Below are 56786 nucleotides of genomic sequence, written 5' to 3'. Positions count from 1 at the left end.
CTCTTAACCTTGCGACCCGCGAAATGAGTCATGGTGACAAAACAATGTCGTTAACCAGTGGGGAGTTTGCTGTATTGAAAGCCTTGGTAACACATCCTCGTGAACCGCTTAGTCGCGATAAGCTAATGAACTTAGCACGTGGCCGTGATTACAGTGCACTTGAGCGCAGTATCGATGTTCAGGTATCGCGCTTACGTCGTATGATTGAAGTTGATGCGGCTAATCCTCGTTATATACAAACAGTATGGGGCTTAGGCTACGTATTTGTGCCAGATGGTGAAAAATAATAGCAATGGGCATGTTTCCACGTAGTGCGTTTGGACAAACGGTATTTTTGGTTGCGGCCCTGCTGTTAATCAATCAAATAGTCTCTTATATCACAGTCAGTTTTTATGTTGTTAAACCAACGATAGAACAAGTAAACCTTATTCTCTCAAAACAGGTTAAAACCGTGTTTATTGAATGGGAAGAGGGAGTGGAGGTAAGCAAAGAAGCCTCTGACAAGTTTTTTGAGATCACCGGCATTGAGGTCATGACGCAGCGCCAAGCTATGCGTGAAGGGTTGGCTGAAACTCGCGAGTACTCTATGCTATCGCGCAGCATGTCGAAAGAGCTTAATGGCTCTGCGCGGGTACGTATTAGCCAAACCGATCCGCTTGTGTATTGGGTTGAAGCTCCGCAAGCGCCAGGTTATTGGGTACGTGTGCCGCTCACCGGATTGCAAGAAAACAACCTAAAGTTCTTAACCTTTTATTTATCGAGTATTGGCTTTTTAAGTGTACTCGGTGGTTGGTTGTTTGCCCGTCATCTAAATAGACCTTTAAAAGCACTGCAACAAGCCGCTGTTAAAGTAGGGGTAGGTGACTTTTCTACCAAACTAGAAGAGCAGGGCTCTACAGAAGTGATTGAAGTAACCCGAGCGTTTAACCAAATGTCGCGTGGTATTGCTGCCCTTGAGAATGATCGCCGATTATTAATGGCAGGTGTTTCCCATGACCTACGTACCCCGCTTACGCGGATTCGTTTAGCGACTGAAATGATGTCGGACGATGAAGATTACCTGCGTGAAGGGATCATTCATGATATTGAAGATATGAACGCCATTATCGATCAATTCATTGAATATTTACGCCATCACAAACGCGAAGAACTCGAACTTGAAGACTTAAATGCGATTGTTTCAGAAGTCGTTGAAGCTGAGCAAAAGCATCATCGCACTATTACCTTTACAGAAAACCCAAGCTTAGGCGAAGTGCCAGTAAGCACGGTGGCAATAAAACGTGTTGTAACCAATATGATTGAAAATGCAATTCGCTATTCAGACGGTGATATTGAAGTTGAAACTCGCGTGAGCAGTAATAAAAAGTTTGCCATGGTGGTGGTGAATGATCACGGCCCGGGTATTCCTGAAAGCGAACTTGAAACCGTATTTGAACCGTTCAAACAAGGTGATGCGGCACGTGGTAGTGAAGGCAGTGGCTTAGGTCTTGCGATAATTAAACGTATTGTCGATATGCATGGCGGCCGAGTACAGCTACTTAATCGCCCTGAAGGTGGCCTCAGCGCGCAAATCTATTTGCCTTTTTAAAAGTATTTAGCTTTAAGCCTTAAGCTATGAGTTTCAAGCAGCCCGAGTGGGCTGCTTTTTTATGGGTGGAGATTTACAGAGCAGTTAGGTACTTATAATTTAAGTTGCCACAGTTATGAGTTATCGATAAAACTAGTTTTAAAGTGCTTTCTTGCTTTGAAGGGGGCTGAAGCAATGATGAAATTTAAAGAAAGTAGCAAGGTAACTATTAAGATAGTTAGCCAGTTTAAAGCCATCTGAATGAGAGTCGGTGGTTCATAAAAGCCAAAATGCATGAACTCGGCAATTAAAATTTTATTTTTATAAATTAAGCTGTTACAAAAATTGCCAAGTGCAAAAAAAGATACACTAACCAGAAATAGCATAGCAGTTATAGTTGCCACTTTGAGCTTTAAAAAATTTACCTTTATATATTTCGTTAAAAAATATAGAAATACTAAAAACGCAATACTGCTTACAAAGAGCGTGGCACCTAGCCCCAGAGTTAGTAGATTTGAAACCACCCATACTGGCTTTACAGTTATTGGCAAATCATTCGGGTTTATGTCGTCAGTCACTAAAAAGATGTAAATAGACGTATAAGTTAAAATACTGATTACAGTGATCGGAATATGCCAAAGTAATTCACGCTTTTCTTTTTTACGAGCTATTTTATGTGCGGTATTTCTCTGTGCAAGTCTTTCTAAAGGGTCCATTCTTTACTTACCTGAGTAATCATTCAAAAAATTTACCTTTGAGAAAGGTGATTTGCAAGTAATCATAGCCATTACTAGTCCTCCTATTTCTCAAAACAATAAAAAAGCGCGACATCAAATGCCGCGCTCTTTTTTCTTGAAGCTTAAAACTTACAGCTTAGATTGCTTTAAATCGAATCGCTGTGCCGCCGCTGGTGGCAAGCTTTAACGTTAGCTTATCATCAGCAGTCACTATGCGTTTTTCTACTTTTAAGTCGTAAGGGTTATTTACCCATTCAGCTTTGTCACCGTCACGGTAGATTTGCGCTTCAAACTTTTTACCTTTATCTAAGAAGTCTAACTTCACTTCTAAAGTGCGAGCTTTTTCGTCTGTAACAGCACCTAGATACCAGTCGTTACCTGAGTATTGATCACGCTTGCGTTCTTTACGTGCAAATACAACGAAATCGCCAACTTCACCTTGTAGTGCAATACTTTGCTGCCAATCAGTTGGTACGTCTTGAATAAACTGGAATGCATCTGGTTTCGCTAAGTAGTTACGTGGTAAATCTGCGGCCATTTGAATTGGGCTGTACATTACAACGTATAGCGCTAATTGCTTCGCTAGGGTTGTTTGTGGGCGGTTGGTATCAGCACCTAAACCGTTAAAGCCCATATCAAAAATACCTGGCGTAAAGTCCATTGGGCCTGCAAGCATACGCGTGAAAGCTAGCATTGGAATATGCTCTGGTGGGTTCGGCGGTGTACCCCAAGCGTTAAACTCTTGGCCACGGGCACCTTCACGAGCAATCCAGTTAGGGTATGTACGACGTAGGCCGGTATCTTTCACAGGCTCATGCGTGTTGATACTAATTTTATGTTTTGCAGCAAGTTTTACGTTGTGTAGGTATTCATTAACCATGAACTGACCATCGTGCCACTCTTTGCGTACAATGCCGTTTTCATCGATACGCTTGATGTTACCACCGTCAGCAACATAACCTGTTTTAACTTGGCTTACATTTGATTTTTCGTATAACGCAAATGCATCTTCCATTTGGTTACGGTAGTTGGTCACGTTGCCCGAAGTTTCGTGGTGACCAATTAATTGTACGCCTTTTTCTTTGCCGTAACGAGTCAGCTCTTCAATATCAAAGTCGTCGTAAGGTTGTGTGAAACTAAATACGTCACCGTTATAAAACCAGTCGCCATCCCAGCCAATATTCCAGCCTTCGACTAGCACGCCATCGAAGCCATATTTAGCAGCGAAGTCCATGTAATATTTAGTGTTTGCAGTGGTTGCACCATGAATTTTACCGCTACCCCAAGTATTTTCATTGATGTGCATACCCCACCAAATACCTACGTATTTACCCGGTTTAACCCAAGATACATCACCCAGTTTATTTGGTTCGTTTAAGTTTAAGATGATATCTGAGTTGATTAAATCAACGGCTTCATCACCAATTTGAATTGTACGCCAAGGAGTATTAAATGCACCGTGCTTTTTAACCGCTACGCCGTCTGACCAAGGTGTTAAATCGGCTTGGAAAGTACCATCACGACGTTGGTTTAAAACCATGCCGGCATAATCAACAAGGGCTGCTTCGTGAATACTGATATGTACACCATTTTTATTTTTTAAAGTAAATGGTGTGTGCACAAGTGCCGCTTTATGTAGTGGCGTGGTGTTATAAACATACTCATAACGGTTCCAACCACGCGCTGGTATCCACCATGCCGTTGCATCTGATGAGTCTGTAATTGCAAACTCAGTAAGCTCTTTAGTGATTTCTACATCATCAAAACCAGCTTGCTTTGGTAATTCGTATCGAAAGCCGACACCATCATTAAAAGCGCGAAAACGTACTGTAAATGTGCCACCTTGTGGTTGTGGCTTTTTAAAGGTAACAGCGACTTCGTTATGGTTATCAACCACTGTTTGGCGTTCACCCCAAGGTTGTTCCCAGCTGCTTTTTACAGAGTCAGTGGTTTGGCTGCTAATTTTGTAACCTTCGCTCATTGCCGGTTGTTGTTTAAAAACAAGGCCTAACGCTGAGTTAGCAATGACTTGTTTACCAGCAAAACTGATTTCGTAGCTAGGTGTGTGTTGTTCATCAGAAATGGTTACTTTGATCTGCCCATCAGGTGAACTGACGGTTGTGGTTTGTGCTAGGCAAGTACCTGAAAAGGCTGCTAACATTAAGGCAGTTAATCGCATTGTTGTTCCTTGGCGGCTTATGGTTATGGATTGTTGTCACGTATTCACATACATGCTTCAAGCATAAAGTGACTTGCCAGTTAATACGAGAGATCTGCATACGTATTCAACAAAGTGAGTGCTGTGATATCAGGCCCTATACTGAAAAAGGTTTAAAAAATGATAAGAATAACCCTGTTGCTACTACTATTGTTTAGCCAAGCTTTATTGGCGCAGCAAATACAAATAGTGGATAAGCAGAATCAACCGGTCAAAAATGCGGTTGTTTGGTTAAAAGGTTCTCAGCAGCTAACTTTGCCTGATACTCATTACACTATGAGCCAGCAGGAACGTGCGTTTGTTCCTCATGTCTTGGTTGTACCAAAAGGAGCGAATGTTGAATTTCCGAACCTTGATTCAATCATGCATCATGTTTACTCGTTTTCTAAAACGAAGCAATTTGAGCTAAAGCTTTACCATGATAAACCAGAACAACCGATTAACTTTGCGCAAACGGGCGTTGTAGAACTTGGTTGTAATATTCATGACTGGATGTTGGGCTATATTGTTGTGGTTGATGGCACTGTATTTGGGCAAACAGACAAACAGGGTATCGTAAATTTACCACTACCTGAAGGGCCTCATATATTGGCGGTTTGGCATGATCGCTTTAACGATATTAGTTCGCCAGAAACGATAGAAATTTCCACCTCTAATAGTCAATTTAGCTACAAATTAAAGCAAACTTTGTTACCAAAATTAGAATTAAACAACGATGAGTTTGATGATTATGAATAACTGGCAAGCCTTGGCATTGGTTAGTGTTTTGGGGTTACCTGCGCTGGCATTTGCTGAGCATGATGGCTTGGTAACTGTGACGGCTGTGCGTGGCGACCAACTGTTGAGCTATCAGCGAGAAGGAATTGGTTTGTACCGTTATGACCAAGAGCATGATGCTTTAGTGATATCCCAAGCTATGCTTAGTAGTCGTTTTGAATTAAGCCGAGATTGGTCTGCGCATACAGTGCTTAACGCTCATCCTGATCCTGAACTAACCGTAGGTTTTAGTCAGGCCTATTTACAGTATCAGCCTCTCACAGCAAGTCGCTATAAATGGGCTGTTAAAGCGGGTGGCTTTTATCCAAAAATGTCACTAGAGAATCCGCAAAGTGGCTGGATATCACCCTATAACTATACTAACTCTGCGATTAATACGTGGATAGGGGAAGAGGTGCGTGCCTTTGGTCTTGAGGCCAGTATTAAACGCCCAGGTCGTCAGTTTAGAAGTAACCACAGTTTTGAAGGCTTTGCATCGGTTTTTAAAGGTAACGACCCTGCAGGAACGCTGCTGTCATGGCGAGGATTCGCTATGCATGATAGGCAAACCACGTTTAATGAACAAATCGACTTTGCTATTCCATATTCATTCGAATGGGCGCAGCTAGATAAGCAAGCTGACTATGTTGAGCCTTTCGAAGAAGTAGATGGTCGCTTTGGATATTATTTAGGTATGCATTGGGATTATCAAAAAAGGTCACAGTTTCGCGTTTATTATTATGACAATAACGGTGACCCCGGTGCTTTAAATACCCGTACAGGTCAGTATGCGTGGGATACACGTTTTTTAAGTGCGGCATGGTTGTATAAGTTCAATCAGCAAACACGCATTATTGTTCAGATGCTAGATGGCAAAACCGCAATGGGTAAATACCGTGGGATAGATAACGATTTTTACAGCCATTTTGTTTTATTAAGCCACAAGTTAGACCAGCACCGTCTTACAATTAGGTATGATTACTTTAAGGTAAGTGATCATGATGATTGGCAATTTGATCCTAACCAAAGTCGTGGAGAAGCTTTAACCGCAAGTTGGCGCTATCAACTGTCAAACAAGTGGCAAGTAGGTGCTGAATATTCAGTGCTGAGCAGTGACGCTCAAAATAGACCCGGTATGGGATTTAATGAGCATAACTCGCAGCAGCAATTTCAACTTTCAGCGGGATGGCAATTTTAATTTCATACACTTTTATCGTTTTTCTACTACCATTCTAAAGAGTGGGTAGGTTAGATTTTGAATTAGGACAATGTATGAAGTTAAAAAGCATTCGCGTCAAAAGTTCGTTACCAATCGCGTTATTAGGTATTGCCATAATTCTCCTAATTGCGGGCTATACCTATTTAATTAACCTTCAAGAAGAAGCCATTGATGCACAGTCAGAACGTTTTTTAAAGGCTGTCTCTGTGGTTGTTAATGCTGATCGAGACTTGTATCAAGCCAAAGTGGCAGAGCTGCAACTTGTTACCCAATTGAAGGGTGATAAAGGCCAGCTTACTGAGCATCAAGAGAATGCTGAACAAGTGAAAGATCGTTTTAAGCAATACTTATCTTATATGTCACCTTATGCAGAGATTGCAGGGCAATTCCGTAACTTTGATAGCGCGTTTGATGCTTGGTACAAAGCCTCAACAGCTTATATCAACAGCCCAGCTAACGCTTCGCAAAAACAAGCGGCTGAACAGACCTTTTCTGAACTACGTGATGTTTTAGATAAAGCGGGTGAAGTAGCTGAAAAAACGTCGCAAGACGAAACAGAAAGATTGATGGCTAAAATCATGGGCTTTAAAGTTATGCTTATGGTGATGATTGCAGTGGTTTTAGCTGTGGCGGGTTGGTTTAGTTATTTTGTACCACGTCAGCTTACAAAGCAGATCAACTTTGTCACTGAACGGATTAACGAAATTGCCTCAGGAGATGGTGACTTAACTGGCCGTATAAATGTTAAAACCCAAGATGAATTTGCCGAACTGGCAACTGCATTTAACCGCTTCTTAGATAATTTGCAGCAGCTTATTAAAGATATTTTAGAACAGGCAAAAGAGCTTAATACGCTTGGTAACGATCTAGGCAATTTCGCTAATCAAAACCATCAAGTAAATCAAAAGCTCAGTCAAGCATCTGAGTCTATTGTAAGTGCTGTACATGAAATGAGTGTGGCAAGCCGTGAAGTAGCCAATGTAGCGCAAAACTCATCCCATGAAGCCGATAACTCACAGCAGCTTGCTAAACAAGGTTTAACAGCCGTTGATAATTCGAGCCGTAAAATTACAGCGTTGTCAGAAAATATGGAACACGCCAGCCAGCGCTCAACGGAGTTGCAGCAAAGCTCAGACAATATTGCCAAGGTGCTTGAGGTTATTCGTGCGATTGCCGAGCAAACTAACTTACTTGCACTTAATGCGGCAATTGAGGCAGCTCGGGCAGGAGAACAAGGTCGCGGCTTCGCGGTAGTGGCCGATGAAGTGCGAACACTCGCTACGCGAACCCAAGAAAGTACCAATGACATTCAAACAATGGTTGAACAGTTTGCCGGTAGTGTTGAGCAGTCATTGCAAGCTATTAACTCGGGTAAACGTTTTGCTGACGAGGCAGTAGCATCTTTCGCGCAAACGAATGATATTTTAAATGCCATGCAAGACTCATCTGTAAAAGTTAATGATATGGCAATGCAAACGGCACAAGCCACCGAAGAGCAAACCGCTGTTGCTGATGAAATCAGTCAAAACTTATCTGACTTAAATGATCAAACTCAGCAAGGGGGCGGGCTGGCAAGTTCAACCCAAGAAGTGGCAACTAGGATGACTCAACTAACTAATGAACTCAATCATTTAGTGAATCGGTTTAAGGTTTAATACAATAAAAAAGGGCTCAATTGAGCCCTTTTTTACATCTAACTAAAACGCTTACTTTTTCTCAAAAGCACGTTTCATATAATTTGGTGTTGCTAATGCACCATGGTGAATACCTGCATTGTAGTATTCTGTGCTTTGCGCGAGTGTATTTGCATCGTCTTCACGAAAACCTGCAAACGCTTCTGACTTACGAGCAAGCGTCACTGACCATAAACCACTTGGGTAGATAGGTTGTGGGAAAGGTAGTGTTTGTAGGTCAACAAAGCCAACCTCTTTCATTGCGTCGCGCATTTCTACTAATAGTGGCATGTGCATAAGTGGTGATTCACTTTGCTGAATTAAGATGCCGCCAGGGCGAAGTGCAGTTAAACAGCTGGTATAGAAAGCATGGTTGAATAAACCTTCGCCTGGGCCAACTGGATCTGTACCATCGACAATTACCACATCGATTGATTCAGGCGCTGCTTCACGCATGTATTTAATGCCGTCGTCAAACATCACTGTAGCGCGAGGATCTTGGTTTGATTCACATAGCTCAGGGAAGTACTTAAGTGACATTTGCGTCACAACTTCGTCGATATCGATTTGTGTTACGCTTTCAACACCAGGGTGTTTTAATACTTCGCGTAAAGTACCGCAGTCACCACCACCAATAATCACAACGTTTTTAGGGTTTGGGTGTGCAAGCAATGCTGGATGACTGATCATTTCGTGATAAAAAAAGTTTTCACGGCTACTTACCATCGTACAACCATCAATAATCATAAGATTACCGAAGTCAGTTGTCTCGTACATTTCTACTTTTTGAAATGGTGATTGCTGTTCATCAAGCTTTTTAGTTATGCGTAGTGAAAAGGCGCTACCATCACGGTCACTAATTTCAGTAAACCAGTTGTTTTGATCTAAATTGGCCATCTTGCTTATACACTTTTGGTTAATGGTAAAAAAGGGGTGCAATTCTGCCAGTGCTTGGCCAATTGCTCAATCAAATTTTAATCAGTATAGCGAATATTTTTTATCACTTTGGCATAGAGTGCATTTTTTGTTAGCGTGGGCAGCTCGGGCGTATTAAAATGTGCGTTTATATTTATTGAAATTACAGAAGACATTGCCATGACTTGGGGTTTAGACAAAGCACGCGAAACATATAATGTTGCTCATTGGAGTGACGGCTATTTTGATATTAACGCACAAGGTGAGCTGGTTGCTTATCCTGATGGCGATCAAACAAAGTCAGCGATATCTTTGTCTGAGCTTACTGAACAATTTAAAAAGCAAGGTCTTACTTTGCCTGTATTAGTGCGCTTTACTGATATCTTGCAAAATCGCGTTGGCACCTTAACAAGTGCATTTACCAAGGCACGTCAAGCGCGGGACTATCAGGGCGAGTATACTTGTGTTTACCCTATAAAAGTAAACCAGCAACGCTCTGTTGTTAGCAAGTTACTTGCTCACCCAAGTGGTTTAGTTGGCCTTGAAGCTGGCTCAAAACCTGAGCTTATGGCGATTTTAGGCGTAGCCAAAGAACCAATTACTATTGTTTGTAATGGCTACAAAGACAGTGAGTTTTTACGCTTAGCCTGTATAGGTAAAGGTATGGGTCACAAGGTTCACATTGTTGTTGAGAAGCTCTCTGAACTAACTACTTTACTAGCGGAAATTGATGACTTAGGCATTGAGCCATCGATTGGTATTCGTATTCGCTTAAACTCGGTTGGTAAAGGTAAATGGCAAAATACCGGTGGTGAAAAAGGTAAGTTTGGTTTAACTGCAGGGCAAGTGTTGTCTGCTGTTGAGCTACTTAAGTCGCGTAATAAGCTCCATTTAATGCAATTAGTGCATTTTCATATTGGCTCTCAAATAGCCAATATCCGTGATATTCACCGTGCATTGCGTGAATGTGCTCGTCACTTTGCTGAGTTAACGCAGTTAGGTGTACCACTTAATACAGTGGATGTAGGTGGCGGTTTAGGTGTTGACTACGAAGGTTCTGGTTCTCGTAGTTCGTGTTCAATGAATTACAGTGTCGATGAATATGCACGTAATGTCGTTAATGCGTTTGCTGAAGTGTGCCAACAACATGACCTTAAACACCCAGCCATTATTACTGAATCAGGCCGCGCGTTAACTGCGCATCACGCGGTATTAATTACTGATGTTATCGATGTTGAACGTGCACCTAACCATGCAAACCCAGCTGCGCCTGAGGCTGGCAGTGTATTGGTGCTCGATGAAATGTGGCAGTGCTTACAGCGGTTAACTCCGCGCATGGCACTAGAAATTTATCACGATGCAATGCACTTATTTAGTGAAGCACATGATCAATACGTTCACGGTTTGCTGACTATGATTGAGTGGGCGAAGTTAGAGCAGTTGTACTTCACTATCTTACACCGTGTTCGTGCTTCTCTCAGTGAAAATGCCCGTGCCCACCGTGAAGTATTAGATGATTTAAACGAAAAACTGGCTGACAAGCTATTTGTTAATTTCTCATTATTCCAGTCACTGCCTGATGTTTGGGGTATTCAACAGTTATTTCCTGTAATGCCAGTTGAAAACTTACATAAGCCGTTAACGCAACGCGCTATTATTCAAGACATTACCTGTGATTCTGATGGTCAAATTCGTAACTATGTTGAAGGTACAGGTATTGAGAGCAGTTTACCTATTCCTGAGTACAAGCAAGGCCAGCAATACCACATCGCGATGTTCTTAGTGGGTGCTTATCAAGAAATTTTAGGTGATCTACATAACCTGTTCGGCGACACAGACTCAGTGCATGTAGAGTTAACAGATGCAGGCTATCAGTTAACCAACGCAATTAAAGGTGACAGCGTTAAGGACGTATTAAAGTTTGTTGATTATGATAGCGACATCCTTGCTGAAAACTTTGCAAAACGGGTTAACTCACTGGCAATTGATGAGCAATCTAAGGCACAATATTTATCAGAACTAAATGCAGGCCTCGCTGGCTACACGTATTTTGAAGATTAAGCGTTAAAGGAATAAGTAGTAATGTCCATGATCCGTTGTGTGTTCAGTTTTTTATTTTACACCCTTAATACACTTTTTTGGTTTGTGCCTATCTTTATTTGTGGTGTGATTAAACTCATACCAATCAAACCGTTACAAAAGCTCATGAGCTGGATAGCGAAGCAATGCGCCACTATGTGGGTGAGTTGTAACAGTATTAATCAAAATCTATTTGCTTCATATAAGCTGAACGTAACGGGTCTTGAGCAACTAAAAGCGAAAGACTGGTATTTAGTTATCGCTAATCATCAAAGCTGGGTAGATATTGTTGTGATGCAGCGTGTATTTAATCGTCGCATCCCATTTTTGAACTTTTTTTTGAAGAAAGAGCTAATATACGTACCTTTCTTAGGTCTTGCATGGTGGGCACTGGATTTTCCATTCATGACCCGCACTAGCAAATCACAATTAAAGAAAAACCCTAAATTGCGCGGTAAAGATTTAGAAACCACACGTAAAGCATGTGAAAAATTTAAAGAAATGCCGGTAAGTATCGTTAACTTTGTTGAAGGTACGCGTTTCACTGCTGATAAGCACGCGCGTCAGAATAGTCCATTTACGCATTTATTAAAGCCAAAAGCGGGCGGGGTTGCGTTTGTGATGCAAGCAATGGGTGAGCAAATTTCTAAAGTGGTGAATGTAACTATTCATTACCCAGACGGCATACCTAGCTTTGTGGACTTTGCTAGTGGGCGTGTAAAGCAGGTTGATGTGAAGGTTGAAGTCATGGAAGTGAGCCCTAATTTAATTGGTGATTATACAGGCGACGCTGATTTTAGAGTAAACTTTCAAGCTGAACTTAATCGTCTCTGGGATGAAAAAAATCAGCAACTAGCAGAGTTTAAAACACACGCGAAGTAGTTGCAGTTGACGTACTCGAGAGCACACATATGTTAAAGAAGTTTTTACCAAATTGGTTAACAGGCGTTCTAGTAAGCATTGTTTTGTTTGCCAACGTAATTATTTGGGGCACGCTTGTGCTGCTTTTTGGTGTGCTTAAATTACTACTGCCATTTAAAGTAGTTAGCGATATTCTGCACGGTGCTTATCGAGGTTGGTGTAAAGGTAACCGCTTAGCACTGTGGTTAGGTTGTGAGAATATCGATATTAATATTCAAGGCAGCGTTAGTAGGGATGGTTGGTACTTACTTATCTCTAATCATATGAGCTGGCTAGATATTGTCGTACTTAGTGCGATAGATGTTTTACCCGCACCAAAGTTTTTCTTAAAAGATGAATTAAAATATGTGCCCTTCATTGGCACTGGTGCATGGGCCATGGGCATGCCTTTTATGAAGCGGGTTAGTAAAGCGCAATTGGCAAAAAATCCAAAGTTAAAGGGCCTTGATGTTGAGCGTACCAAGCGCAGTTGCCGCGACTTTCGTAATCATCCAACAACTATTATCAACTTTGTTGAAGGCACACGCTTTACGTGCCAAAAACACAAAAAGCAAAATAGCCCATTTAGTTACCTTTTAAAGCCTAAAGCGGGCGGTATTGCCTTTGCTCTTGAGGTGTTAGGTGAGCAGTTTGATGCATTATTAAATACCTCGATTATTTATCAAGGCGAGGGTGATCACATCTGTCGTAACCTGATGCGTGGCCGCTTAAACGTGATTAAAGTGGATGTGCATTTACAAGCAATTAGCGCAGATATGATTGGCGATTATCAGCACGATCGTGCATTTAGAACGACTTTTCAACAGTATGTCAATAATTTATGGTTGCAAAAAGATGCGCAGCTACTAAGTTATCATCAGGCTAAAGAAGCGGATTACATTGCTAATATCAATAAAGAGGTTGAAGCGCCATGAAGCAAACTCACCTGCAAGAATTAGTGATGCCTTGGTTTGAATCAATGCCAGACGCGACACTTGTAAGTGCATTAACGGCGACAGCTATCGGCGTTGGCTCATTACTATTAATTTATATGTTTACCCGTCGTTTATTGTTGCCAGGCATTCAAAAGGTCGTTACTCGTCTGTCACCTGAGCGTATTGGTGCGCTTGCACCAATGCTCAATAAACTAAATCGCCGCTTTGCTGGTGCTTTGTGCTGTGTCCTTTATTTAGCAACTTTCGATTATGTTTATCCTGTTCATGATGTTGCTGCACTCGTTTTAAAAACAGTAGGTCAAGTTGCGCTCATTATTTATGGTGGCTTCATTTTAAGTAGTGTAGTGAGCATTGCCGGCGGTATTTATAATCAACTTGAATTTGCTCGAGACATTCCGATTCAAGGGTTAATCCAAGTTGTTAAACTGATCACTTTTATGGTTTGCGCCATTCTCATTGTGAGTATTTTGCTGGAGAAGTCGCCAACTTATATTCTCTCAGGCTTTGGTGCAATAGCGGCAGTGACCTTACTCGTATTTAAAGATACTATTTTGGGTTTTGTCGCCAGTATTCAAATTGCAGCTAACCGTTTAGTGACCTATGGTGATTGGATCCAAGTAGATAGCTATGGTGCTGACGGTGAGGTTATCGACCTTGGCTTAAACACGGTTAAAGTGCGTAACTGGGATAACACCATTACAACCATTCCAACCTACATGCTGGTTGCTGGGTCATTTAAAAACTGGCGTGGCATGCAAGAGTCTGGCGGTCGTCGTATCAAACGCTCTTTAAACATCGATATGAATAGTATTCGCTTAGTTGACGATGCGTTTCGTGAGCAAATAGACACAGCTATTCCACTGCATGACTATATTCGTGTTTCTAGCTTGCCAGATCCGGTAACCAACCTTGGCTTATTTCGTCGCTATGCAGAAGGTTATCTTAAGCAGCATGAAAAAATAAATCGTGATTTAACCCTGATGGTGCGTGAGCTACAGCCAATGAACCATGGTTTACCAATCGAATTCTATTGTTTTAGTGAAGACAAACGCTGGATTTCTTATGAGCACTTGCAAGCAGAGATAATGGATCATCTACTTGCAGTGTTGCCAATTTTCGCGCTTAGACCTTATCAGAGTGTTACAGGCCAGATAAGTGCGAGTGAGCCACAAACAGGGCTAAAGCCAAGTATTAAGGTTGCTAATCCTCCGCGCGAAAAAGCTTAAAACTGACCAATCAGTACGCTAAAAGCAATAAAGCCTAACAATAGCCACCAAATTGGTGGCTTTGCCATTCTTAGCCAAGTAAATGCGGCAACTACCAAGCCTACTTGCCACAGATTTTGCACTGCCGACTGCCAAATTGGTGAATAAAGGGCGGCGGCTAAAAAACCTACCACGGCGGCATTTAATGCTGCGATACTACCCGCAAAGCGTGGCTTATCAGCTAATTGTAACCAGCTTTTCATAAACGCTAACATTAATAAAAAGCCAGGTAAGAAGATTAGTAAAGTAGCAACAATCGCACCTATGAGTGGCGTATTTGGAGAAATCTGTGCGCCTAAGTATGTGGCTATGGTAAACATTGGCCCTGGTATGGCTTGCGCACTGGCATAAGCAGATAAAAACTGCTCGGTTTCAAGACTCGGCACACCCGCTTGTAAAATGGGTAACACAACGTGACCGCCGCCAAAGACCATGGCGCCAGTTTGATAGAATGGGGCAAACACAGAAAACCACTCACCTAAAGGTAAAAAGCTAACCAGTAACAAAACAGTAAATAAACCAAGCGGTAACCAAGCAATTTTGACTGATTTGTGTTGTTGATTCTCTGGTAGTTTAAGTTGAGGATAAAACCAACCTAAGGCTGCTGCTGCAATAAGTACTATAATTTGGCTCGATAACTGTGAAAACACAATCAGCGCAACCGTGCTCAGTACCGCGATAAGTTTGTGTAAGTGGTTTTTGCAAAAGCTCATTGCCATACTGTAGGTTGCATCGGCAACAATCACCACCGCAAAGAGTTTAAGCCCGGCTATCACCGCAAAGTAAATATCACCAAATTGGTGAGCACTAAGAGCCAAAAAGAACATAATTAAAAATGAGGGCAGGGTAAAGCCAATAAAAGCACATAGGCCACCTAATAAGCCTCCTTTTTCAACCCCCATTGCAAAGCTAACTTGGCTTGATCCGGGGCCAGGTAACGCTTGGCTTAGGCTAATAAGTTGCGCATAGCGCTCAGCGGTGAGCCATTTTAAGTTATCAACAAAATGACGTTTAAAGTAACCAAGATGTGCAGCTGGGCCGCCAAAGCTCATGCAGCCCAATAAAAAGAATTGTTTAAAGATAACAAATAACATTACTTTTGCCGTTACAGGATAGTTGTTTCTATTATGACAAAATTGTATGACATTTTTGTGGTTTTTATGACACTAGGCCGTCTACAATATAGAAAACGAGTGAACGTAGTTATGAGTATCACTATGAAGCAGTATTTTACAAGTTTGTTGTTACTACTGGCTAGCTCCTTTGCATTTGCAACTACTTTTGAAAAAGTTGTGGTGGCTGTTGATCATGCGCCGCCTTACGGCATGGTATCAGAGTCAGGCCAAGTTAGTGGGGCGATAGTCGATATCATGCGCGAAATGCAAAGCAGCCTTCCCATGAAACTTGAATTTGTCGCTTGCCCGTTTTCGCGCTGCTTAAAAATGCTCGAGCAAAATGAGCTAGATGTGATGGGCGGGCTTATCCGCACAGAGGCTCGTGAGCAAAAAATGCAATTTTTAACCCCACCCTACATGATGTTGTCATCTTCCTTTGTTTTTTATGCAAAAGCTGATAGCGAGTTTGCAGTAAATAACTATCAAGATTTAGTTGGTAAACGCATTGCGGTAATGCGAGGAGCGGCCCATTTTTCTCGTTTCGATAAAGATAAAACACTCACCAAAGTTGAAGCCTTAAGTGAACACAATGCCTTTGAAATGTTACTGAAGAATAGAGTTGATTTGGTCATTGCTGTTGAGGAAACAGCGGATCATTCAGCAGCCATTTTGCAAAGGCCATCACAAAGTGTAAAAAAGATGTCGTATCGTTTTGATGATGTGATTTTTGGGCACTTAGCATTAAGTAAGCAATTTGCTAAGTCTGAGTTTGCTCAAAAGATTCAAACTCAACTGAACAACCTAGTTCTCGATGGTCGCCTAACAAAAATAGTGGCGGAATATAACTTACCGGCTGTTTCAGCTGCGGCTATTGATAATTAACTCTTTCTTCATAGTTTGTTCATTGTTGTTTAATTATAATGGATAATAATTCGAAATTAATATTGCCATGGAGAGACACATGACTATTAGTAAATCAGTTTTAACAGTGGGCGTTTTGGCCGTTTTATTAACGGGTTGTGAAACAACTAACACAGGTAAAGGTGCAGCAATCGGTGCAGCAACTGGCGCTGTATTAGGTAAAGCAACAGGCGACCATGACGATAAACGTATCTTCATTGGTGCTGCAATTGGTGCATTAGCAGGTGCAGCAGTTGGCGATTACATGGATAAACAAGAAGAAGCATTTCGCGATGAGCTAGCAGGCTCTGGTGTTGAAGTGGTTCGTGAAGGCGACAATATTCGTTTAGTAATGCCATCAAACATTACTTTTGCGACTGATCAATCTTATATCTCGTCGGGTTTTCACAGTACTCTTGATGCAATTGCGCAAGTGATGAACAAGTATGAAAAAACCTACTTAAGTGTTGAAGGCCATACCGACAGCACGGGTAAAGATAGCTACAACATGACGTTATCTCAGCAACGTGCGCAAAGTGTAAAAGATTACTTAGTTAATCATCAGATCATATCTGCACGCATCAGCACGCGAGGCTATGGTGAAACGCGCCCTGTAGCGAGCAACGATACAGCTAATGGTCGTGCTTTAAATCGCCGCGTAGAAATTCAGATCGTACCGAATACACAAGGTTAGATATTACATCTAGATTTGTGGTCAGGTTTGATATGCCCTTTCAAACCTGACATTTCTCTTCTTATATCGACTCGCTTAATTAATCTCGATTAAACTGTAATTCGCACAATTGTTTATACAGTGGGTTAGTCTCAAACAACTGTTGATGCGTACCCGTTGCAATAATTTCTCCTTTATCCATTACGACAATCACATCAGCATGTTTAACTGTTGCCAAACGATGGGCAATAATCAGGGTTGTTCTGTCTTTCATTAGATGCTCAAGGGCAGCTTGTACATGAAATTCACTTTGTGCGTCGAGTGCACTAGTTGCTTCATCAAGCAATAAAATGGCAGGGTCTTTTAAAATTGCTCGCGCCAGTACTATACGTTGTTTTTGCCCACCAGAGAGCCTGACCCCTTGCTCCCCCAAAAAGCTGTGATAGCCATCAGGAAGTTGATTAATAAACTCATCGGCATGAGCATATTTAGCCGCCGCATATACTTGCTCCTCAGTGGCGTTTGGGTTGCCATAACGTATGTTGTGCATTACGTCTGAGCTAAATAAAATTGGGTTTTGTGCCACCATCCCCATTTGCTGGCGTAAGCAATCAAGAGAGAGTGCTTTTATGTCTATGCCCGCCAGCGAAATACTTCCTGAGCTTGGGTCGTAAAAACGTTGCAGTAATTCAAACAATGTTGTTTTACCAGCGCCCGATGGGCCAACGATTGCAACAGTTTGCCCTTGTTTAACTTGTAAGTTAAGCGCATTTAAAGCGGCTTTATCTGGCCTTGAAGGGTAATGAAAAGACACATCATTAAACTCGATAGCAGGGTGATTAAGCTTGTTTGTCTCAAGTTGTGCATCATGATTTTTATCTGGGCTTTTGATCATGCTTTCAACGGCAAGTAGCTCTAATAATCGCGCTGCTGCACCTGCGGCTCTTTGTAGCTCACCGTACACTTCGGCAACCGTTGCTACAGACATCGCCACCATAATCGCATAAAACACGAAAGCACCGAGCTCACCACCTGTCATGGTGCCAGCTAATACGTCACTGCCGCCAACCCAAAGCATCACACTAATGGCACTAAAGGTCAGAAATATCACCGCGGCAATCAAAAACGAGCGCTGTTTGATGCGGCTTTTTGCTACTTGAAACGCCTTGTTGGTTTCTTCGTTAAATGCTGCTTTTTCACGCTCTTCATGACTATAACTTTGCACGACTTTTATATTTTGAATGATCTCGCCTGCGTAGGTGCTGATATCGGCAATGGCATCTTGGCTTGAGCTTGCGAGTTTTCGTACCTTTCGGCCAAAAATCATCATCGGCAGTAATACCACAGGCACACAAGCAACAACCACAAGGGTTAGCTTTAAGTTAGTGATAAGTAGCATAGCCAAGCCACCGATGAGCATTAAGCTACTGCGTAATGCCATCGAAAAAGAGGAACCTATAATAGATTGCAACAAGGTGGTATCAGTGGTCAGACGCGACATCAGCTCGCCGCTGCGGTTTTCTTCAAAGTAGCTTGGGTGTAATGTAACGATGCGGTCAAACACGGCTTTACGAATATCGTTACTGACTCGCTCGCCAATCCATGACATTAAATAAAAGCGACAAAAAGTACCTACCGCTAATAAGCTAATTAAACCAATCAATACCATCACTGCTTGCTGTAGCTGAGCTTGTGAGCCTGCAATAAAACCATGATCAATAACAAATTGAACACCTTGTCCAAGAGATAAATTGACTCCGGCGGTAAGCAACAAGGCGCAAAGCGCTGCAAACACTACCCATTTGTAGGGTTTTATAAAAGCTAAAATCGGTAATAAGCTGCTAAATGCGGCCTTTTCTTTATTGTTAGACATGCTAGATTCTTGTTGGTGAATAGGGTATAGATATGGTTATCAATGCTCTAAAAATCAACAGTTATTAAGGGATTAGTATGGAATCTACAACTATCAGCGGGCAATTCACTGTAAAATTAAACCCTATTGGCGGCTATGCAACAGGTAAGGATGGCGTTAATTTAGGACGCATGTCGATTGATAAACAGTTCTCAGGACCATTAGAGGCAACAAGCCAAGGTGAAATGCTCAGTGCCATGACTGCGACTCAAGGTAGCGCAGGTTATGTGGCGATTGAACAAGTTGTCGGTAGTTTAGAAGGTAAGCAAGGTAGTTTTGTACTGCAACATTTTGGCACCATGGATAAGGGGACTGACCGATTGATTTTAGAAGTGGTGCCAGACTCCGGCGCAGGAGAGCTTGAAGGTCTTTCTGGTAAAATGGCAATTCGAATTGAATCGGGTATTCATCATTATGACTTTGAATACCAACTGATGGACTAACATGCAAAAAGTAGTTGAGTTTAAAAAGAAGCGCTTTTTCGGCGGCATCGATATTGAGGCATTAAATCAACGGGTGTTCGAGTTAGGCCAAGCTGGTTGGCAAGTGAAAACAATTACCACTGCCACTGGGTTTTATGGTCAGATAACATCCGTTTTATTACTAATTGAGAATAACGAATAATGACACTAACTGAGTGGTTGAGTTTAGTTTTAATTTGCGTGATGGGTGCGATGTCGCCAGGGCCGAGTTTAGCTGTAGTATTAAAACATAGCCTACATGGCGGCATGAAAAACGGCATGTTAGCGGCGTTAAGCCATGGTATTGGGGTTGGTTTTTATGCGTGTGCCTCGTTACTTGGCCTAGGCGCGCTGATGACGCAGCTACCAACGCTTTATCAAGTGCTGGTATATGGCGGTGCAGCATACCTAGCATATTTAGGTATTCGTATTTTGTTAGCTAAACCTAGCCCGCAAACACTGAATGTTGAGCAGGCTAAGCCAAGTCCTCGCAGCGCGTTGCAAGATGGCTTTGCCATTGCCTTTTTAAATCCAAAACTAGCAGTGTTCTTTTTGGCACTGTTTTCGCAATTTATTGATCCAGAGAGCCTGACTTTGCAGGTTGGCTTAATCATGTGTTTAACGGTATTTGTGCTTGATACAGGCTGGTATCTACTTGTTGCACTGTTAACTGAAATATCAAAAAAGCGTTTTGGTTTTACCAAAGCGAATCCGTGGTTTGAAAAATTGCTAGGGATAATCTTTATTGCCTTAGCTGTTCGCGTCGTTATTACCCTATAAAACCCTCTATATTGCGATTACATCACGAATAAAAAAGGGTTGTGATCGCTGCTTTCCCCAGCAAGCTCCTATTGCATACGTATTCATCACACAATATTTACCTTTTGGTTACACTTTATTGGTTGTTTTTTGACAACAACAATAACCACAAATACAACACTTCCAACGACAACAGGGTGGGAATCCAATGGGGAAATTCAAGCTAAGTGCACTTATGCTGGCTTTAGTGGCAGCAAATAGTGCAATGGCGGCGACGGAAGAAGAACGCACATCAGCGAAGGAAATCGATCCTGAGCTAGAAGTAATCGAAGTGCGCGGCTTTAGTCGCAGCTTAATTCAATCATTAAATCAAAAACGTTTTAGTGACACTGTCTCTGAGCAGCTATCAGCCGATGATTTAGGCGCATTGCCTGATGTGTCTATGGCTGATGCATTAACACGTCTGCCGGGGATCTCAGCGGTACGCACTGGTGGCCAAGCTGCCGAAATCAACATTCGCGGTTTATCAGGTGGATTTGTTTTTTCGACATTAAACGGTCGTGAGCAAGTATCTACCAGTGGTAGCCGTAGTATTGAGTTTGACCAATATCCGTCTGAGTTAATCAGCTCGGCGGCGGTGTATAAGTCGCCAAAAGCCTCACTCATTGAAGGGGGCGTAGCGGGGACGGTAGAGCTACAAACAGCCAGCCCATTGGATAACGACCAGCAACACAAATTTACTGCGAATGTACGTGGTATGTATAACGACCGTGCTTCAGAGGTATTTGATGCCACCGAATACGGCGACCGTATTAGCTTTTCTTATCAAGGCAAATTTCTTGACGATACGTTAGGTGTGGCATTGGGTTACGCGCGACTATTCCAGCCAAGTGTGGCGACGCAGTTTATCGGTTTTGCTTATAACGGCAATAAAGATGTTGATGGACTGGCCAATGATACTGATGGTCCAGTAGATAACCCTGCTAATGAATACATTAGCGAGGGTTTTGAGCTTCAGCACTTAGGTGGTGAAGAAACCCGTAATGGTTATTTAACCTCAATTGAATGGGCACCAGCTGATAACTTTAAACTAAAAGGTGATGCGTTTTTATCGCGTTTTGATAGCGAATCATTTGCCCGTGGTTTTCGGGTTAAGTTTGGTGGTCCGTCTGCGGTTTATGCTAACCCAGTACTTGACGGTAATGCGGTGATTGGTGGCGCGATTAACCGCACATCAAACAGCTTTACCCGTGTTGAAATCGTTAATGATGATAACCAAGACTTTGATGAAGTAGACAGCTACGGCATTAATGCCGATTGGCAAATTACTGAGCGTTTAAACGTTAATGCTGATGTGTCGTTATCTCGTGCGAAGAGTAATTTCCGTAATGGTTTACTGTGGGCATTGGTTGCGGAAGATGCCACCGTTGAGAACCCTGTGTTTGATACCAATGTATCGCTTAACTATCAATTAAACGGCTTGAACTTGCCTGATGTAGGTTTTAACCAAGCCGACGCATTTAGCGATATTGACCGCGTTATGGTCAGTAAATACGGTATTTACCCGTATGAAAATGAAGATGAAGTCAAAGCGTTCCGACTCGATTTTAAGTATGAGTTAGAGAACAACTGGTTTAGCTCAATTGAATTTGGTGCTCGTTACTCTGACCGTGAATACAGCAATAATCGCTCAGTATTCGAATACGGTAACGATGGTGCATTCTCTTCGACTCAACCACCGCTTCGCCTTACTGATGACATGACCACCGTAGTTGATTGGCAAGGTGAGTTTAGCTATTTCCCATCATACCTAGCGATAGATTTAGATAAAGCGCTCAACGCGTGGTTCCCAAGTGGTATTCCGCAGCCAGTACAAACCTGGGGTAATGCCGATGGTGTTGTTGATTTAGATGGTGATGGTGAGCCAGATGCACAAGGTTATACCACTAACTATTCATGGACCATGTTACAAAGTGGTTCAGTGTATGAAGAAGTGGTATCAGCCTACCTGATGCTTAACATTGATACCGAAATTGGCACTCTACCAGTCACAGGTAACATTGGTATTCGCCGAGTAGATACCGATCAGTCAGCGACGGTACTCGAAAACGTCGGTGGCGATCCGCAACTCGGTGCGCAGTATATTGTTGATGACAATGGCATTGTTAACGACCTATATGCACCAAGCGTGTTAGGCATTAAATACACAGACTACCTGCCTTCATTAAACCTGAACTTTAAAGTGAGTGACGCGACACAAATTCGTTTTGCTGCGGCAAAAGTGATGGCGCGTGCTCCGATTAACCGTTTAGCGGGCGATGCCAGTGCATCGGTTAACAATGACGGCGAAATTAACGGTTCAAGTACCAATAACCCATTCTTAAAACCTTTCTATGCTGATCAATACGATATCTCGTACGAGCAATACTTTGAAGACACCGATGGTGCACTGGTTGTTGCTGCGTTTTATAAGAATATCGACTCATTCATAGATACGGTGGCCATAGAGAACTTTGACTTTAAAGGTAATGGTTTTAACGTACCAGAATACATAGTCGACCCAGTCAGCGGTGAGCAAATCGAAACCACTAATGGTGTGTACACCACTGCGGTTAACAATGCTAAGGGTGGTTATATTCGTGGTATTGAGCTTGCCTATACGCAAGTTTTCTCTTTTTTACCCTCACCGTTTGAAGGTTTAGGTATTAACGCTAGTTACTCATATACAGAGAGCGAAGTGCAGTCTATCACCGATTTAGGTGGTGATTCTGTATCGCAAGACTTACCTGGCCTTTCAAACAATGTTTTTAACGGCACACTTTTTTACAGCTATGAAAACTTTGAAACACGTTTGAATGTGCGTTATCGCGATGATTTCGTATCAGAGCAAGTTGCTGTCAATGAGCAAGTGGTGAATTTTGATGCGGAAACGGTTGTCGATTTCCAAACATCGTATCAGTTCACAGATTCATTCGGCATGTTATTACAAGTGAATAACTTAACCGATGAACCAACACAAAGCTACTTTGGAACAACCAGTAAAACAGGCACCACGCAATTCTTTGGTCGTCAGTTTTATCTAGGTTTTACCTATAACCATTGATCAGTGAGTTGGAGATAAAAATATGAAAATAATAGCTAATTTTAGCCGCTTACTGATTGCATGTAGCATGGTATTGCTAGCTGCATGTGGTGGTGGCGCAAGTAACGATATAGATTCAGGACAAGTATTATTGACCTGTAGTGTCCCACAAGTTCCCAATGAAGCGGGGACTGAGTGTGTTGATCCTCCGCCGATTAGTTGTCCGGCACCAACGGTACCCGATGAGAATAATGAGAGCTGCGTAGTAGGCGCTGATCCCACTTTGCCTGATCCTGTGGTTTTCCCTGCTGATGACGAAGCCATCTTATTCTATAACCGCACCAGTGATGATGCCTACGAAGGCTATCGATTACACTCATGGAATAACGATGACTGTGATTCTTACGCAGCACCGTTTGATGCCACTGATTGGGCAAATGGTCATGAATACGATGGTATTGACCCTAATTATGGCGCGTACTGGATTGTAAAACTAAAAGAGGGTTACAACGAGTGTGCTAACTTCATCGTGCATATTGGTACAGAAGGGTCTGGCAAAGCGTTTGGTGATGTTGATTTAAAAATGCCATTGATGCAGGACGATGAAAAGTTCCAACGCATGAACTTTACCATTCATGGTGAACCATCAGTATTTGAATATCCAATTGTTAGCTTAGGTGAACGTCCGGTGAGTATTTCTGGTGCATCAGCGCATTGGATAGATTTATCTACTGTGATTTATCAGCCAAGTAATGAGCTGACAAGTATCATTAAATTACACTCATCAAGCAGTGCTGATTTAAAAGTTGATGAAGATACTGGTGAGTTAAATGGTCAAGTAGTTGAGCTTACATCGACATCTTTGAGCGATGAACAAATCGCTAAAGTGCCACACCTTGCTGGATGGAATGCGTACCAAGGTAGCTGGGATGCAGCCGCTGCAAAAGAGCTTATTAAACAGCAGTTAGTTGTGGCAGGCTACGATGCTGATGGCAAGCTAATTGAAGCAACCTATGTGCAAACCGCTAAAGCCCTCGATGACTTATATACCAGTGGCGAAAGTGACGCTAATGAAGCACAACTTGGTGTGCATTACGCCAATAATGGCATTGATGTGTCGGTATGGGCGCCGACTGCAAGCAATATGAAATTAGCGCTGTATGATGCTGATAAAACAGAGCTTGAACAACTTGCTATGAACTTTGATAGCGCAACGGGTATTTGGTCTAGCAATGTCGATATCAGTCACGATCGTCATTACTACCGCTTTATGTTTGATGTTTATCATCCGACGACTAAGCAAATTGAAAGCTTATGGAGCACAGATCCTTATTCACTCAATGTTTCAACCAATGGTTTATATAGCCAATTGATTAACCTTGATGATGAAGATACTAAACCGACTGGCTGGGATGAGCGTATGGTGCCAACAATTGATTACCCGGAGCAAGCGGTAATTTATGAAGGCCATGTGCGTGATTTTAGTGTGCGTGATGAAACAGTCAGTGAAGCAAACCGTGGTAAGTATTTAGCGTTTACTGAGCTTGATAGCGCACCAATGCAACATCTTAAAAAGTTAGCAGATAATGGCTTAACACATTTCCATTTACTGCCACTGACTGATATTGGCACCATTGATGAAGATGCTAGTCAGCGTGTTGATATTACTGCAACCTTAGGTGATTTATGTAGCCGCATTAATGATGATGCCGATGCATGTAAAACCGAAGATAAGAGTGCATTGATAGTTGATTTAATGGCGTCTTACCTACCTGGCTCTGATGATGCTCAAGCACTTGCTAATGCAATGCGTGGTGTTGATAGCTTTAACTGGGGTTATGATCCGCATCATTTTATTGCGCCTGAAGGCTCTTACGCTTCATCGCCTGAAGGTATTGCACGAGTTAAAGAAACGCGTGCGATGGTCCAGTCTTTACAAGAAATTGGTTTACGTGTCGTGCTTGATGTTGTTTACAACCACACGACCTCATCAGGTGTTTGGGATAAATCAGTCTTCGATAAACTGGTACCAGGTTATTACCACAGATATAACGAAACATCAGGCGATATCGAGCGCTCAACCTGTTGTGAAAATACAGCAACAGAACATGTCATGATGGATAAGTTTGTTGCTGATTCTATGGTGATTCTAGCCCGTGATTTTGGTTACGATAGCTTCCGCTTTGATGTGATGGGGCATATGCCAAAAGCATCAATTATGACCGCACTTAGTGCAGTGCAAGCGGTTGACCCTGATACCTACTTCTATGGTGAAGGGTGGAACTTTGGTGAAGTCGCTGATAACCGTTTATTTGTGCAAGCTAAACAAATGGATATGGCAGGCACTGAAGTAGGCACCTTTAATGACCGTATCCGTGAAGCAATTCGTGGTGGTGCATTCTTTAGCAATAATGCCACAGATGGCAATTTATCTGAGCAAGATACGTTGCGTTTATCACTGGCAGGTAACTTACAAAACTACATTCTGAAAGACTTTAAAGGTAATTCAGCAAAAGGCAGTAGCTTTAGTTGGAGTGGTCAGCCTGCGGCCTATGCACTCGATCCAGCTGACAGCATTAACTATGTCTCTAAGCATGATAACGAAACATTGTGGGATCAGCTGCAATATAAACATGGCACTAACTTAAGTATTGAAGAGCGTGTGCGTGTTCACAATATGGCTTTAGCTATGCCGCTGATGAGCCAAGGTATTCCATTTATGCAAATGGGTGCTGATATGCTGCGTTCTAAATCAATGGATCGTAACAGCTATGATTCTGGTGATTGGTTCAACTTTGTTGATTTCAGTAAAGAAACCAACAACTGGAATGTAGGTTTACCGCCTGCGCAAGATAACCAAGCGAAGTGGGGCGAAATTGCACCTATTTCGGCAAATACGAATGCGCAAGCGATGGCTAGCGACATTGAATACGCAAGTAATGTATTTACTGAGTTCTTAGCAATTCGTAGTGCCAGCCCACTATTTAGTTTAACCACAGAGCAAGACATCTTAGACCGCGTTGGCTTCCACAATATTGGTAAGCGTCAACAGCAAGGCTTAGTCGTGATGAGTATCGATGATGGCGTTGGTTTGACTGATCTAGATAGCCAATACGATGCCATTGTTGTGGTGATGAACGGCACAGAGCAAAGCTTATCGCATACGGTATCAACGGCTGCGGGTTTTGAGCTTCATCCTGTTTTAAAAGCGAGTGTTGACTCTAGTATGTCAGCGGCAAGCTTTATAGCTGGTGAGGGCGAAGGTACCTTTAATGTTCCGCCATATACTGTTGCTGTGTTTGTGAAACCACAAGCTGATGCACAAGGCGAAGGCCTAAGTGCCGATGCGACTGTGGGGGCACCTGATATCGTACCATTTGGTAGCACAACAGTTTATGTTCGTGGCTCGTTAAACGACTGGGGTACGGCAAATAGCTTTGAATATGTGGGTAATGGCGAGTACAAAATTGCCATTCCTCTAACAGCGGGTAGTTATGAGTTTAAAGTCGCTTCAGAAGATTGGTCTACCGTTGATTTTGGAGCGCTTTCTGCTGATGTTGCTGAGGTGATCGAAGGTGAAGATGAGCCGCTAACACGTAGTGGTGCCAATATGATCTTTACGGCGGCAATGGATGCTGTTTATGTGTTCTCATTCGATGCCACAGACACCGATAACCCAGTACTTAAGGTTTATAACGAAGAGCCATTTGTTGGCACTGCAATTTATGTACGCGGTAGCTTAAATGATTGGGGTACCAGTGACGAGCTGATGTATCAAGGTAAAGGTATTTATACCTTCACTAAACAGCTAACCGCGGGTAGCTATGAATTCAAAGTAGCCTCTGAAGACTGGAGTACGGTGGATTATGGCTCAGGTGAAAGCAGCGCGGCAGTCACTGTGGGTACAGAAAAACTGCTCGCAGTAAAAGCTGCAAACATGACAATGGATATTGCAAGCGATGGTCAATATCAGTTTGTGTTTGATGCCAGCAACCTTGAAGAGCCACTCATGAGCGTATTCAATGCAGAAATGTTTGGCGCAACTCAGGTTTACTTACGCGGTAGCGTTAATGGCTGGGGCACAGATAACCCACTGATTTATGCTGGTGATGCGATGTACAGTACCACCATGACATTAGAAGCAGGTGACTATGAGTTCAAAGTCGCTTCTGAAGATTGGAGTACCGTAGATTACGGTGGCAGTGGTGATGCCCCTGTTGCTGTGCTTGGCGAAGCTGCTTTACTAGAAGCGGTTGGCGCCAATATCGCCCTGAGTATTGCAGCTGCTGGCGATTATCGTTTTACAGTGCAAGGACCTGATCTGAGTAAACTAACAGTGACGGTTGAAGCAGTGGAGTAGCTTTCCCTGCAGTACCCTTAAGCCGGGCTTTTGCTCGGCTTTTTTTGTATTTAATGAAAAGTTTGTATATTGTCATAACTACTTATCAAGGAGCCTATGATGACAGAAACCAGTTTATTGAGTGCCAGCTTTGATCCAAAAGTAAAACAGTATTGGTTATTACTGGGTATTTTTACCTGTGTGATTAGTATGGTAGGTATCCCTTTCATTCCCATAGTTGCGTTAATAATCTGGCTGGTGGCAGGGCGTATTTTAGCGGCGATGTCAGCCACGTTGCTAACGCGTAAGTTAGTGGTAAAACGCGGTGTATTCTTTAAAGAAGAAAAATCGATCCCACTTGAAAAAATAACCGATGTGGCACTTAGCCAAGGTCCTTTGATGCGTCAATTTGGTCTTTATCGACTGAGTTTTGAAACGGCAGGTCAATCAGGGCAAGGTGCATTGGTATCATTACTCGGAGTGGTTGATGCAGAGGCCTTTCGCGAAGCAATCTTGAAACAAAAAGATGAGATGACGCAAAGCAGCAGTGCTAAAGCTGAACATAAACCTGAAGATAGTCAGTTAGAACTGCTGCGTTCACTTACTTATAGCGTAAAAAACATTGAGCAAATGTTAGTTACGCTATTAGATGAAAAGCGTTAAGCCAGTTGTAAAGTAGGGTTACCAGCTTGTACGCTGATCGCTTTTTGACGCTCGCTAAGCAGTGTGTAATCGGCTGTTTTAACGCTACTTACATAATGCCACTGGGCAAGCGCTTGCTGTTGAGTAAAGGTGACCGTTAAGTAACCGCGTTCCACTAAATTGTTGTAAGCTAAGTCGTTAACCAGTAATGCAATAACTTGCTCAATTTGTGCGACAGCTTCGCTCGGTTGCGTATTTAACGCTAAGTAGTTCTCAAGACCCGGAGAAGAAACCGAAGATGTGGCAAACTCAACACCAGCTGCAGCTTTAGCAGAAACAGGGTTACTGTCATCAGTGACTAATTGTCCTGCCCAGCTGTTATGCGTATCACCCGCTAAAACCACCAAGTTCTTTTGCGCTGCAATTGCAGTCCCAAGTATTACCTCACGTTCATAAGCATAGCCATCCCATGCATCAAGATTATAAGGCGCTGTTGTTTCTACGCGTGCTCGCTGCTCACTAGTAACCGTTGGATCGCCAGCTAATATACGGCCTTTAATTTGCGCAAGCTCACTAAATAACGTGTTTGCTTGAGCAAGTAATGCAGATGGGTCAGCACCGCTTGCTTGAGTCACTTGAATATTCATAAGTAACTGCAAAATCTCAAATGGCAAATGCATTTTGGTCATCAGCACTTGTTGCCCAAGTACTTGCCATTGTGTTGTTGCTGTTGTTAAACCATCAGTTAGCCATGTAAGTTGCTCGTTACCTAATAGGGCACGAGTCGGTGAGCTAATTGCTGCAACAAAGTCAGTTTGTCCTTGGCTGCTGGTTAAATCGAAATCTGCATAATTAACTTGCTCGTCGCGAGCTAAAACACGGGTATCGAGCATGTGTAACGACACTAAATTACCAAACTCGAAGCGTCGATAAATACGTTCTTTATCGGCTACATTACGGATAGGCATCCATTCAAAGTAGGCTTGTAGCGCATGCATTTTGCGCTCGCTAAATTCACCTTCGCCGTCGTTGTGATTTTCAGCGCCACTGCGCCATGTATCATTAGTTATTTCATGGTCGTCCCAAACAGTAATAAATGCACAATGACTATGGGCAGCTTGCAGGTTTTCGTCTTTACGATAATGGGCGTAACGTTTGCGATAATCCGCTAAAGAAGTGATTTCGTCGCTATTGTCATCAGGTAATAAACGGCCAAGTTCGGCGGCATTTTCAGTGGCATAACCTGTATTACCATATTCGTAGATGTAGTCACCTAGGTGCAGTACTGCATCTAAATCGGTTTGTTTTGCGATTTCACCATACACATGAAAGTAGCCAGCAGGATAGTTAGCGCAAGAGACAACGGCAAATTTTACTTGTTCTATGTTGTCGGTTGGAAGCGTTTTACCTGCTCCAGTAGGTGAGGTTTTACCATTACTTATGAAGCGGTAGTAATAGGTAGTGTTAGCATCGAGACCTTGCAGATCAACTTTTAAGGTGAAGTCGGTTGCATCGCTTACCTGTGTTTCGCCATCATGGCTAATGGTTGTGAAGTTAGCATCTGTTGAGGCCTGCCAAACAACGTTAACACTCGTGACGTTTTCAAGTGGTGTTATGCGAGTCCAAATAATGAGACTGTTAGCGAGAGGGTCGCCACTGGCAACACCGTGATCAAAGCTGACAGGGATTTGCTTTGTGGTTTCGTCATCATCGTCATTAAGACTACAGCCCGTTAAACCGAAAGATAAAACGGCGGCTCCAAAACCAGCCGCCGATGCTTTTAAAAAGCGTCTGCGTGTAAAAGTCATTGCTCTGTACCTATAAGTAGAAAAGTACGAGCTTATCCGACCAGTGTTACTGTTCTATGAAGTTAAAACACCTGACAAATTTGTTCTGCATTACAGGTGATTACAGTGACATTTTCGTAGCCAACACGAGTCAGAGCTTCGGCACTCAGTGTGGCACGAGCACTACTTGCACAGTGTAAGTAAATGGGTCTTGCAGGATCTTTTTCAATTTCCATTAATTTCATTTCAAGTACACCGCGTGGGATATTAATTGCACCTGTTGCTGCTTTTGTGGCGTGTTCAGCAGGCTCACGTACGTCTATTAATAAACCGTGGTTTTCGCTTAATTCTTGTTTTGCTTGGTCAGCACTAATGCGGCGCTGGTTTGGGGCAACAATTTTCATTAAGTCAGGAATTGGTGTCAGCATACTAATCCTCCATGCCAAGTTTGCGTAAAATGGTGATCATTGGGCACCATTTCGTGAATGCCGATTGAATTAAGTTTAGAGCAATAAATACCGTAAACCAAATCCACAGCGGACTGTGAAACTGTTGTAGCAACAATGAAATACAGATCATTACACCAGCAATTAGGCGAAGCGCGTCATTTAGTTTCATAATAAGACCTCGATAACAGAGTGATGTATTTAATATATTAGATAATACTACATTAGTAAATTCTAATATTAGACTTTTCTAATATATCAATCTATACTTTAGCGGTATTTTAAGAATATAGAGTAGTGTGATTATGAACATCGATTTTGCGGCTATGGCCGACAATGTGGAACAAGCAGAGCAAATGCTAAAGATATTGGCGAATAAAAATCGTTTGATGATCTTATGTTCGCTGCAAGATGGTGAAATGAGCGTGAGCGAATTAAATGAAGCAGTGCCATTGGCGCAGTCAGCATTATCGCAACACTTAGCGGCGCTGAGAAAAGCTCAGATAGTTGCGACTCGACGCGAAAGCCAAACTATTTATTACCGCGTGGTGGATGAAAACGTGGTATCAATCTTAGCGACCCTACATGGCTTATTTTGCAAAGGTAATTAAGCAATGAATGCTATCGATAATGCAGTAAAAAACAGCTTGAGCGGCCGCCTCCCTGTCATTATTTTTATTATGTCGGTGCTGCTTGGTCTAATGGCATTAAAGCAAACACCCCGTGAAGAAGAACCGCAAATTGTGGTTCCAATGCTTGATATTTATGTGGCAGCACCAAACGTCGAAGCGCCAGAAGTAGCTAGGCTGGTAACTGAACCATTAGAGAAGTTATTAGCGCAATTGACGGGCGTTGAGCATATTTACTCGAGTACACAAAGTAATGCTGCTGTTGTTACTCTTCGCTTTGAAGTTGGTCACGACCGTGAGCAAGCCATTCTCGACACTTACGCTAAACTCTATAGTTATCAACACACGATGGCGTCAGTGATAAGTTCATGGCAAATACGTCCGGTTGAAGTGAACGATGTACCCATTGTAATGCTGGGCTTATTCAGTAAAGATCCAAAACTTTACGATGATTATCAACTAACCCGCTTTGCCAACGAAATTGCTAACAGTTTACAGCGCATCGAAAATACCAGCGAAGTGAAAGTGATTGCAGGTAGAACTCGTCAATTAACGATTAACCTTGATGCAAGTGCTCTTGCTGCACACCAAACAACATTAACCGATGTGTATTATGCGCTTAGCGTATCTAATCAATTGGTGAATGTGGGCAGCGTTGTTGAGGGTAAGCAGCAAATTGCCTTACAAGTGGGTGATGTTTTACGCTCTCAATCTGCCATTGAACGGCTTGTTGTCAATGTGGTTAATGGTAAGAGTGTTTACCTAAGTGATGTTGCCCAGGTGAGTGATGGGCCAAGCGAAGCACAAAGTTATCAATGGTTGGCTAAATCAGATAATCAGCAACAACTTCCTTTAGTCACTATTAGTGTCGCTAAACAAGCAGGCACCAATGCGGTAGCTGTAGCCAATGAAGTGCACAGCATGATGGATAGTTTATCGGCTAATCTACTACCAGATGAAGTGGGCTACACCGTACTGCGTGACTATGGCCAAACCGCGAACGAAAAAGTAAATAACCTTACCTCGAGCTTAGTGTTTGCGGTATTTACCGTGGTTATTTTTGTTGGCGTATTTTTAGGTTGGCGACCAGCAATTGTGGTTGGTTTAGCAGTACCTATTTGCTACGGCATTACCCTGACACTTGATTTTGCCTTTGGCTATACAATTAACCGAGTCACACTGTTTGCACTAATACTTTCTTTAGGTTTATTGGTTGATGATCCCATTACTGGGATAGACAACATAAGTCGCTTTTTAACGAAAAAAGGCGATAAAAAACAAAGCATAGTTGATGCCATGAGCGAAATTCGTGTGGCGCTGTTTATGTCAACATTGACCATTATGGTGGCGTTTATTCCACTTGCTTTTATCACCGGCATGATGGGGCCGTACATGGCTCCGATGGCATTCAATGTACCGGTCAGTGTGATGGTTTCAACCATAGTGGCATTTTTTGTCACACCATGGTTGGCCATGAAATTACTGAAAGCGCCAGTTGATGACAGCATGCAACTAGAAGCCAATCCGCATAGCTTATACGAGCGCATATTATCACCATTACTTGAGTCTAAAGGCCGTGCCAAACTCGTTCTATGGACCACATTAGCTTTGTTTGTCGCAAGTGCCATGTTACCCGTAATGCGTGCAGTACCTTTAAAGCTATTACCGTTTGATAATAAAAACGAGTTACAAGTTTTAATCGATATGCCAGAAGGCACGAACCTTGAACAAACCGCCGCTTTTACTCGAAAAGTACAAACCATCACTTGGCAATTAAATGAAGTAAGCGAGGCGGCAGCCTACGTTGGTCAGCCATCAAGCATGGACTTTAATGGTATGGTGCGTGGTTATTATCGACGTGAAGCAGCGAACCTTGCTGAACTCAGAGTATTACTGCTCGATAAAACTGAGCGTGATCATCAATCTCATGGCGTGGTCATGCGCTTGCGTGCCGCATTAGCGCCACTGGCAACCGATGGCATTGTAATTAAAGTAGTTGAAGTGCCACCGGGTCCGCCTGTTTTAAGTACCTTAGTGGCTGAAGTTTACAGTGAGCCATTTGTTGATACAGAGACTCACTATCAAGCAGCTCTTGCTGTTGCAGCAAGGTTAAAACAAGAGCCGCATGTGGTTGAGGTTGATACCAGTATTGCTGCCAATGCACCCTTACAGCGTTTTGTTACCGATAAAAGTAAAGCGTCATTGTCGGCGGTCTCTACGCAAGATATTGCCCAGACCTTAGCCATTGCCTCGCATGGGCAAAATGTTGGAGTGTTATATGTTAGCGGCGAAACAGATCCTGTTGATATTAAACTGCAACTGCCTTATCAAGATCGTAATCAATTTGCTCAATTGCTGGCATTACAAGTCCGTGGTGATAGGGAGCTTGCAAAAACCAGTGATGAATTTGGGTTGCAAAGTGCGCCGCGTCCGCTGGTGGCGTTATCTGAATTAGGTGAATTTCAGCATCAAGATGTTGCCAAGCCAATTATGCGTAAAGATCAGCGTAATGTTGTATATGTTATGGCTGAGCTAAATGGTCGTACTCCTGCTGAAATTATTGCTGACGTCAATGCCGACTTAGCCATTAGTGCTGACGAATTTAGCCAAACTGATTGGCAAAGTAGGCACTTTTTCAATAATGGTGGTAGCCAAGCTTGGCAATTACCTGCTGGCACTGACGTGACCTTTAGTGGTGAAGGTGAATGGCGAATTACCATTGATGTATTTAGAGATATGGGGATTGCCTTTGCGTTTGCGCTCACTGCCATTTTCATCATCTTACGCATTCAAACAAACTCAGCGAGTTTATCACTTATCATCATGTCGGCTATTCCATTAACCGTAATAGGGATCATGCCGGGCTTTTGGCTATTAAATCAATTTGGAGAGCGCAGCATTGCTGGTGCTCCTGAGCCGGTGTTATTCACAGCAACAGCCATGATAGGCATGATTGCACTTGCCGGTATTGTGGTTCGTAACTCACTTATTTTAGTTGAGTTTATTAATCAAGCTCGCGGTCAAGGTATGGCAATTAAGCAAGCTTTGATTGCCGCAGGTACGGTGCGTATGCGCCCTGTGTTACTGACAGCGGGAACCACCTTATTAGGTAACTTGGTTATCACCCTAGACCCGGTATTTAGCGGTCTAGCGATCGCAATTATTTTTGGTATTGTGGCATCAACATTGTTCTCATTATTTGTTGTGCCGCTGGTTTATTATTTAGTGTTTGCAAAGGATGCAGCCAAAGAGGAACAAGCTCATGCAGGGTAAATCAAAACTTATTGGTTCAATTGTCGCGTTATCAGTGATTATTGTGGCGGTACTTTACATGGCGGGCAGTTTTTCTGATAAGCAAGCTGCAGGCATGAAAAACCCATCAGCAAATGATTACACTGGTCAGTTAGTGACAGTGACACTGGCAGATATTGCGCGTGATGAAGTTGTACCGGGCACTGTGATTGCCAAACAAAATACGCAAATCTCATCACGGGTTATGGCACAAGTTGAGCGTTTAAATGTACGCGCTGGCGATACTGTAAAACAAGGTGACGTGCTAATTACCTTGCAGCAAGATGACTTTAAAGCAGGACTTGCTCAAAGCGAAGCACAAATAAATGCTATTAATGCATCGCTAACTCAAGCAGAGAAACAACTAAAGCGTATTAACGATTTATACAAGCAAGGTTTGGTATCTGTTAGCGAATACGACGATGCAAAAGCAAGGTTCGATAATTTAACTGCGAACCTAGCGATTGCTAAACAGCAGCAAACACAAGCGCAAGTTGCACTGAGTTTTACGCAAATTAAAGCGCCGATTTCAGGTGTTGTGGTTGAGCGTTTTGCAGAGCCCGGCGATACCGCAACTCCTGGCACGCCATTACTCGCACTGTATAACCCACAACAATTGCAATTAGCATTTAATGTCAGAGAACAACAAGCAATTAAGCTGAATGTTGGCCAAACTCTAACGGTCAAATTACCTGCTTTATCAATATCAATGCCTGCCACGGTGACAGAAATCGTGCCGGTTGCTGATAGTGCTGCGCGTAGTATGGAAATCCGTTTAGAAACAGATGCGCAAACTGGGTTAATGCCTGGGCTTTATGCACAATTACAATTACCGCTCGCCACTGAAAAAGGGGTGTTGATTGACTCAAGCTTGGTGCATCAATATGGCCAATTGAGCATGGTCTATTTACTTGAAAATAATCAGATAGTGCGCCGCTACGTACGCCTTGGCGAAATGGTCGATGGACAGCAGCACATCGTTTCAGGTTTAAACCCGGGGGATGTGCTGGCTGTTGATTTTAAAACTAAATAAAGGTCGCTATTTCGTCCAGCGACTTTTTCACTAAGGCATGCTCAGGGATGGTTGCATCTGTGCTTGGGTAGCCTGCAATAAGCAGCATGTAAGGGCGCTCATTATCTTTATCGCGGCCACAAATTTCGGTTAAAAAGCTCATTGGCTTTGGTGTATGCGTGAGGGTAGCAAGGCCAGCTCTGTGTAGTGCTTGAATTAAAAAGCCGGTTGCTAGGCCAACAGATTCATGAACATAGTAATTGGTATTTTTGTCATCGGCAGAAATACCGCCTTTCTTTTGACTAAACACGGCAATGAGCCAAGGTGCATGCTCAAGGTAGGGCTTACTGGCATCGGTGCCAAGTGGTTTTAAGGCATCTAACCATTCTTCACCTGCGCGACCTTCATAAAATGAACGCTCTAGTTTTTCGGCTGCTTCTCTAATTTGTTTTTTCACATTGCTACTGTGTATTGCTACAAAGTGCCAAGGTTGATGATTGGCACCACTTGGTGCAGTGCCTGCCGCTTTAATACAGGTTTCGATTATTTCTTTTGGCACTGGGCGGTCGCTAAAACTGCGAATACTGTGGCGACGCTGACTCACGGCTAAAAACTCTTCGGCGCGTTTAAGCATCTCGTCATGAGGGTACTCAATAAAGTCATTGAGTGGCTGATTTTTGTGTTCTTGCATGGCTTTTCGCTTCTTGTGTGTTGATGATTTTAATTATGAATATGTTGGTTTCGGCGGTACTCTTTTAATTCATTGCTTAACCAATCTTTTGCATTGAGTAAAGACCCATTGCTGAGTCTTACTTTATAAGGCTTACCGCTCCATGAGCTTTTGCTCGCCAGATTTTCGATAAACTTTTCGGCAGTTTTTGCATAGCGGGTTGCTTTTCGATATTTCATTGCAAGGTGTTCGGCAGCATCTTCACTTGAGTGCTCTGTGCCGTTGCGAATAAATATGGCATCACTCTTAGCAACAAAATCAATAAGGTGGTTTATCTCTTGTTCTGGGGTCGCTGCATAACTGAATTGGCTAATGCTCAATAACATTAACGCGATTAACCAATATTCTTTTATACATAATCTCATAGCGTTTGATGCTCTATCGTCAGGGTTGCAATAATTGGGTTATGATCAGAGCTTGCAAGCTCAGGAACAACGGTTGTTTCTATTTTGACACCGCGAACCCATACTTGGTCAAGCGCTAATCCAAATGCTTTGGTACGTTTATCATCTAAATAGATAGCTTCGTGTAAACCTAGTTGGGTTAATGTTTGCTGTAATAAAGCTTGGCGTTCATCACTCCAGGTATTGAGATCTCCTGCAAACACGATAGGTCCCTTGTGCATGCGCATGATACTAGCTGCATCGTCGAGCTGTTGTTTAAAGTCACTAACGCCAAAAGTAAAGTTGATGCCATGCAGGTTAATGCTCAGCAATAACTGTTGATCTGGCAGCGCATATTCAACGATATTAGTGGCTTTTGGGCTACGTAGCCAAGGCTCAACATGGGTGAGGGTGCAATGCACCGCGGCAGGCCAACGGCTGAGCGTCATAACCCCTGATTGCACGCCGCCGCTCTTATAGCCTTTAGCAAAGCGCCAGTAAGGTTTGAGCTTTGTAAGCGCAGGCTCTTCGATAGCTTCTTGCAGTAACACTATATCTGCATTGTCATTTAGCTTTTGCAAATCTGTGAGTAAGCCATCTATTTGTGCTTTGTAAATATTCCAACTCAATAATTTGAACTGATAAGGCAGGATATAATGTTCAGCGTAAGTTTGCATGCGACTTTGTGCTAACTGCTGTTGGCAATTAGCAAGGTCCACAGCGGTTTTGGTTATACCTTGCTGCTCATCTGAGCTAGGACCGCTTGAAAAGCTATACCAAGACAGTGCACCCAAGCACACAAGTAATAAAAATATACGCAGATATGACGCCATAATGACCTTTATTTACTTTTCTTAAGAATTAGTCTTAGTTAGCCCCAGTTTAGTTCAAAGACTAAATGTTAGAAACTGTAGTATTTTCTACAATTTCTATACGCTTTCTTACCCAAAACAAGTACTCATGTTCTTATACTTACTGAGCTTAACAACTCAGACAAAGGAACTACTCATGAAACAAATGGCCTGTATGCTGCTTGCCTTATCGGTGACAGCGTGTTCATCAGTCACCATAGTGCCAGAAAAAACAACTAATAAATTAGCCACTAAAGCTGATTACCAAGATAGTCGCCCATTCTTTTTGTGGGGCTTCGTTGGTGAAGAGCGTGTTGATGTTAAGGCTATTTGCCAAGATAAAAAAGTTGCCCAAATGCAATCGCAACAAACATTCGCTGATGGTGCATTAGGACTCGTTACACTCGGAATTTATGCTCCTCACACAGTAAAAGTCTGGTGTGAGCAACAAGCACAGGAGCAACAACTATGAAAAGCCTACTAGTAACAGCTGTGTTAGTGGCAACCTTAAGTGGTTGCACAAATATCTACTTTGATAATGGCAGTGCTGCTCAAGCTAATAAAGCACCTGCGACAGAGCAATGGCATCATAACTTTGCCGCTGCGCTTTACGAAGGTTCAAAGCCTGTCGACTTATCTGAAGAGTGCCCAGACTCTGAGTGGCAAACCGTTCACACTTATAAGTCGTTCACCAATGGTTTAGCTGAAGTTGCAGTAAACCAAGTTGGGCCAATTTGGTACCCGAAAACAGTCGAAATAAGCTGTGCTCAAGTACCTTATAAGCCAGACTAGTTATTCATAACGTAGTGCATCAATTGGGTTTAAGCGTGCCGCTTTAATAGCGGGCGCTAAGCCAAACACAATACCAATCAATGAAGTAAAGCCAAATGACAGCATAATCGCCCAACCCGGTATGTAGGCATCTGGCATGCTCGGCACTAACACTGAAATTAGTGCCGCAGCACCATACCCTATCGCTAAACCAATTAAACCACCAAAAAGTGATAGCACCACTGCTTCAACTAAAAATTGCAGCATAATAAAGCCAGGTGTTGCCCCTAATGCTTTCAAGGTGCCGATCACACGCGTACGTTCTGTTACCGAAACCAGCATGATATTCATCACACCAATACCACCAACTACGAGGCTAATACCTACGATCCCCGCGGTAATTGCGGTTGCACTTCCGGTAAACTTATCAATATTAGCACGAGCTTTTTCGGCGGTTTCAAACTCAAAGTCGTCATCTTCGCCGTCTTTTAGTTTATGTAATTGACGTAAGATGCGGCGAATTTTAGCCAGTACTTGCGCTTCGTTAGCATCGTCTTTTAAACGAAACATCATTTGCACATTGGTATCAACACTGCCGCCTTCTAGCGCACTCATGGTACTTATCGGTATATTAATGTAATCGTCTTGGTCAAAACCTAATAAGCTACCTTGTTTTTCAGCAACGCCAATAATGCGAAACCACTCACCACCGAGTTTGATATATTCACCTACAGGGTTTTCAGGCAGGTTGAGCTTTTCGATAATTGAAGGGCCAATAAACGCCACTCGACGGCGTTTTTCATCATCTTCTGCGCGAATAAATCGGCCGAGTTCTGGGTAGGTGCGGTAAGCTTTTTGGTAGTCTTGCTCGGTGCCCATTACCCGTGAAGCATGACTTTTATTGCCATACTCTGCTGCACCAGAAAAGCGCCAAGTAAACATCAGCGCAGTAAAGGTCTCGGCTTCTTTAACGCGTGCTTTTAGGGTTAAAAAGTCGCTGTAGGTTAGCTTTGCTTGTTGGCCTACCATTTCTTTTTCTACGCTAGTGTAAGGCTTTATATTTGTCACATCGGGAGACATATCAGCAAGCTGATCATTAATTTGCTTGGTAAACCCTTGCATTACTGCCACTACGGTCACAACCGCTGCAACACCAATAATTATGCCTAAGCAGGTAAGGGCGCTGCGCATTGCATTGGCTTTTATTGCCATCAATGCCGCTTTAGTGCCTTCCATAACAGCGATAGCAGATTTAAACATGTTGTTTTTCTCCTTCGCCTTTACGGGTATCACTAACAACCTTGCCATCAACCAAACGAATAACCCGTTGGCAGTGATCAGCAATATCTTGTTCGTGAGTAACCAAAATAATGGTGTGCCCTTCGTTATGAAGCTCATCAAACAGCGCCATGATCTCAGTGGTGGTTTTACTATCTAGGTTACCGGTAGGCTCATCACCAAGTAGAATGTGGGGCTTAGTAACCAATGCGCGAGCAATAGCGACACGTTGACGTTGGCCACCAGATAGCTGGCTCGAAAGGTGGTTTACCTTATCGCCAAGGCCAACCCGTTGTAATGATTCGAGCGCTTGTTGCTTTCGCTCTTTGGCAGCAATAAATCGATACACTAAGGGCTGCATGACATTTTCAAGGGCGGATGCTCGTGGTAATAAATTGAAACTTTGAAAAATAAAGCCAACACTTTCATTACGTTGATGAGCAAGCTCCGTTTCGGTCATGCGCTTTACTAGCTTATCTTTTAAATAGTAGTCACCACTGGTGGGAGTATCTAAACAGCCAAGCAAGTTCATCAGGGTTGATTTACCAGAGCCCGAAGGACCAATGATGGCAACATACTCATTTTGAGCAATTTCAATATTAATATCATCAAGGGCTTTGAAAACTTGTTCGCCCATTTTGTATTGTTTATTGATATTACAGAGTTTGATCACCGCAGACATTAGCTAGCACCTTTTTCAGGGCTGTTTTTAACGGCTACCGTATCACCCTCTTTTAGTGAGCTAAGTGGTCTAGCGGGGCCGATAACAATACGGTCACCCTTTGCAACTCCACTGGTTAGTGCTTGTTCGATATCTGACGAAATACCTACCGTTACCGCTGTTTTAGTTACGGTGTTATCTGCGTTAAGCTTCCAAACAAAGTAGCTATCATCCTCTTTTTGAATGGCTTCGATGGGGAGTTTTAAGCCATTTTCGGCAATGCTGGTAGCGATTTCTGCGCGGCAACTCATTCCGGCATATAGCTGGCGGTCAGTGGCATCAAGCAGTACTTTAACTTTAAATGATAAGCCTTGTGAACCTGCTTGATTTTTTGCTGATGTGCCAATGTTTATGACTTTGCCAGTAAAAGGTTGATTAGGGTAAGCGGCGGCATAGATGTCTGCATGTTGGTCTAGTTTGATACCGGCGATATCGGTTTCATCGACCCGAAGTTCGGCTAAAATTGCGCTGGGGTCTGCTACTAGCATCAGATCAGAGCCAATTATGTTGGTTGTTCCTGCAATAACGGTTTCACCTTCTTTAATATTTACCGAAGCAAGTAGGCCACTCATCGGAGCACGAAACACGCTTTTATTCAAACGGTCTTCAGCAATCAATAAAGATGCTTGGGCTTGGTTGTAAGCTTCGCGTTTTGCTTCAATATCTATTTTTGCTAAATCGCGGGCATTTTGTAGGTTTTCATACACTTCTTGGCCAGCAAGGCCAACTTCATAAAGCTCTTTTTGGCGGCTTAATTGACGCTCGATATTTTTCAAGCGGGTTTCGCTATGCTTAATGTCGATTTCGGTTGCGCGAAGCACAGCTTTGTTGCGGGCAACTTCAGATTCAAACGCTGTGGTATCTAGGCGCATAAGAATATCGCCCTCAGTGACACTTTCGCCTTCTTCTACAAACACTTTCGCAACACGGCCGGTCACTTCTGAGCGCAGTTGCACTTGGGTATTAAAGACTAGGTTACCAGAGGCTAAAATTGAATCGGCAATATTACCTTGCTCAACTTCTGCAATATGCATTTCTGGTGCATCTTTATTGCCTGTGACTTGCTTTGATACTAGTAAAGCGACAAATGCCGTAACAGCGAGGCCAATAATAATGGCTTTTTTCATGTTACTTCCTTGGTAGTTAAGAGCGGCATATTGCCGCTCAAAGCAGAGTTAAACGAGAGCGATTACAGTCCAAATACCGTAAATAACAATACTTGGTAGAGCTGCAAACAGTAGCGCTTTATTGAAAGTGAAATTAGTCCAGCACTTTAAACCGATAGCTGCGATGAAAATGCCCCAAATAGAAAAGATATTGAGACTTTCAAGTAAGGTGTACAGTGGGTGGCCAATTTCTAAACCAATTAAAAGTTGGTTAATTGAAGCATAATTAAATAATGATTGTGATATTTGGTCAGTGCTTGCAGTTAACACTAAGATAAGTAAACCAAGGCTTGAAATAATCATTGGCATCATGGTCCAAATGCCAAAGCCATACCACGCGCCATAGCCGTAGTTAGCTTCTGGGTCTTGCTTCGATACAAATAGGTAGTAACCTGCCATCAGAGCATTGATAACAGCTAAACCAATAATGCCACCAAACATTGCAAACCAAACTTGCATATCTATGGTTTGCTCCATGCTTTGGCGAATCATTTTTTGTTCTGCAATAGTGGCATCAACACTGGCTACAGCGACTTGTTGATCGATTAAATATTGCGGGTCAGCTTTATTGTAAAAAGCAAACATGCTGGCTGCGAGAATGCCGGCAAGTAAAATAAAGGCAACAAAAGACCAGCCTTTTGCTTCTTTTAAACCATTAAAGGCTTTACTTGGACTGATAAAAATATCAACCAAAGCGGTCATAACATTTGATGATTTCATTTTTTATTCCTTGTTTTATAACATTTGTTTTTAGGTACTAAAATATCCTGTTTAGTAACAAATTAGCAATTTGTTTTGTAACTGTATGTTAACAGATGTGATTAGTAAATCTGTGATAAGGTTAAGCGGTTAATTTGAGTCGAGTTTATTAGGAAAAGTAGGTCGTTATGGCGAATTGTAATGTACGTTGTATTGATGAGTTGGTATTGGGGTTTTGGCGTTTGTTAGATTGGCAGATAACGCCACAGCAATGCTTAAGCTTTTTAGAAAATGCAATCGATATGGGGGTTTCACATACCGATCATGCTGACATTTACGGTGAATACGGTTGTGAAGCTGAATTTGGCAAAGCACTTAAACTAAAACCAAGCATTCGTGATGAAATCAAAATAATCACCAAGTGTGGTATCAAGCCTGCCTTTGCAAGCCTAGGGTTGCAAGGCAAAGCAAATCATTATGACTCAAGTGCCGCGCATATTATTGCCTCAGCACAGCAGTCACTTAAAAACTTCAATACTGATCGTTTAGATGTATTACTTATTCATCGTCCTGATTACTTGATGAATGCCGATGAAATGGCAGAAGCATTTAATACCCTAAAAGCAAATGGTGATGTGATTGATTTTGGTGTGTCTAACTTTACGCCATCGCAACTTAGCTTGTTGCAGTCGCGTTTAGACTTTGAGCTTGTGACTAATCAAATTGAGTTTTCACCTTACGAAATGAAAGCGCTTGACGATGGTAGCTTAGACCAATGCCAATTGCTTGATATCAAACCTATGCTTTGGTCACCATTAGCAGGGGGTCGTTTATTCTCAAGTGATGATGAAAAAGCGGTACGTTTACGTGCAGTGTTAGAGCAGGTTGGTGCTGAAATTGGTGCTACTGCCATTGATCAGGTTGTTTATGCTTGGCTGTTAATGCACCCGAGTGCACCGTCTGTGGTACTCGGTACGGGTAATATTGAGCGTGTTAAATCAGCTGTTGAAGCTAAGCAGCTTACTATGAATCGTGAACAATGGTATCGCATTTGGCAAGGCTCAACCGGTCATAGTGTGCCTTAAAACGTAAAGTCCAAAACGAGAAAAGGGCCTTACGGCCCTTCGTGTTGCAGCAAGTAACACATTCTTTATAAAGTGAAGTCAACCGCGTAAGCGACGTACACTTTTACATCTGAACCATCTATATCGTTGTCGGCAAGACCAAATGTAAAGCCATCTTTAGATACTGAAACACCGTAGTCGATGATGTCATCATCACCGATGAAATCACCAGAGTAATGGCCAACATGAAGAGCCATTTCTGCGCCAGTACTTCCTACTGGGAAGCTGTAGTCAGCATTTAAATAAAGTGAATCACCAAAATCTGTACCGTCACCGCTTGCTGCTGATGTTGCTAATATTGCTGCACCAAAGGTGAAGCTGCCCATGCTGATGCTACCGTAGATTTCTGAAAAATCAGCATCAGCAGATGATGCTGCATCTGGATACGCATAATATATATAACCAACGTCATAGCTAACGGTTTCATTAATGTCACCGCCAAAACCAGCATAAAGATCTAACTCGTAAGTCATGTCTTCAGCCCAGCTTGCATTCGATACCCAAGTACCTGCATAAAAGCCTGATTCATTAGCGTAATCGATGCCGCCTTGGATAGCTGCATCGCCGCCTGTTTGTTCTTGGCCACGCCACAAGTAGTTAGAAGTCGCTGCTGCATTAGCTGTTACTTCAGCATAAGTATATGTAGAGCTTAACGTTAATAGCGCAATTGCGCTTGCTGCGAACGTTTTTTTTAGTTTTAGCATGTTTCTGTATCCTGTTGTTATGTTGATTTTGCCCTAGTTCAGGTTGCAGCCTGATTATTGTTTGCGGACATAATTATGTGTTGTCTGGATACGATGTAGCACTGGTTGTGCCAAGTTACTTTTGGAAGGGATATTTTATGCTTAACTACTTTAAAAACAGCCTATTAAGCTTACTATTTTTTAAAAATTAGTTTTCTTTGAATTATTCATGCGCACTTGCGTGGTGCAAAAAATAACCTGGTTGCACAATTGCGAAGCAACCAGGTTTTTCTTGTTTGAGAGTGACTTAGCCAAAAATTGCACGCATTAGACTAATTGTTTCTTCGACGCTGCGGCCTTTTTCAACTTCACTGATGATTGAATCGCGCTTAGCTTTGATATGTTCAGGGATATCATCGCTTGCTAGTGCGCGGTCTACCAGTATCTCAGCTGATTCTTTGCCACGGCGTACGGTCTTTTTACCTGCTGAGCTCGTGGTACTCTTAGGTTTGTTTAACAACTTAATATAGTTTGAGTTATCAGCGGTACTTTTATCTGCATAATAAAAGAAGCTCGGTAATAGGGCTTTGATTTCAACCAGAGAGTGTTCAAGCTCATTTGCTGCGTTGGCCATTTTGAACCAAGGCATACTATGAATGGCTTCGACAACATCTTGCCAGTAGCGCTCAAAATCGCGGTTATTAAGCTTAGTAATGCCTAATGCCGCACAAAGAGCATCGAGCTTACTATTTACGATTGGTGTAAACACGTCAGGTCGGCGCATCGCAAGTAAGCGAGTAGCAGGAGCAAGCGTTGGTTTTTCATCGCTGCCATTAAATGCCATGAAGTAAGCAACCATAAAATGCTGATAATGTTCTTGCGTTACTTCACCCTCCAGTGGAATGTGTGCAAGCGCTTCATCAAATGCGCCAGGTAAATCACTCAACATTTGGTGGAAACCTTTTGCGTTCTTGGTAGAAGCAAACCATTCAACGTCGAAGTTATAGCTGCTTGGATCAAGCGAGGCACTGTGTTTACCAGAAAAAGCTAAACGGTCTTCTGGGATCATCTCTTTCAGTGATTGCGATTTAATTGCAGCAATGTAATTAGCTAAGCGTAGTTGCTCATCAAGTGCTATTAGCTCTTGATGCTGTTCGATGAAGCCTGCGATAACCGGCCATGGCGCAACCCTTAAGGTTTTTAACTGCAAAAAGCTGATTGCAGAAATTAATAAGTCATGAAGTTTTTTTAGCGTAGGAAGTTGCTTATCTTCTAATAGATCGTAATTAATGCGATCGCGGCTTGCACTTAATAGCTCATAGCACCAACCTAAAAAGTCTTCAGGATGATTTTCTACTTTAACTGCCATTAGGTTTAAGCTGATATCAGAGGCTTGCTTGAGGATGTTTTGATAAATTTGACTTTCTTGCTCGCCAAGCGCCATTTTTGACGGTGAAATAAGCAGTTTCTTCATGCTTAATCGATACTCCAGTTTTGACCAAATTGGGTTGTTTAATTTTAGTACACAGGGTGCAAAAACAACAGGGTCGTGCATCATACCGAAGTAATGAAATGATGCAATCTTACTGATAATTTATAAGTAAGATTGCCACTGATTTTTAGATTAATCGTTGTCATCGAGTGTAAATAATTGCTCAACGGCCACTTCAAAGTGAGCAGCAATTTTTAACGCAATAATCACTGAGGGTATAAAGCGGCCTGTTTCAACTGTGCTAATAGTTTTACGTGATACTGCAATGGCATCAGCAAGTTCTTGCTGCGATAACCCCTTATCTTTACGGAATTTAGCGATATTATTTTGCACTTTTACACCTAGTCTCTACTTTGCCAAATAATTGATACACCATATATTAAACACATCAAGGCAAGGTAAAATGTGGCCATCATGCTATGAGATACATTTAAAGCAAGTTCATCAGACAATAAAAAAATCGCCCCCATGCTAAAAAGTAATCCAAGCACAACATGTTTATAAGCGATGGTATCAATCGTATTTAAAAATTCATCCTTATACGTAAGGCGATAGCCAAGTTTCCATGTAAATCCACCTCGAATCACAAACATAAAGAATGAACCAATAAATGCGGCACCACCAATAAACAGTAAAGGAACTGATGTTTGCTTGAGCATTGGGTAAACACTAATAATTAATAACGTGACTCCCATGAATATTGAAAACCATGCGTTATGACTCATAAACTTTTCTTCCGTTTTGATATCTTGCTTAGACATAATCGTTTCCTTTTATTTTCAACTCAAATGTAACCTACAGGTATCAATGTAACCCTAGGGTATCATGTGGTCAAGTTTTTTTGTAACCTGTAGGTATCAAAAAATTTCAGCGCTTATTCATATTCTTGTACCTAAGCTTGTTTACAAAGCTTTTTATGTGTTGGGCAATGCATTTGCGCCTAACTCCCGCTATGATATGAACATTGTTTGCCCATTTTTAAGGATGATTATGAAAACCTTATTGAAAATCGTTGGTGTCATTTTCGTATTACTAATTGTATTGGTAGTCGCAGCACCATTCCTCATACCTACAGACGCGATATTTAATAAAGTATCGGAGCAAGTAGAACAAACCACAGGTCGTAGTCTGACAATTAATGGCGATAAAAAGCTGTCGGTATTTCCATCATTAAAGCTCGAACTGAATGATGTACACTTTGCCAATATGCAAACTGGCTCGCAAAAAGATATGGCAAGCATGCAGCAACTTGCTATCCGTATCCCGTGGATGTCGCTATTTGGCGGTGAGTTTAAGCTAGATAAGTTTGTTATTAACGAACCAACGATTTTATTAGAAACCGATAAAAATGGTAAAGCAAACTGGCAGTTATTTGATGCCGTTGCTGAGCAACCACAAACAGAGCAGCAAAAAAGTTCTGGCGCTGTTAACTTACCAGATAACTTTGATATCGAACTTGGTGAAGTAGCAATCTATGGCGGCACTTTCACTTACCTAGATGGTAAAACCGGGGCCAAACAACAGATAAGTGATTTAGAATTAGCCATCTTATTACCTTCTCTTCGTAAGACCTTAGAATTAAAAGGCGGTATTACCTATATGGGTGAGCGCTTTAACTTAGATGTCACGCTAGATACACCAGTAAAAGCGATTGAAGGCGAAACCTTTAATGTCAGCACAGAGCTTGATTCTCGCCTAGTCGATTTGAACTTTAAAGGTGCAATTGCAGAAATGGGCAATGACGTGCAAGGGCTTCTTTCTGTTAGCGGTGATTCAGTTAAAAACATTGCAAGCTGGCAAGGTGTTGAGCTTAATGCAAAAGAAAATGCGTTTAATGCCTTTAATATAAAAGGTTCAATGCACCTAAAAGGGCAGCAGTTTAAACTCACTGAGCTACTTGCCACGTTAGATGAGCTACAAATTAAAGGTAAAAGCGATATTAAGCTTGGTGACCGTTTAGCTGTGAATGCCGATATTGATTTAGGCATGCTTGATTTAAACCCTTACTTACCTGAGGGCGTAGCTAAAGAAGAACAAGCAAAGCCTGCAGCAGATGCGCCTGCACAGCCAATTGTTTGGGATGATACTGCAATTGATATGAGCGGCTTAAACGCACTAGATGCAAATGTAGTCGTGCGTTCAAGTGGCTTAAAAGCAAATGATATTACCCTTGGTGAAAACCAGTTAACGGTAAACCTGAAAAATGCACTAGCTAAAATCAGCCTAGATAAGTTTGTTGCTTACGAGGGTAATGGTAAAGGTGTAATCACGGTCAATGCCAAGCAAATACCGTATAAAATTAGCACCAACTTCGCTTTAGATAAAATCGATGCACAGCCATTACTGACTGATGCGGCTGGTTTCGATAAGTTAATGGGTAAAGGCTCTCTAAACTGGGATCTAACGACTACAGGCCAAAGTCAAAAGAGCTTCATCAATGCCTTGAATGGTAAGTTAGCCTTTGAGTTTGCTGATGGCGCAGTGAAAGGTGCCAACATTGCAGAAATGGTTCGTAAAGCCAAAGAGCTCATTAAAGGTAACTTAAGTGCGGTATCAGAAGGTTTAGATACTGGCTTTGATAACTCACAGCAAACAGATTTCTCGGCATTGCAGGGTAGCTTTGTATTCACTAACGGTGTTGGTGAAAATAAAGACTTGTCACTACTTAGCCCGCTTATTCGTATTACTGGCTCAGGTAAGGTTGATTTACCAATGACGACAGTTGATTACCGTTTAGTAACAGGTATTGTTGATTCAATCGAAGGGCAAGGCACGACCGATGACAGTACAGGGTTTAAAATTCCACTGCGTATCAAAGGTCCATTCCATGATGTTGGCTATAAGCTCGATGTAAGTGATGCGGCTAAAGAAGAAGTGAAAGAAAAAGCCAAAGATAAAATTAAAGACAAATTAAAAGGTCTATTTGGTAATTAATAAAAATTTAATTAAAGTCAAAAACAGGGCGCATTTGCGCCCTGTTTGTTTTATAATCAATAACAAACCAGCAAGCTGCTGTAATTCCTCAATGCAGGCATTGCGATTAATTCCAAATTAATTAAAAAATAACCTACCACTTCCTTGCCATTGCTGCTACAATTGCCCGCCCTTAAGAGACAACTTGCTTGTTTTTTGAGTGGAATTTAACCGAAATGTCTTGATTTTAAACAAAATTAAGGCGTGTTGTAATTTCTACACCGGAGGTCATTAACATGATCCAAATGCAAACTCAGCTGGACGTTGCTGATAACAGCGGCGCTCGCAAAGTGCAGTGTATTAAAGTCCTTGGCGGTTCGCACCGTCGCTATGCAGCGGTTGGCGATATCATCAAAGTTTCTGTAAAAGAAGCAATTCCTCGCGGTAAAGTGAAGAAAGGTGATGTTAAAAACGCGGTAGTTGTGCGTACTAAAAAAGGCGTTCGTCGTCCGGACGGTTCTTTGATCCGTTTCGATAGCAATGCGGCTGTTATCTTAAACGATAACTTACAGCCAATTGGTACTCGTATCTTCGGCCCTGTGACTCGTGAACTTCGTACTGAAAAGTTCATGAAAATCGTTTCACTAGCACCAGAAGTACTATAAGGAGTCTATCATGGCAGCAAAAATCCGTCGTGATGACGAAGTAATCGTACTAGCAGGCAAAGACAAAGGTAAGCGCGGTAAAGTGCTTTCAGTTGTTGCTGAATCTGGTCGAGTATTTGTCGAAGGCATCAACTTAATCAAGAAGCACCAAAAGCCTGTTCCTCAGTTGAACCAAGCTGGCGGTATTGTTGAGAAAGAAGCGTCTATCGACGTATCAAACGTTGCGATCTACAACTCGGAAACGGGTAAAGCAGATCGTGTAGGTTTCAAGATTGAAGATGGTAAGAAATTACGTATCTTTAAATCTACTGGTAAAACTATCTAATAGTTGGAGTAGAATGATGGCGAAACTGCATGAAGTATATAAAGACAAAGTAGTTGCTGAGCTTCAAGAGAAGTTTGGTTTCAGCTCTGTCATGCAAGTCCCTCAGATCGAAAAGATCACATTAAATATGGGTGTGGGCGAAGCTCTAGCTGACAAGAAGATCCTAGATAACGCTGTTGCGGATCTAGAAGCAATCTCTGGTCAGAAACCTCTAATCACTAAAGCACGCAAATCAGTTGCAGGCTTCAAAGTGCGTGAAGGTTACCCAATTGGTTGTAAAGTAACCCTACGTGGCGAGCGTATGTGGGACTTTTTTGAGCGTTTGGTTTCAATCGCTATCCCACGTATTCGTGACTTCCGTGGTGTAAGTGCTAAGTCTTTTGATGGACGTGGTAACTACAGCATGGGCGTACGTGAGCAAATCATCTTCCCAGAAATCGATTATGATAAAGTAGACCGTGTACGTGGTCTTGATATCACTATCACTACTTCTGCGAAAACAGATGATGAAGGCCGTGCGTTGTTAGAAGCGTTTAACTTCCCATTCAAGAAATAAGGGTAGGGTTATGGCAAAGAATTCTATGAAAGCGCGCGAAGCAAAGCGCACTAAATTAGTTGCTCAGTATGCTGAAAAGCGTGCGGCACTAAAAGCTATCATCAGTGATGTTAATACATCTGACGATGATCGTTGGGACGCGGTATTAAAGCTACAAGCTTTACCACGTGATTCTAGCCCTTCACGTCAACGTAATCGTTGTAACGTTACGGGCCGCCCACATGGTTACCTTCGCAAATTCGGCATGAGCCGTATTAAAGTTCGCGAAGCAGCTATGCGCGGTGAAATTCCTGGCCTTAAAAAGGCTAGCTGGTAATAGTATCACGGGAGTAAGACTATGAGCTTGCAAGATCCTATTGCGGATTTGTTTACACGTATCCGTAACGGTCAGTCAGCGAAGAAAGTATCAGTAACGATGCCAACTTCAAAACTGAAAGTAGCAGTAGCTAAAGTATTAAAAGATGAAGGTTATATCGCAGATTACGCTGTAAGCGGTGAAGCGAAGCCTGAGCTTTCTATCGAATTAAAATATTTCGAAGGCAAAGCTGTTATTGAAAATATCCAGCGTGTTAGCCGCCCTGGTCTACGTATCTATAAGAAACGTGACGAATTACCAAAGGTAATGGGTGGTCTTGGTATCGCTATCGTATCAACTTCTAAAGGCCTAATGACAGACCGCGCAGCACGTAGTGCCGGCGTTGGTGGTGAGATCATTGGCTTTGTAGCTTAATCGGAGGGGAACTATGTCTCGCATAGCAAAGGCACCAATCAATGTTCCTGCCGGTGTAGAAGTTACATTAAAAGGCCAGGACATCACAGTTAAAGGCAAAAACGGTGAATTAACTCGTACTATCAACGACGCTGTTGAAGTTCAAGTTAACGACAACGTTATTACAACTTTACCTCGTGAAGGCGTAGCTAATGCATGGGCACAAGCAGGTACTGCTCGCGCTCTAATCAACAACATGGTTGTTGGTACGCATGAAGGTTACGAGAAGAAACTTCAGTTAGTAGGTGTTGGTTACCGTGCAGCAGCTAAGGGCAAAGTATTAGACTTAACTCTTGGTTTCTCACACCCAGTTAATTTCGAAGTACCAGAAGGTATTACGATTGAAACACCAAGCCAAACAGAAGTTCTAGTTAAGGGCGTAGACAAGCAGTTAGTTGGTCAAACAGCTGCTAACATCCGTGCATACCGTAAACCTGAGCCTTATAAAGGTAAAGGTGTTCGTTACGCGGACGAGAATGTACGCCGTAAAGAGGCTAAGAAGAAGTAAGGTAAGACGATGGATAAAAAAACAGCTCGTCTACGTCGTGCTAAACGCACTCGTAGAAATTATATTGAACAAGGCACAACGCGTCTTGTTATCCACCGCACGCCACGTCACATTTACGCTCAAGTAGTTACTGCTGAGGGTACTGTACTGGCTGCTGCTTCTACTGTTGAAAAAGCAATTAGCGAAACAGTTAAAGGCACAGGTAACGTTGCGGCTGCTCAAGCAGTTGGTAAAGCGGTTGCTGAACGTGCAGCTGACAAAGGCATCGAAAAGATTGCTTTTGATCGCAGTGGCTTTAAATATCACGGCCGTGTGAAGGCGCTTGCTGATGCAGCGCGTGAAGCCGGTCTGCAATTCTAGGAGTAGACAATGGCTAACGTAGAAGCAAAGCAACAACAGCCTGATTTGGCTGAAAAGCTAATCGCGGTAAACCGTGTGTCTAAAGTGGTTAAAGGTGGTCGTATCTTTAGCTTCACTGCACTAACTGTAGTTGGTGACGGCGCAGGTAAAGTAGGTTTTGGTTATGGTAAAGCACGTGAAGTTCCAGCTGCAATTCAAAAAGCAATGGAAAAAGCACGTCGCAACATGATCAGTGTAGACCTTAACGGTAACACGCTACAGCACCCAATCAAGGGTCGCCACGCGGGTTCTAAAGTATACATGCAGCCTGCTTCTGAAGGTACAGGTATCATCGCCGGTGGTGCGATGCGTGCAGTACTAGAAGTAACTGGTGTACAGAACGTATTGTCAAAAGCATACGGTTCAACTAACCCGATCAACATCGTTCGTGCAACGATTGCTGCTCTAGAGAACATGAACTCTCCAGAGTCAATCGCTGCTAAACGTGGTCTTAGCGTTGACGAAATCACGGGGTAAACCATGGCTAATAAAACTGTAAAAGTAACACAAGTAAAGAGCTCTATCGGTCGTTTACCGAAGCATAAAGCTACATTACGTGGTCTTGGTCTACGTCGTATCAATCACACTGTTGAGTTAGAAGACACAGCATGTGTGCGTGGTATGATTAACCAAGTTTCTTACATGGTAAAGGTTGAGGGTTAATTCGATGCGTTTGAATACACTTTCACCTGCTGCTGGTGCAAAAACAGAAAAGAAACGTCTAGGTCGTGGTATTGGTTCTGGTCTTGGTAAGACTGGTGGCCGTGGTCATAAAGGCCAAAAATCACGTTCTGGCGGTAAAGTTCGCGTTGGTTTCGAAGGCGGTCAAATGCCTATGCAACGTCGTCTACCTAAATTTGGTTTCACTTCACGTAAATCATTAGTATCTACTGAAGTTAACCTTTTTGAAATCGCTAAAGTTGATGGCGATGTAGTAGACGTAAACGCGTTACAAGCAGCTGGTCTAGTTAAAAAGAACATCCAGTTCGTTAAAGTAGTTAAATCTGGCGAAGTTTCACGCGCAGTTACCGTTAAAGGTCTTAAAGTGACTAAAGGTGCTCGCGAAGCTATCGAAGCTGCCGGAGGCAAGGTAGAAGACTAAGGAAGTACTAATGGCTAAACCAGGTCAAGATATGAAAAGTGCACAAAGTGGGCTTTCGGAATTGAAGCGTCGATTACTATTTGTATTAGGTGCTATCATTATTTACCGTCTAGGTTCATTCGTGCCGATCCCTGGGATTGACGCCGCTGTACTTGCCGATTTCTTCGAGCAACAAAAGGGCACCATTGTTGAAATGTTTAACATGTTCAGCGGTGGTGCGCTTGAGCGAGCCTCAGTGTTGGCACTGGGTATTATGCCGTATATCTCGGCTTCAATTATTACGCAACTATTAACGCATATGTATCCGCCGTTTATAGAGCTTAAGAAAGAAGGTGAGCAAGGGCGTAAGAAAATCAGCCAGTATACACGCTACGGCACGCTTGTGCTTGCTACTATCCAATCTATCGGTATTGCTACAAGCTTACCGGGCATGATGGACGGGTTAGTTGTTAACCCAGGTATCGGTTTCTACTTCACTGCTGTAGTGAGTTTAGTAACAGGTACTATGTTCCTTATGTGGTTGGGCGAACAAATTACAGAACGTGGTATCGGTAACGGTATTTCGGTTCTGATTTTTGTTGGTATCGTAGCTAACCTGCCGTCTGCTATTGGTTCGACAGCCGAAATGGCGCGCCAAGGTGATCTGAATGTACTTGTACTGTTATTGATTGCTGTAATCGTATTCGCTGTTACTTACCTAGTTGTATTCTTCGAACGTGGACAACGTCGTATTGTTGTAAACTATGCGAAGCGTCAACAAGGTCGTCAGGTATTTGCTGCTCAAAGCACGCACTTACCGTTGAAAGTAAATATGGCGGGTGTTATTCCACCAATCTTTGCTAGCAGTATAATTCTGTTCCCTGGTACAATTGCAAGCTGGTTCGGCCAGGGTGAAGGTCCGGTCGCTGATGTGCTACAAGCAATCGCAACAACGTTGACTCCAGGTCAACCTTTATATGCGATGGTTTTAGCTGCGGCTATTATCTTCTTCTGCTTTTTCTACACCGCGTTGGTATTTAACCCGCGTGAAACAGCAGATAACCTGAAAAAATCTGGCGCATTTATCCCAGGTATTCGTCCAGGTGAGCAGACATCTAAATACATTGATAAAGTGATGACACGCCTGACATTGGCAGGTGCTTTGTATATAACCTTTATCTGTCTGGTGCCCGAATTCATGACTATGGCATGGCAAACGCCATTCTATTTCGGCGGTACATCAATTTTGATTATCGTTGTTGTAATCATGGACTTTATGGCACAAGTACAGACGCATCTGATGTCACATCAGTATGATTCTGTGCTGAAAAAAGCAAACCTTAAAGGCTACGGCCGATAAGGTCATTTTACGGAGTTGAGCAATGAAAGTACGTGCTTCCGTTAAGAAAATATGCCGTAACTGTAAAGTTATTAAACGTGCTGGTGTAGTACGCGTAATTTGCAGTGAGCCTAAGCACAAGCAAAGGCAAGGCTAATTAAACAGTCGTGCAGGCTGAGTTATTTACTCGGCCTGTGTTTTTAGTTGTGATTTGGTCTTCGTTTGAGTATCCTTACGGGCTTTTCAAACAGATGATAACCAAATTCAAATATAGGAGATGTGTTAGTGGCCCGTATCGCTGGCATTAACGTCCCTGATCATAAACATGCAGTTATCGGTTTAACTGCTATTTATGGCATAGGTAAGACTCGCTCTAAGGCTATCTTAGCAGCGACTGGTATCGCCGAGACCACAAAAATCGGTGAACTTTCAGACGAAACACTTGACGTATTGCGTGAAGCAGTTGGCAAGTACACTGTAGAAGGTGACCTTCGTCGTGAAGTTACATTAAATATCAAGCGCCTTATGGACCTTGGTTGTTTCCGTGGCCTACGTCACCGTCGTTCGTTACCACTTCGTGGTCAACGTACTAAGACTAACGCGCGTACTCGTAAGGGTCCTCGCAAGCCTATCAAGAAATAAGGTGGGGTAGATTATGGCTAAAGCACCAATTCGTCGTAAGAAGGTTAAAAAGCAAGTTGCTGATGGTATGGCTCATGTTCATGCTTCTTTCAACAACACTATTGTAACAATTACCGACCGTCAAGGTAATGCACTATCATGGGCTACAGCAGGTGGTTCAGGTTTCCGTGGTTCACGTAAATCTACTCCATTCGCTGCTCAGGTTGCTGCAGAGCGCGCAGGTACTGCTGCTCAAGAATACGGTTTAAAAAATCTAGAAGTTTTCATTAAAGGTCCAGGTCCAGGTCGTGAATCTGCTGTACGTGCTTTGAATGCTGCTGGTTACCGTATCACCAACATCACTGACGTGACGCCAATCCCTCATAATGGTTGTCGTCCACCGAAGAAACGTCGCGTTTAACAATAGGTTAGGAGAAATAACATGGCAAGATATTTGGGCCCTAAGCTCAAGCTGAGTCGTCGTGAAGGTACTGACCTGTTCCTTAAGAGCGGCGTAAGAGCTATCGACTCTAAGTGTAAACTTGAGACTGCACCTGGTCAGCACGGCGCTCGTAAAGGTCGCTTATCTGATTACGGTTTACAGTTACGTGAAAAGCAAAAAGTACGTCGTATCTACGGTGTATTAGAAAAGCAATTCCGTAACTACTACAAAGAAGCTGCTCGCCTTAAAGGTAATACAGGTGAAAACTTGTTACAGCTTTTAGAGCAACGTTTAGACAATGTTGTATATCGCATGGGTTTTGCTAGCACACGTGCTGAAGCACGTCAGTTAGTTAGCCACAAAGCGATCTTAGTTAATGGTCGTGTTGTGAACATTCCTTCATACGTAATCTCACCAGAAGATACTGTTGTGATTCGTGAGAAGTCTAAAACACAAGCACGTATCATCGCTGCTCTAGAGTTGGCTGAGCAACGTGAAAAGCCGACTTGGGTTGAAGTTGACGGTAAGAAAATGGAAGGTAGCTTCAAGCGCCTACCTGAGCGTTCAGATCTGTCTGCGGACATTAACGAACAACTAATCGTCGAACTTTACTCTAAGTAAAGTTAAGAGTTAAGAGAGGATAAAATGCAGGGTTCTGTTACCGAATTCCTAAAACCAAGGTTAGTCGATATCGACGCTATCAACCCAACGCGTTCTAAAGTAGTTTTAGAACCATTAGAGCGTGGCTTCGGTCACACTTTGGGTAATGCCTTACGCCGTATACTGTTATCATCTATGCCTGGATGTGCAGTAACTGAAGTTGAAATCGACGGTGTATTGCATGAGTACAGCGCGAAAGAGGGCGTACAAGAAGACATCATTGAAATTCTGTTAAACCTTAAAGGTCTAGCAGTAACTTTAGAAGGCAAAGATGAAGTTTTTCTGACCCTGACTAAATCTGGTGTAGGCCCTGTGACTGCGGCTGATATTCAGCACGATGGTGATGTAACTATCGCCAACCCAGATCACGTTATCTGTCACCTTACGACAGATAGCAGCGAGATCAGCATGCGTATTCGTGTTGAGCGCGGTCGCGGTTATGTGCCGGCATCTAGTCGTTTATCCTCTGATGACGATGAGCGTCCAATTGGTCGTCTGCTGCTTGATGCATCATTCAGCCCAGTTGAACGTATTGCGTACTCGGTTGAATCAGCCCGTGTTGAGCAACGTACAGACTTAGACAAGTTAATCATTGATATGGAAACAAACGGCACTTTAGATCCTGAAGAAGCGATCCGCCGTGCGTCTACTATCTTAGCTGAGCAATTAGATGCATTCGTAGATTTACGTGATGTAACTGAGCCAGAAGAGAAAGAAGAGAAGCCAGAATTCGATCCTATTCTACTTCGTCCAGTTGATGATCTTGAACTAACAGTACGTTCAGCAAACTGTTTGAAAGCCGAGCAAATTCAATATATCGGTGATTTAGTTCAGCGCACTGAAGTTGAGCTTCTTAAAACGCCTAACTTAGGTAAGAAGTCTCTAACTGAAATTAAAGACGTGCTAGCTTCACGTGGTCTATCTCTAGGTATGCGCCTAGAAAACTGGCCACCTGCAAGCCTAGCTGAATAATCTAAATCACTATATTAGTTTAGTTAGAAGGATAGGGTCATGCGCCATCGTAAGAGTGGTCGTCAATTAAACCGTAACAGCAGCCATCGCAAAGCGATGTTCAGCAACATGGCTGGTTCTTTGGTGAAACATGAAATCATCAAAACAACTTTGCCTAAAGCTAAAGAGTTGCGCCGTGTAATTGAACCTTTAATCACACTGGCTAAGACTGACAGTGTAGCAAACCGCCGTTTAGCGTTTGCTCGCACGCGTGATAATGAAGTAGTTGGTAAATTATTCAGCGAAATCGGTCCACGTAATACAGA

60 protein-coding genes (2 of these 60 running past the window's edge) are annotated in these 56786 nt (G+C 42.6%); 41 read left to right on the top strand and 19 right to left on the bottom strand.

Annotated features, from left to right (window positions below):
* Both ompR and envZ read left to right on the top strand, forming a co-directional pair.
* A protein-coding gene (gene ompR, locus QL229_RS15420) for a two-component system response regulator OmpR (RefSeq protein ID WP_063702407.1) crosses the window boundary here: on the top strand, positions 1–287 show its final stretch. Its footprint begins 433 nt before the window's first position; only the last 287 of its 720 coding nucleotides appear in the window; its start codon lies beyond the left edge, outside the window; its stop codon occupies positions 285–287.
* Between the two features lie 5 nt (positions 288–292).
* On the top strand, positions 293–1588 hold the full coding sequence (envZ, locus tag QL229_RS15415; RefSeq protein WP_138558535.1) for a two-component system sensor histidine kinase EnvZ: 1296 nt from the start codon (positions 293–295) through the stop codon (positions 1586–1588).
* A 113-nt stretch (positions 1589–1701) separates the two neighbouring features.
* On the opposite strand, the gene QL229_RS15410 is transcribed toward envZ, so the two are convergent.
* The gene (locus QL229_RS15410; RefSeq protein WP_281547145.1) at positions 1702–2283 is read right to left on the bottom strand and encodes a hypothetical protein; all 582 of its coding nucleotides are present in this window, start codon (positions 2281–2283) and stop codon (positions 1702–1704) included.
* Positions 2284–2440: 157 nt separating this feature from the next.
* The gene (locus tag QL229_RS15405; RefSeq protein WP_281547144.1) at positions 2441–4483 is read right to left on the bottom strand and encodes a glycoside hydrolase family 97 protein; all 2043 of its coding nucleotides are present in this window, start codon (positions 4481–4483) and stop codon (positions 2441–2443) included.
* Between the two features lie 159 nt (positions 4484–4642).
* Between QL229_RS15405 and QL229_RS15400 the strand changes: the two genes are divergently transcribed.
* The 3 genes from QL229_RS15400 to QL229_RS15390 all read left to right on the top strand — a co-directional run bounded on the left by QL229_RS15400 (position 4643) and on the right by QL229_RS15390 (position 8152).
* Positions 4643–5260 (top strand): methylamine utilization protein, encoded by a 618-nt coding sequence (locus QL229_RS15400; RefSeq protein WP_138558480.1) that lies wholly within the window; start codon positions 4643–4645, stop codon positions 5258–5260.
* Entirely contained in the window at positions 5247–6476 is a 1230-nt protein-coding gene (locus QL229_RS15395; RefSeq protein ID WP_281547155.1) for a hypothetical protein, read from the top strand. Before QL229_RS15400 ends, QL229_RS15395 begins: the two co-directional genes overlap by 14 nt.
* Positions 6477–6550: 74 nt before the next feature.
* Positions 6551–8152 (top strand): methyl-accepting chemotaxis protein, encoded by a 1602-nt coding sequence (locus QL229_RS15390; protein ID WP_281547143.1) that lies wholly within the window; start codon positions 6551–6553, stop codon positions 8150–8152.
* Between the two features lie 51 nt (positions 8153–8203).
* Here QL229_RS15390 and speE read toward each other — a convergent pair whose 3' ends face one another.
* Positions 8204–9067 (bottom strand): polyamine aminopropyltransferase, encoded by an 864-nt coding sequence (gene speE / locus QL229_RS15385; protein WP_135922880.1) that lies wholly within the window; start codon positions 9065–9067, stop codon positions 8204–8206.
* A 198-nt stretch (positions 9068–9265) separates the two neighbouring features.
* On the opposite strand from speE, the gene speA reads away from it, so the two are divergent.
* From speA to QL229_RS15365, 4 genes are read left to right on the top strand one after another with little or no spacing between them, the layout of a single operon-like run.
* On the top strand, positions 9266–11146 hold the full coding sequence (gene speA / locus QL229_RS15380) for a biosynthetic arginine decarboxylase (protein WP_281547142.1): 1881 nt from the start codon (positions 9266–9268) through the stop codon (positions 11144–11146).
* 21 nt (positions 11147–11167) lie between these two features.
* Positions 11168–12046 (top strand): acyltransferase, encoded by an 879-nt coding sequence (locus QL229_RS15375; RefSeq protein WP_138558483.1) that lies wholly within the window; start codon positions 11168–11170, stop codon positions 12044–12046.
* A 29-nt stretch (positions 12047–12075) separates the two neighbouring features.
* The gene (locus QL229_RS15370; RefSeq protein ID WP_135922877.1) at positions 12076–12999 is read left to right on the top strand and encodes an acetyltransferase; all 924 of its coding nucleotides are present in this window, start codon (positions 12076–12078) and stop codon (positions 12997–12999) included.
* The gene (locus QL229_RS15365) at positions 12996–14246 is read left to right on the top strand and encodes a mechanosensitive ion channel domain-containing protein (RefSeq protein WP_135922876.1); all 1251 of its coding nucleotides are present in this window, start codon (positions 12996–12998) and stop codon (positions 14244–14246) included. The genes QL229_RS15370 and QL229_RS15365 overlap by 4 nt, the downstream gene beginning before the upstream one ends.
* Here QL229_RS15365 and chrA read toward each other — a convergent pair.
* Positions 14243–15379, bottom strand: coding sequence for a chromate efflux transporter (gene chrA / locus QL229_RS15360; protein ID WP_253039409.1), 1137 nt, complete (start codon positions 15377–15379; stop codon positions 14243–14245). The two genes, QL229_RS15365 and chrA, sit on opposite strands and share 4 nt — an antisense overlap.
* 123 nt (positions 15380–15502) lie before the next feature.
* On the opposite strand from chrA, the gene QL229_RS15355 reads away from it, so the two are divergent.
* A complete protein-coding gene (locus QL229_RS15355; protein WP_281547141.1) occupies positions 15503–16282 on the top strand; it encodes a transporter substrate-binding domain-containing protein in 780 nt (259 codons plus the stop codon).
* A 79-nt stretch (positions 16283–16361) separates the two neighbouring features.
* Complete coding sequence (locus QL229_RS15350) at positions 16362–16994, top strand: OmpA family protein (protein WP_135922873.1); 633 nt, start codon at positions 16362–16364, stop codon at positions 16992–16994.
* 79 nt (positions 16995–17073) lie between these two features.
* On the opposite strand, the gene QL229_RS15345 is transcribed toward QL229_RS15350, so the two are convergent.
* Positions 17074–18846 carry an ABC transporter transmembrane domain-containing protein gene (locus QL229_RS15345; RefSeq protein ID WP_281547140.1) on the bottom strand — a complete coding sequence of 591 codons (1773 nt, stop codon included), beginning with the start codon at positions 18844–18846 and terminating at the stop codon, positions 17074–17076.
* A gap of 77 nt (positions 18847–18923) precedes the next feature.
* On the opposite strand from QL229_RS15345, the gene QL229_RS15340 reads away from it, so the two are divergent.
* From QL229_RS15340 to QL229_RS15315, 6 genes are all read left to right on the top strand, one after another.
* Positions 18924–19328 (top strand): DUF3224 domain-containing protein, encoded by a 405-nt coding sequence (locus tag QL229_RS15340; protein WP_062564809.1) that lies wholly within the window; start codon positions 18924–18926, stop codon positions 19326–19328.
* Position 19329: 1 nt separating this feature from the next.
* Positions 19330–19509 carry a DUF4177 domain-containing protein gene (locus QL229_RS15335; RefSeq protein ID WP_135922870.1) on the top strand — a complete coding sequence of 60 codons (180 nt, stop codon included), beginning with the start codon at positions 19330–19332 and terminating at the stop codon, positions 19507–19509.
* Positions 19509–20126, top strand: a complete 618-nt coding sequence (locus QL229_RS15330) for a LysE family translocator (protein WP_135922869.1) — start codon at positions 19509–19511, stop codon at positions 20124–20126. Before QL229_RS15335 ends, QL229_RS15330 begins: the two co-directional genes overlap by 1 nt.
* Positions 20127–20313: 187 nt before the next feature.
* Complete coding sequence (locus QL229_RS15325) at positions 20314–23208, top strand: TonB-dependent receptor (RefSeq protein ID WP_138558488.1); 2895 nt, start codon at positions 20314–20316, stop codon at positions 23206–23208.
* Positions 23209–23230: 22 nt separating this feature from the next.
* Positions 23231–27547, top strand: coding sequence for an alpha-1,6-glucosidase domain-containing protein (locus QL229_RS15320; RefSeq protein ID WP_281547139.1), 4317 nt, complete (start codon positions 23231–23233; stop codon positions 27545–27547).
* A gap of 99 nt (positions 27548–27646) precedes the next feature.
* The gene (locus QL229_RS15315) at positions 27647–28189 is read left to right on the top strand and encodes a PH domain-containing protein (RefSeq protein WP_138558501.1); all 543 of its coding nucleotides are present in this window, start codon (positions 27647–27649) and stop codon (positions 28187–28189) included.
* Here QL229_RS15315 and QL229_RS15310 read toward each other — a convergent pair.
* The 3 genes from QL229_RS15310 to QL229_RS15300 all read right to left on the bottom strand — a co-directional run bounded on the left by QL229_RS15310 (position 28186) and on the right by QL229_RS15300 (position 30573).
* Positions 28186–29976, bottom strand: a complete 1791-nt coding sequence (locus QL229_RS15310) for an alkaline phosphatase D family protein (protein ID WP_281547138.1) — start codon at positions 29974–29976, stop codon at positions 28186–28188. The two genes, QL229_RS15315 and QL229_RS15310, sit on opposite strands and share 4 nt — an antisense overlap.
* 62 nt (positions 29977–30038) lie before the next feature.
* A complete protein-coding gene (locus tag QL229_RS15305) occupies positions 30039–30383 on the bottom strand; it encodes a rhodanese-like domain-containing protein (RefSeq protein WP_063702368.1) in 345 nt (114 codons plus the stop codon).
* A gap of 1 nt (position 30384) precedes the next feature.
* Positions 30385–30573 carry a DUF2892 domain-containing protein gene (locus QL229_RS15300; protein WP_054562832.1) on the bottom strand — a complete coding sequence of 63 codons (189 nt, stop codon included), beginning with the start codon at positions 30571–30573 and terminating at the stop codon, positions 30385–30387.
* A 133-nt stretch (positions 30574–30706) separates the two neighbouring features.
* On the opposite strand from QL229_RS15300, the gene QL229_RS15295 reads away from it, so the two are divergent.
* Genes QL229_RS15295 through QL229_RS15285 form a run of 3 tightly spaced genes read left to right on the top strand, consistent with a single transcriptional unit; the run spans position 30707 to position 35354 of the window.
* Complete coding sequence (locus QL229_RS15295; protein ID WP_054562831.1) at positions 30707–31012, top strand: metalloregulator ArsR/SmtB family transcription factor; 306 nt, start codon at positions 30707–30709, stop codon at positions 31010–31012.
* A 3-nt stretch (positions 31013–31015) separates the two neighbouring features.
* Positions 31016–34303, top strand: a complete 3288-nt coding sequence (locus tag QL229_RS15290) for an efflux RND transporter permease subunit (RefSeq protein WP_281547137.1) — start codon at positions 31016–31018, stop codon at positions 34301–34303.
* Entirely contained in the window at positions 34293–35354 is a 1062-nt protein-coding gene (locus QL229_RS15285; protein ID WP_281547136.1) for an efflux RND transporter periplasmic adaptor subunit, read from the top strand. Before QL229_RS15290 ends, QL229_RS15285 begins: the two co-directional genes overlap by 11 nt.
* Here the strand turns inward: QL229_RS15285 and QL229_RS15280 are convergent.
* Genes QL229_RS15280 through QL229_RS15270 form a run of 3 tightly spaced genes read right to left on the bottom strand, consistent with a single transcriptional unit; the run spans position 35347 to position 37279 of the window.
* The gene (locus QL229_RS15280) at positions 35347–36024 is read right to left on the bottom strand and encodes a nitroreductase family protein (RefSeq protein WP_281547135.1); all 678 of its coding nucleotides are present in this window, start codon (positions 36022–36024) and stop codon (positions 35347–35349) included. The genes QL229_RS15285 and QL229_RS15280 overlap by 8 nt on opposite strands.
* Positions 36025–36053: 29 nt before the next feature.
* Positions 36054–36428 carry a DUF5329 domain-containing protein gene (locus QL229_RS15275; RefSeq protein ID WP_135922863.1) on the bottom strand — a complete coding sequence of 125 codons (375 nt, stop codon included), beginning with the start codon at positions 36426–36428 and terminating at the stop codon, positions 36054–36056.
* Positions 36425–37279, bottom strand: coding sequence for an endonuclease/exonuclease/phosphatase family protein (locus QL229_RS15270; protein ID WP_138558494.1), 855 nt, complete (start codon positions 37277–37279; stop codon positions 36425–36427). Before QL229_RS15270 ends, QL229_RS15275 begins: the two co-directional genes overlap by 4 nt.
* Positions 37280–37454: 175 nt before the next feature.
* Between QL229_RS15270 and QL229_RS15265 the strand changes: the two genes are divergently transcribed.
* Together QL229_RS15265 and QL229_RS15260 are read left to right on the top strand one after the other, a co-directional pair.
* Positions 37455–37769 carry a Bor family protein gene (locus QL229_RS15265; protein ID WP_281547134.1) on the top strand — a complete coding sequence of 105 codons (315 nt, stop codon included), beginning with the start codon at positions 37455–37457 and terminating at the stop codon, positions 37767–37769.
* Entirely contained in the window at positions 37766–38089 is a 324-nt protein-coding gene (locus QL229_RS15260; protein WP_135922860.1) for a hypothetical protein, read from the top strand. Before QL229_RS15265 ends, QL229_RS15260 begins: the two co-directional genes overlap by 4 nt.
* Here the strand turns inward: QL229_RS15260 and QL229_RS15255 are convergent, their stop codons facing one another.
* From QL229_RS15255 to QL229_RS15240, 4 genes are read right to left on the bottom strand one after another with little or no spacing between them, the layout of a single operon-like run.
* Positions 38090–39328 carry an ABC transporter permease gene (locus QL229_RS15255; RefSeq protein WP_063530017.1) on the bottom strand — a complete coding sequence of 413 codons (1239 nt, stop codon included), beginning with the start codon at positions 39326–39328 and terminating at the stop codon, positions 38090–38092.
* Positions 39321–40028 carry an ABC transporter ATP-binding protein gene (locus tag QL229_RS15250; protein WP_138558495.1) on the bottom strand — a complete coding sequence of 236 codons (708 nt, stop codon included), beginning with the start codon at positions 40026–40028 and terminating at the stop codon, positions 39321–39323. Before QL229_RS15250 ends, QL229_RS15255 begins: the two co-directional genes overlap by 8 nt.
* On the bottom strand, positions 40028–41194 hold the full coding sequence (locus QL229_RS15245) for an efflux RND transporter periplasmic adaptor subunit (RefSeq protein WP_135922858.1): 1167 nt from the start codon (positions 41192–41194) through the stop codon (positions 40028–40030). Before QL229_RS15245 ends, QL229_RS15250 begins: the two co-directional genes overlap by 1 nt.
* A gap of 48 nt (positions 41195–41242) precedes the next feature.
* A complete protein-coding gene (locus QL229_RS15240; protein ID WP_135922857.1) occupies positions 41243–41953 on the bottom strand; it encodes a YIP1 family protein in 711 nt (236 codons plus the stop codon).
* 167 nt (positions 41954–42120) lie between these two features.
* Here QL229_RS15240 and QL229_RS15235 point away from each other — a divergent pair, with 167 nt between their 5' ends.
* Positions 42121–43017 (top strand): aldo/keto reductase, encoded by an 897-nt coding sequence (locus QL229_RS15235; RefSeq protein ID WP_138558497.1) that lies wholly within the window; start codon positions 42121–42123, stop codon positions 43015–43017.
* A gap of 65 nt (positions 43018–43082) precedes the next feature.
* Here the strand turns inward: QL229_RS15235 and QL229_RS15230 are convergent, their stop codons facing one another.
* The 4 genes from QL229_RS15230 to QL229_RS15215 all read right to left on the bottom strand — a co-directional run bounded on the left by QL229_RS15230 (position 43083) and on the right by QL229_RS15215 (position 45992).
* The gene (locus QL229_RS15230) at positions 43083–43760 is read right to left on the bottom strand and encodes a TorF family putative porin (RefSeq protein ID WP_135922855.1); all 678 of its coding nucleotides are present in this window, start codon (positions 43758–43760) and stop codon (positions 43083–43085) included.
* A gap of 286 nt (positions 43761–44046) precedes the next feature.
* Entirely contained in the window at positions 44047–45213 is a 1167-nt protein-coding gene (locus QL229_RS15225) for a hypothetical protein (RefSeq protein ID WP_281547133.1), read from the bottom strand.
* A 150-nt stretch (positions 45214–45363) separates the two neighbouring features.
* On the bottom strand, positions 45364–45564 hold the full coding sequence (locus tag QL229_RS15220) for a helix-turn-helix transcriptional regulator (RefSeq protein WP_135922853.1): 201 nt from the start codon (positions 45562–45564) through the stop codon (positions 45364–45366).
* Positions 45565–45572: 8 nt separating this feature from the next.
* Positions 45573–45992 carry a hypothetical protein gene (locus QL229_RS15215; protein WP_138558499.1) on the bottom strand — a complete coding sequence of 140 codons (420 nt, stop codon included), beginning with the start codon at positions 45990–45992 and terminating at the stop codon, positions 45573–45575.
* Positions 45993–46221: 229 nt separating this feature from the next.
* Between QL229_RS15215 and QL229_RS15210 the strand changes: the two genes are divergently transcribed.
* From QL229_RS15210 to rplQ, 18 genes are all read left to right on the top strand, one after another.
* On the top strand, positions 46222–48165 hold the full coding sequence (locus QL229_RS15210) for an AsmA family protein (RefSeq protein ID WP_281547132.1): 1944 nt from the start codon (positions 46222–46224) through the stop codon (positions 48163–48165).
* A gap of 275 nt (positions 48166–48440) precedes the next feature.
* Positions 48441–48809 (top strand): 50S ribosomal protein L14, encoded by a 369-nt coding sequence (rplN, locus tag QL229_RS15205; RefSeq protein ID WP_010378257.1) that lies wholly within the window; start codon positions 48441–48443, stop codon positions 48807–48809.
* Between the two features lie 10 nt (positions 48810–48819).
* Entirely contained in the window at positions 48820–49134 is a 315-nt protein-coding gene (gene rplX / locus QL229_RS15200) for a 50S ribosomal protein L24 (protein WP_054554391.1), read from the top strand.
* 16 nt (positions 49135–49150) lie between these two features.
* On the top strand, positions 49151–49690 hold the full coding sequence (gene rplE, locus QL229_RS15195) for a 50S ribosomal protein L5 (protein ID WP_058586187.1): 540 nt from the start codon (positions 49151–49153) through the stop codon (positions 49688–49690).
* A gap of 10 nt (positions 49691–49700) precedes the next feature.
* Positions 49701–50006, top strand: coding sequence for a 30S ribosomal protein S14 (gene rpsN, locus QL229_RS15190; protein WP_135922850.1), 306 nt, complete (start codon positions 49701–49703; stop codon positions 50004–50006).
* A 21-nt stretch (positions 50007–50027) separates the two neighbouring features.
* Positions 50028–50420 (top strand): 30S ribosomal protein S8, encoded by a 393-nt coding sequence (gene rpsH / locus QL229_RS15185; protein ID WP_063702326.1) that lies wholly within the window; start codon positions 50028–50030, stop codon positions 50418–50420.
* A gap of 13 nt (positions 50421–50433) precedes the next feature.
* Positions 50434–50967 carry a 50S ribosomal protein L6 gene (gene rplF / locus QL229_RS15180; RefSeq protein WP_054554387.1) on the top strand — a complete coding sequence of 178 codons (534 nt, stop codon included), beginning with the start codon at positions 50434–50436 and terminating at the stop codon, positions 50965–50967.
* Positions 50968–50976: 9 nt separating this feature from the next.
* Positions 50977–51327, top strand: coding sequence for a 50S ribosomal protein L18 (rplR, locus tag QL229_RS15175; protein WP_036974021.1), 351 nt, complete (start codon positions 50977–50979; stop codon positions 51325–51327).
* Positions 51328–51336: 9 nt separating this feature from the next.
* Positions 51337–51843, top strand: coding sequence for a 30S ribosomal protein S5 (gene rpsE / locus QL229_RS15170; protein WP_036974018.1), 507 nt, complete (start codon positions 51337–51339; stop codon positions 51841–51843).
* Between the two features lie 3 nt (positions 51844–51846).
* Positions 51847–52029 (top strand): 50S ribosomal protein L30, encoded by a 183-nt coding sequence (gene rpmD / locus QL229_RS15165; protein ID WP_016710201.1) that lies wholly within the window; start codon positions 51847–51849, stop codon positions 52027–52029.
* Between the two features lie 4 nt (positions 52030–52033).
* Positions 52034–52468: a 50S ribosomal protein L15 gene (rplO, locus tag QL229_RS15160; protein ID WP_135922849.1), complete on the top strand. Its 435-nt coding sequence runs from the start codon at positions 52034–52036 to the stop codon at positions 52466–52468.
* A gap of 10 nt (positions 52469–52478) precedes the next feature.
* Complete coding sequence (gene secY / locus QL229_RS15155) at positions 52479–53807, top strand: preprotein translocase subunit SecY (RefSeq protein ID WP_036974013.1); 1329 nt, start codon at positions 52479–52481, stop codon at positions 53805–53807.
* A gap of 22 nt (positions 53808–53829) precedes the next feature.
* Positions 53830–53943, top strand: coding sequence for a 50S ribosomal protein L36 (gene rpmJ, locus QL229_RS15150; RefSeq protein WP_002959476.1), 114 nt, complete (start codon positions 53830–53832; stop codon positions 53941–53943).
* Positions 53944–54071: 128 nt separating this feature from the next.
* Positions 54072–54428, top strand: coding sequence for a 30S ribosomal protein S13 (gene rpsM / locus QL229_RS15145; protein ID WP_036974011.1), 357 nt, complete (start codon positions 54072–54074; stop codon positions 54426–54428).
* A gap of 13 nt (positions 54429–54441) precedes the next feature.
* On the top strand, positions 54442–54828 hold the full coding sequence (gene rpsK, locus QL229_RS15140) for a 30S ribosomal protein S11 (protein WP_036974009.1): 387 nt from the start codon (positions 54442–54444) through the stop codon (positions 54826–54828).
* 21 nt (positions 54829–54849) lie between these two features.
* A complete protein-coding gene (gene rpsD, locus QL229_RS15135) occupies positions 54850–55470 on the top strand; it encodes a 30S ribosomal protein S4 (protein WP_135922848.1) in 621 nt (206 codons plus the stop codon).
* A 24-nt stretch (positions 55471–55494) separates the two neighbouring features.
* Entirely contained in the window at positions 55495–56481 is a 987-nt protein-coding gene (gene rpoA / locus QL229_RS15130; protein WP_004589198.1) for a DNA-directed RNA polymerase subunit alpha, read from the top strand.
* A gap of 39 nt (positions 56482–56520) precedes the next feature.
* Positions 56521–56786, top strand: partial view of a 50S ribosomal protein L17 gene (rplQ, locus tag QL229_RS15125; RefSeq protein WP_004589197.1) — the 5' portion only. It continues 136 nt past the right edge of the window; the window shows 266 of its 402 coding nt (coding positions 1–266); it begins with the start codon at positions 56521–56523; its stop codon lies beyond the right edge, outside the window.

The sequence above is a fragment of the Pseudoalteromonas sp. PAR1 genome (genome assembly GCF_947311895.1).
GTDB classification, from domain to species: Bacteria; Pseudomonadota; Gammaproteobacteria; order Enterobacterales; family Alteromonadaceae; genus Pseudoalteromonas; species Pseudoalteromonas lipolytica_C.
The sequence above is the reverse complement of the archived record's forward strand: the minus strand, read 5'-3'. Positions and strand labels throughout refer to the sequence as shown.

Excerpts from the sequence above, each read along its gene's own strand:
- envZ (WP_138558535.1), top strand. The coding sequence starts at position 293 with ATGGGCATGTTTCCACGTAGTGCGTTTGGACAAACGGTATTTTTGGTT.
- QL229_RS15325 (WP_138558488.1), top strand. The coding sequence starts at position 20,314 with ATGGGGAAATTCAAGCTAAGTGCACTTATGCTGGCTTTAGTGGCAGCA.
- QL229_RS15300 (WP_054562832.1), bottom strand. The coding sequence starts at position 30,573 with ATGAAACTAAATGACGCGCTTCGCCTAATTGCTGGTGTAATGATCTGT.
- QL229_RS15350 (WP_135922873.1), top strand. The coding sequence starts at position 16,362 with ATGACTATTAGTAAATCAGTTTTAACAGTGGGCGTTTTGGCCGTTTTA.
- rpsH (WP_063702326.1), top strand. The coding sequence starts at position 50,028 with ATGAGCTTGCAAGATCCTATTGCGGATTTGTTTACACGTATCCGTAAC.
- QL229_RS15375 (WP_138558483.1), top strand. The coding sequence starts at position 11,168 with ATGTCCATGATCCGTTGTGTGTTCAGTTTTTTATTTTACACCCTTAAT.
- QL229_RS15250 (WP_138558495.1), bottom strand. The coding sequence starts at position 40,028 with ATGTCTGCGGTGATCAAACTCTGTAATATCAATAAACAATACAAAATG.
- rpmD (WP_016710201.1), top strand. The coding sequence starts at position 51,847 with ATGGCTAATAAAACTGTAAAAGTAACACAAGTAAAGAGCTCTATCGGT.
- QL229_RS15355 (WP_281547141.1), top strand. The coding sequence starts at position 15,503 with ATGAAGCAGTATTTTACAAGTTTGTTGTTACTACTGGCTAGCTCCTTT.
- speA (WP_281547142.1), top strand. The coding sequence starts at position 9,266 with ATGACTTGGGGTTTAGACAAAGCACGCGAAACATATAATGTTGCTCAT.
- QL229_RS15410 (WP_281547145.1), bottom strand. The coding sequence starts at position 2,283 with ATGGACCCTTTAGAAAGACTTGCACAGAGAAATACCGCACATAAAATA.
- QL229_RS15270 (WP_138558494.1), bottom strand. The coding sequence starts at position 37,279 with ATGGCGTCATATCTGCGTATATTTTTATTACTTGTGTGCTTGGGTGCA.
- QL229_RS15235 (WP_138558497.1), top strand. The coding sequence starts at position 42,121 with ATGGCGAATTGTAATGTACGTTGTATTGATGAGTTGGTATTGGGGTTT.
- QL229_RS15290 (WP_281547137.1), top strand. The coding sequence starts at position 31,016 with ATGAATGCTATCGATAATGCAGTAAAAAACAGCTTGAGCGGCCGCCTC.
- QL229_RS15395 (WP_281547155.1), top strand. The coding sequence starts at position 5,247 with ATGATTATGAATAACTGGCAAGCCTTGGCATTGGTTAGTGTTTTGGGG.
- QL229_RS15230 (WP_135922855.1), bottom strand. The coding sequence starts at position 43,760 with ATGCTAAAACTAAAAAAAACGTTCGCAGCAAGCGCAATTGCGCTATTA.
- QL229_RS15295 (WP_054562831.1), top strand. The coding sequence starts at position 30,707 with ATGAACATCGATTTTGCGGCTATGGCCGACAATGTGGAACAAGCAGAG.
- rplR (WP_036974021.1), top strand. The coding sequence starts at position 50,977 with ATGGATAAAAAAACAGCTCGTCTACGTCGTGCTAAACGCACTCGTAGA.
- QL229_RS15255 (WP_063530017.1), bottom strand. The coding sequence starts at position 39,328 with ATGTTTAAATCTGCTATCGCTGTTATGGAAGGCACTAAAGCGGCATTG.
- QL229_RS15400 (WP_138558480.1), top strand. The coding sequence starts at position 4,643 with ATGATAAGAATAACCCTGTTGCTACTACTATTGTTTAGCCAAGCTTTA.
- rplX (WP_054554391.1), top strand. The coding sequence starts at position 48,820 with ATGGCAGCAAAAATCCGTCGTGATGACGAAGTAATCGTACTAGCAGGC.
- QL229_RS15340 (WP_062564809.1), top strand. The coding sequence starts at position 18,924 with ATGGAATCTACAACTATCAGCGGGCAATTCACTGTAAAATTAAACCCT.
- QL229_RS15345 (WP_281547140.1), bottom strand. The coding sequence starts at position 18,846 with ATGTCTAACAATAAAGAAAAGGCCGCATTTAGCAGCTTATTACCGATT.
- QL229_RS15390 (WP_281547143.1), top strand. The coding sequence starts at position 6,551 with ATGAAGTTAAAAAGCATTCGCGTCAAAAGTTCGTTACCAATCGCGTTA.
- secY (WP_036974013.1), top strand. The coding sequence starts at position 52,479 with ATGGCTAAACCAGGTCAAGATATGAAAAGTGCACAAAGTGGGCTTTCG.
- QL229_RS15280 (WP_281547135.1), bottom strand. The coding sequence starts at position 36,024 with ATGCAAGAACACAAAAATCAGCCACTCAATGACTTTATTGAGTACCCT.
- rplF (WP_054554387.1), top strand. The coding sequence starts at position 50,434 with ATGTCTCGCATAGCAAAGGCACCAATCAATGTTCCTGCCGGTGTAGAA.
- speE (WP_135922880.1), bottom strand. The coding sequence starts at position 9,067 with ATGGCCAATTTAGATCAAAACAACTGGTTTACTGAAATTAGTGACCGT.
- QL229_RS15335 (WP_135922870.1), top strand. The coding sequence starts at position 19,330 with ATGCAAAAAGTAGTTGAGTTTAAAAAGAAGCGCTTTTTCGGCGGCATC.
- rpsK (WP_036974009.1), top strand. The coding sequence starts at position 54,442 with ATGGCTAAAGCACCAATTCGTCGTAAGAAGGTTAAAAAGCAAGTTGCT.
- rpsE (WP_036974018.1), top strand. The coding sequence starts at position 51,337 with ATGGCTAACGTAGAAGCAAAGCAACAACAGCCTGATTTGGCTGAAAAG.
- QL229_RS15210 (WP_281547132.1), top strand. The coding sequence starts at position 46,222 with ATGAAAACCTTATTGAAAATCGTTGGTGTCATTTTCGTATTACTAATT.
- QL229_RS15225 (WP_281547133.1), bottom strand. The coding sequence starts at position 45,213 with ATGAAGAAACTGCTTATTTCACCGTCAAAAATGGCGCTTGGCGAGCAA.
- QL229_RS15370 (WP_135922877.1), top strand. The coding sequence starts at position 12,076 with ATGTTAAAGAAGTTTTTACCAAATTGGTTAACAGGCGTTCTAGTAAGC.
- QL229_RS15305 (WP_063702368.1), bottom strand. The coding sequence starts at position 30,383 with ATGCTGACACCAATTCCTGACTTAATGAAAATTGTTGCCCCAAACCAG.
- QL229_RS15260 (WP_135922860.1), top strand. The coding sequence starts at position 37,766 with ATGAAAAGCCTACTAGTAACAGCTGTGTTAGTGGCAACCTTAAGTGGT.
- QL229_RS15240 (WP_135922857.1), bottom strand. The coding sequence starts at position 41,953 with ATGAAATCATCAAATGTTATGACCGCTTTGGTTGATATTTTTATCAGT.
- rplO (WP_135922849.1), top strand. The coding sequence starts at position 52,034 with ATGCGTTTGAATACACTTTCACCTGCTGCTGGTGCAAAAACAGAAAAG.
- QL229_RS15285 (WP_281547136.1), top strand. The coding sequence starts at position 34,293 with ATGCAGGGTAAATCAAAACTTATTGGTTCAATTGTCGCGTTATCAGTG.
- rpoA (WP_004589198.1), top strand. The coding sequence starts at position 55,495 with ATGCAGGGTTCTGTTACCGAATTCCTAAAACCAAGGTTAGTCGATATC.
- QL229_RS15315 (WP_138558501.1), top strand. The coding sequence starts at position 27,647 with ATGACAGAAACCAGTTTATTGAGTGCCAGCTTTGATCCAAAAGTAAAA.
- QL229_RS15215 (WP_138558499.1), bottom strand. The coding sequence starts at position 45,992 with ATGTCTAAGCAAGATATCAAAACGGAAGAAAAGTTTATGAGTCATAAC.
- rplE (WP_058586187.1), top strand. The coding sequence starts at position 49,151 with ATGGCGAAACTGCATGAAGTATATAAAGACAAAGTAGTTGCTGAGCTT.
- rpmJ (WP_002959476.1), top strand. The coding sequence starts at position 53,830 with ATGAAAGTACGTGCTTCCGTTAAGAAAATATGCCGTAACTGTAAAGTT.
- QL229_RS15330 (WP_135922869.1), top strand. The coding sequence starts at position 19,509 with ATGACACTAACTGAGTGGTTGAGTTTAGTTTTAATTTGCGTGATGGGT.
- QL229_RS15245 (WP_135922858.1), bottom strand. The coding sequence starts at position 41,194 with ATGAAAAAAGCCATTATTATTGGCCTCGCTGTTACGGCATTTGTCGCT.
- QL229_RS15320 (WP_281547139.1), top strand. The coding sequence starts at position 23,231 with ATGAAAATAATAGCTAATTTTAGCCGCTTACTGATTGCATGTAGCATG.
- rpsN (WP_135922850.1), top strand. The coding sequence starts at position 49,701 with ATGGCAAAGAATTCTATGAAAGCGCGCGAAGCAAAGCGCACTAAATTA.
- chrA (WP_253039409.1), bottom strand. The coding sequence starts at position 15,379 with ATGTTATTTGTTATCTTTAAACAATTCTTTTTATTGGGCTGCATGAGC.
- QL229_RS15365 (WP_135922876.1), top strand. The coding sequence starts at position 12,996 with ATGAAGCAAACTCACCTGCAAGAATTAGTGATGCCTTGGTTTGAATCA.
- QL229_RS15275 (WP_135922863.1), bottom strand. The coding sequence starts at position 36,428 with ATGAGATTATGTATAAAAGAATATTGGTTAATCGCGTTAATGTTATTG.
- rplN (WP_010378257.1), top strand. The coding sequence starts at position 48,441 with ATGATCCAAATGCAAACTCAGCTGGACGTTGCTGATAACAGCGGCGCT.
- rpsD (WP_135922848.1), top strand. The coding sequence starts at position 54,850 with ATGGCAAGATATTTGGGCCCTAAGCTCAAGCTGAGTCGTCGTGAAGGT.
- QL229_RS15310 (WP_281547138.1), bottom strand. The coding sequence starts at position 29,976 with ATGACTTTTACACGCAGACGCTTTTTAAAAGCATCGGCGGCTGGTTTT.
- QL229_RS15405 (WP_281547144.1), bottom strand. The coding sequence starts at position 4,483 with ATGCGATTAACTGCCTTAATGTTAGCAGCCTTTTCAGGTACTTGCCTA.
- QL229_RS15265 (WP_281547134.1), top strand. The coding sequence starts at position 37,455 with ATGAAACAAATGGCCTGTATGCTGCTTGCCTTATCGGTGACAGCGTGT.